This is a genomic window from Acidovorax sp. 93, from assembly GCF_003633835.1.
Classification (GTDB): domain Bacteria; phylum Pseudomonadota; class Gammaproteobacteria; order Burkholderiales; family Burkholderiaceae_C; genus Acidovorax; species Acidovorax facilis.
In genome coordinates this window covers 4,172,005-4,229,527 of the sequence record NZ_RBIT01000001.1, presented here as the reverse complement: position 1 = coordinate 4,229,527, position 57,523 = coordinate 4,172,005, and the positions used below count along the sequence as shown (strand labels likewise).

Genomic DNA, 57,523 nt, shown 5'->3' with positions numbered 1-57,523 from the left:
TTGTAGGCGGGTGGCGGCATCACGGATGTCTTGAAGGGTCAGCATGGGCCGATTGTGGCGCAGCGGCGTTCGCAGGGGTCCGATGATGTGTGATTTGGCGCCAAATTGGCCGCTAGCGCTTATCTGGAAAGCGCTAGGCGCTATCATTTTTGAATTCGCTTGGGGCGGCTCACAAAACTGAGCGCAGCGGCCCTGGCCAGGCCTTCCGTCGCAGGCAGTACCAGCGGTACGACAAGACGGAACAACGACGCCAGGGGAGTTTGTGAATCGCTCCTATTTGATGCCCAGCCTGCGCGCCAGCTTGTGCAGGTTGCTCGCGTCCACCTCCAGCGCACGCGCGGCCTGGGCCCAGTTGCCCTGGTGGCGGGCCAGGGCCTGCTTGATGGCGAGCCGCTGGCAGGCATCCACGGCGTCGCGCAGCGGGCCTTCGGCGGTGGTGGGGGTGGGCGGCGTGGTGGCCACAGCGGGGGCACCGGCGTCCAGGGGGGCGTGGGCCACGCTGGCGGCGTCGGCGTCCAGGTCGAGCAGCGCGGGCTCCAGCGTCACGATGTCGGCGCGGCTCACGCCCCGGCTCAGGGCCTTGAGGGCGGCGCGGCTGACCACGTGCTCCAGCTCGCGGATGTTGCCCGGCCAGGGGTAGCGGCGCAGTGCATCCTGCGCGCTGGCCGACAGCCGCAGGCTGCGCAGGCCCAGGCGGGCACGGTTCAGTTCCAGAAAGCGGCCTGCCAGCAGCAGCACATCGTTGCCCCGTTCGCGCAGCGGCGGGATGGGCACGGGGTACACCGACAGCCGGTGGTACAGGTCGGCGCGGAACGCGCCATCGCGCACCTGCTCGCGCAGGTTGCGGTTGGTGGCGGCGATCACGCGCACGTCCACGCGGCGCGGTCGGTCGGCGCCCAGGCGCTGGATCTCGCCGTTCTGCAGCGTGCGCAGCAGCTTGGCCTGCACGGCCAATGGCAGCTCGCCCACCTCGTCGAGGAACAGCGTGCCGCCCTCGGCCGCCTCGAAGCGCCCCGGCCGGTCGGCCACCGCGCCCGAGAACGCGCCGCGCACATGGCCAAACAGCTCGCTCTCGGCCAGCGACTCCGGCAGCGCCGCGCAGTTCACGTGCACCAGCGGGCGGGTAGCGCGCGTGGACTGGCGGTGCAGCAGGCGTGCAAACAGCTCCTTGCCCACACCAGTTTCGCCCAGCAACAACACGGGCAGGTCCGAGCCCGCCACCACCTCCAGCTCGTGCAGCAGGCGCAGCAGGGGCTCGCTCTGGCCGACGATCTCCATGTCGCCATCGCCCGCGCGGGTGGCGCGCTCGTCGTCAGCGCTGCGGGTGTGGGGGGCGCTGCGCAGCGCCTGCACCTCGCGCTCCAGCCGCGAGATGCGCACGGCCGCCTCCACCAGCACCTTGCAGTCGGCCAGCGCGGCGCGTGCGGCGTCGCCGAAGGTGCCGGTCTGCAGTGCGTCCAGCGTCAGCACGCCCCAGGGCTGGCCGTCCACCAACAGGCTCACGCCCATGCAGTCGTGCACGGGCAGGGGCTCGCCCACCAGGGTGTCGAGCAGGCCGTCGTAGGGGTCGGGCAGGGTGCTGTCGTGGTCGAAGCAGGTCACCTCGCGCCGCGCCAGGATGGCCGCGAGCCGGGGGTGCTGGCTGACCACAAAGCGTCGGCCCAGCGCCTCGCGCACCAGGCCCTCCACGGCCACGGGGCGCAGGTGGTCTTCTTCCAGCTGCAGCAGGGCCACGGCGCCGCAGTGAAAGCGGGTGCGCAGGTGGTCCACCAGCCGCTGCAGGCGCACGGCCTGGGGCAGATCGGTGGCCAGGTCGGCCAGCAGGGGGCGGTGGTCCATGGTGATATTTACCTTCAATGGGTGAATTAAACCCCATTTGAGAAGGGTCAAAAAAACCATGACCGGTGTAAGTGGTTGATTTGATGGGCCTGCAGCCCTGGCCCGGCGCTTGCGATGTGGGCAGTGACACCGATTCACTCGTTCCGAAAAGCCATGACCACAAGACCCCGACCCCATGCCGCCAGCGCACGCTGGCGCCGCCCCTTCATTGTTGTTCTGTCGAAGCAGGAGGCCCGCCATGGGTAACTACCGCAAGCTCTGGTTCACGCTGATCGGCGTGCTCATCGTCACTTTCAGCCTGCTGGGCTACTACGGCGCCGAGGTCTACCGCACCGCGCCGCCCATCCCCGCGAAGATCGCCACGGCCGGAGGCGAAGTTCTCTACACCCACGACAGCATCCTCGACGGACAGACCGCCTGGCAGTCGGTGGGCGGCATGCAGCTGGGTTCCATCTGGGGCCACGGCGCCTACCAGGCGCCCGACTGGACGGCCGACTGGCTGCACCGCGAGCTGCTCAACTGGCTTGACGTCGCCGCCGAGCGTGCGCACGGCAAGCCCTTTGCCGAGCTCGACGCCGCCGCCCAGGCCGTGCTGCGCGACCGCATGAAGGCCGAGTACCGCACCAACACCTACAGCCCCGAGACGGGTGTGGCCACGGTGTCCTCGGTGCGGGCCGACGCGATCGCGATGACCGCGCTGTACTACGACCAGCTTTTCAGCGACGTGCCCGCGCTGCACAAGACCCGCGAGCACTTCGCCATGAAGGAGAACACCCTGCCCAGCGCCGAGCGGCGCGCGCAGATGACGGGTTTCTTCTTCTGGACGGCCTGGGCCGCCGCCACCGAGCGTCCCGGCACCACGGCCACCTACACCAACAACTGGCCGCACGAGCCACTCATAGGTAACAAGCCCACGGCCGAGAACATGGTCTGGTCGGTGATGAGCGTGGTCGTGATGATGGCGGGCGTGGGCTTCCTCGTGTGGGGCTGGGCCTTCCTGCGCAAGCACGACGAGGTGGAGCCGACACCACCCCAGCACGACCCGCTCTCGCGCGTGCCGCTCACGCCCTCCCAGCGCGGGCTGGGCAAATACCTGTTCCTCATCGTGGCGCTGTTCAGCTTCCAGGTGCTGCTAGGCGGCTTCACGGCCCACTACACGGTGGAAGGCCAGCAGTTCTACGGCATCAACGTGTCGCAGTGGTTCCCGTATTCGCTGGTGCGCACCTGGCACATCCAGAGCGCGCTGTTCTGGATCGCCACGGGCTTCCTGGCGGCGGGGCTGTTCCTCGCGCCGCTCATCAACGGTGGCAAGGACCCGGCTTACCAGAAGCTCGGTGTGGACATCCTGTTCTGGGCGCTGGTCGTGGTGGTGGTGGGCTCGTTCACGGGCAACTACCTGGCCATCGCGCAGATCATGCCGCCCGAGTGGAACTTCTGGCTGGGCCACCAGGGCTATGAGTACGTGGACCTGGGCCGCCTGTGGCAGATCGGCAAGTTCACCGGCATCGCCTTCTGGCTGGTGCTCATGCTGCGCGGCATCGTGCCGGCGCTGCGCACCACCGGCGGCGACAAGAACCTGCTGGCGCTGCTGACGGCGTCGGTGGTGGCCATCGGCCTGTTCTACGGCGCGGGTTTCTTCTACGGCGAACGCACCCACCTGTCGGTGATGGAGTACTGGCGTTGGTGGGTGGTGCACCTGTGGGTCGAGGGCTTCTTTGAAGTGTTCGCCACCACGGCGCTGGCCTTCATCTTCTCGACGCTCGGCCTCGTGTCGCCACGCATGGCCACGGCCGCCAGCCTGGCCTCGGCCTCGCTCTTCATGCTGGGCGGCGTGCCCGGCACTTTCCACCACCTGTACTTCAGCGGCACCACCACGCCGGTGATGGCCGTGGGCGCATCGTTCAGCGCGCTGGAAGTGGTGCCCCTGGTGGTGCTGGGCCATGAGGCCTGGGAACACTGGCGCCTGCAGCACCGCGCGAAGTGGATGGCCAACCTCAAGTGGCCCCTCATGTGCTTCGTGGCCGTGGCCTTCTGGAACATGCTGGGCGCGGGCGTCTTCGGCTTCATGATCAACCCGCCGATTGCGCTGTATTACCTGCAGGGACTCAACACCACGCCGGTGCATGCCCACGCTGCGCTGTTCGGTGTGTATGGCTTCCTGGCGCTGGGCTTCACGCTACTGGTGCTGCGCTACATCCGCCCGCAATTGGTGTTCAGCGAGCGGCTCATGAAGACGGGCTTCTGGTGGCTCAACGCCGGCCTGGTGCTGATGATTGCCACCAGCCTGCTGCCCATCGGGCTGTTCCAGTTCCACGCCAGCGTGAGCGAAGGCCTGTGGTACGCCCGGGGCGAAGCCTTCATGCAGCAGCCCTTCATGCAGACCCTGCGCTGGGTGCGCACCTTTGGCGACGTGGTCTTCATCGTCGGCGCGCTGGCCATGGCCTGGCAGGTGGTGAGCGGGCTGTTCGGCTCGCGCGCCCCGGCGCAAGCGGGCCCCTACCTGGCACAGGCCCGTCGCTGAAATGCACTGTGCGAGGCGGCTGCCACAAGCGGCCACCGCGCTCACACACCGTTTGCCCACAAGGACTGACCATGAACCTCGACAAATTCAAACACCAGCACACCGACATCCTGCGCAGCATCGCCACCTTGCGCGCCCTGGCCCAGGCGGGCGTGGAGGCCAATGCCAGCGCCATCGCGCAGGGCATCGTGGCGATGAGCGGCACCATCAAGCTGCACCTGGCCGTGGAAGACCAGGTGCTGTACCCCGCACTGCAGCGCGGCGGCAACGCCGAACTGGCGCGCCTGGGCCGCCAGTACCAAAGCGAGATGGCATCGATCGCCAGCGCCTACGACGCGTTTGCGCGCCGCTGGAACACCGCCGAGGGCGTGCGCCGCGATGCCCAGGGCTTTCGCAACGAGGCCAACGTGGTGCTGCGCCGTGTGTTCGAGCGCATGCAGCGCGAGGACCATGACTTCTATCCGCGCATCGAGGAGGAAGAAACCACCGCCTGCCATTGAGCCGCAACCTCCTGCACCCCACTGCATGCCTGCGCATGCACCTCTGATCCATCGGTAGGGCCTGACGGCACCTTCCTTTCTGCCGGCCCCTGTGCCGGCATTTTTTTACCCCTGCTTACCGCCCCGATTGTGTTGAATCAAACTACCTATAGTGTTTGGTGGGTATCGTGGACACCATAGGTAGTGTTTTTAACCCGTTCCACAGATTGGTCGAACCCATGGCGTCCACCCTTGCCACCTTGCCCCGCGAAGTCGTTTTGCGCAGCGGCCAGCGCGTTCCGTTTGATGCCGAACGCATCCGCGCCGCGCTGGCCAGCGCCGGGCAGGCCTCGGGTGAATACGGCGCCGACGAAGCAGCGTTGCTCACCGCCCAGGTCACCAAGGTGCTCATCCACCGCTTCCATGGCGAGGCACCCACCATCGAGCAGATCCAGGACGTGGCCGAGCAGACGCTGATCGCCTCCAACCACCTGGCCACCGCGCGCGCCTACATCGTCTACCGCGAGCAGCACGCCCAGCTCCGCGCCGACCGGCAGACGCTGGTCGACGTCGAAAGCTCCATCAACGAATACCTCACGCGCGCCGACTGGCGGGTGAACGCCAACGCCAACCAGGGCTACTCGCTGGGCGGGCTGATCCTCAACGTGGCGGGCAAGGTCACGGCCAACTACTGGTTGTCGCACGTCTACACGCCCGAGATCGGCGAGGCGCACAGAAGCGGCGACCTCCACATCCACGACCTCGACATGCTCAGCGGCTACTGCGCGGGCTGGTCGCTGCGCACGCTGCTGCACGAGGGGCTCAACGGCGTGCCGGGCAAGGTGGAGGCGGGGCCGCCCAAGCACATGAGTTCGGCCGTGGGGCAGATCGTGAACTTCCTGGGCACGCTGCAGAACGAGTGGGCGGGCGCGCAGGCGTTCTCGTCGTTCGACACCTACATGGCGCCCTTTGTGCGCATCGATGCCATGGACTACGCCGCCGTGCGCCAGTGCATCCAGGAGCTGGTCTACAACCTCAACGTGCCCTCGCGCTGGGGCACGCAGACGCCGTTCACCAACCTCACGTTTGACTGGACCTGCCCCGAGGACCTGCGCGAGCAGGTGCCGGTGATCGCGGGCCAGGAGATGCCCTTCGCCTACGGCGAGCTGCAGACCGAGATGGACCTCATCAACCGCGCCTACATCGACGTGATGACCACGGGTGACGCCAAGGGCCGGGTCTTCACCTTCCCCATCCCCACGTACAACATCACCAAAGATTTTCCGTGGGAGAGCGAGAACGCGCAGCTGCTGTTCGAGATGACGGCCAAGTACGGCCTGCCGTACTTCCAGAACTTCATCAACTCCGAGCTGGAGCCCAACATGGTGCGCTCCATGTGCTGCCGCCTGCAGCTGGATTTGCGTGAATTGCTCAAGCGTGGCAACGGCCTGTTCGGCAGCGCCGAGCAGACGGGCAGCCTAGGCGTGGTGACGATCAACTGCGCGCGGCTGGGCTACCTGCATGCGGGTGATGAAGCGGGCCTGCTAGCCGCGCTCGACCGCCTGATGGAGCTGGGCAAGCAAAGCCTGGAGACCAAGCGCAAGCTGATTCAGCGGTTGATGGACCAGGGCCTGTTCCCCTACACCAAGCGCTACCTGGGCACCTTGCGCAACCACTTTTCCACGCTGGGCGTGAACGGCATCAATGAGATGGTGCGCAACTTCACGGCGGACCAGCACGACATCACCAGCGAATGTGGCCATGCGTTTGCCGTGCGCCTGCTCGACCACGTGCGCGAGCGCATGGCGCAGTTTCAGGAAGAAACCGGCCACCTCTACAACCTGGAGGCCACGCCCGCCGAAGGCACCACCTACCGCTTCGCCAAGGAAGACAAGAAGCGCTGGCCCGCCATCCTGCAGGCGGGCACATCCGAGCAGCCTTACTACACCAACTCGTCGCAACTGCCCGTGGGCTTCACCGACGACCCGTTCGAGGCCCTGATGCGGCAAGAGGCGCTGCAATCCAAGTACACCGGCGGCACCGTGCTGCACCTGTACATGGGCGAGCGCGTTTCCAGCGGTGCGGCCTGCCGCGAGCTGGTGCGGCGCGCGCTGACGAACTTCCGCCTGCCCTACATCACCGTCACGCCCACGTTCTCCATCTGTCCCACACACGGCTACCTGGCGGGCGAACACCCGTTCTGCCCGCGCTGCGACGAAGAGCGGCTGGACGCCAAGCGGCGGCGCCTGGCCGCCTAGATTTTGAGCAAAAAGTGGCCCTGGCGCTGGATGGTCAAGCGCAAGCAGCTATCAAAACAGAAGCAAACCATTTCTTCCACCCCCGAAAGGACCCCGGCATGAGCCATTTCTCCGCCACCGAACACACCGCCATCTCCAGTGCCGCCGTGCAGCTCACCGACGACGAGCGCCAGCCCTGCGAGGTCTGGACCCGCGTGATGGGCTACCACCGACCCGTGGCCAGCTTCAACACGGGCAAGCAGGGCGAGCACGCCGAGCGCCGTTTCTTTTCAGAGCAGACGCGTGGTGGAATCAACGCCTGCTGAGGCGCCGCCAGCCCCGGCGCTGCGGCTGGGCGGCATGACGCCGCTCACCACCATCGACTTCCCCGGCCGCCTCGCGGCCGTTTTGTATTGCCAGGGTTGCCCCTGGCGTTGCGGCTATTGCCACAACCCCGAACTGCTCGATGCCACCCAACCGCCCTCGCTGCCGTGGGCGCAGGCGCTGGCGTTTCTGGAAAGCCGGCGCGGCCTGCTGGATGGCGTGGTTTTCTCGGGCGGCGAGCCCACGCTGCAGGCGGGCCTGGGCGAGGCATTGACCGCAGTGCGCAGCCTGGGCCTGCAGCGCGCGCTGCACACCGGCGGCATGTACCCCGAGCGGCTCGCGGCACTGCTGCCGCAGCTGGACTGGGTGGGTCTGGACATCAAGGCCCTGCCGCAGCGCTACAACGCCATCACCGCCACGCCCGGCAGCGGTGCGCGCGCCTGGGCCGGGCTGGAGGTGCTTCTGGCCTATGGCACCGACCACGAATGCCGCACCACCTGGCACGCGGGCCTGTTTGGTGTGGATGAGTTGCTGGACTTGGCCCAGGCCCTGGCCGCGCGCGGCGTGCGCCGCTGGGCGCTGCAGGAATGCCGCGCACCTGGCGCACCGGCCTGGGCGCTGACCACGGCGCACCAGCAGCAATTGGCCGCGTGGTTCCCCTCCTTCACGCTGCGCCGGGCCTGAGCGGGCGGGGCTCCGGGTTTGTCCGGCACGTCGCGCAGATTTGTTGCGCTTCTAAGTCGAAAACAGAAGGAACCTGCGAACTTGCGCTAGGAGCCGCTGGGTTTGATGCGCATCAGAGCCGCCTCGGACGCGCCGCGTGGATCATCCGCCACCGCCGCACAACGGCACCACCTGCAAGGAACACGCCCATGACCCCCCTCGGCCTTCAACTGCTGCACGCGCTCAAGCACCACGGCGCGCGCGAGATCTTCGGCATCCCTGGTGACTTCATCCTCCCCCTGTTCAAGCAGATCGAGGAGAGCGGCATCCTGCCGCTGGTCACGCTCAGCCACGAGCCCTCGCTGGGCTTTGCCGCCGATGCCGCCGCGCGCATGCACTGCGGCCTGGGCGTGGTGGCCGTCACCTACGGCGCGGGCGCGCTCAACGTGGTCAACGCCGTGGCGGGGGCCTATGCCGAGCGCTCGCCGCTGGTGGTGCTGGCCGGCTGCCCCGGCGAGGTCGAGGCGCACTCGGGCCTGGTGCTGCACCACCAGGTGCGCCATGTCGATTCGCAATGGCGGATCTTCCGCGAGATCACCTGCGACCAGGTGCGCCTGTCCGACCCTGCCACCGCGCCCGCCGAGCTGGCCCGCGTGCTGCGCAGCTGCCGCGAATACTCGCAGCCCGTGCTCATCGAGGTGCCGCGCGACATGACGCTGCACCCCATGGCCGAGGTGCCCCTGCTGCCGCCCAGCACCTTCAATGAAGCCGCCGTGGCCGAGTGCGCCGACGAATGGATGGCCCGCATCCAGGCAGCCCAGCGCCCCGTGCTGGTGGTGGACGTGGAGGTGCGCCGCTTTGGCCTGGAGGCCCGCGTGGCCGAGCTGGCGCGGCGCCTGCAGCTGCCGGTGCTCACCACCTTCATGGGCCGGGGGCTGCTGGCGGAGGAGGGCGTGCACTCCGGCGTACAGCTGCACGGCACCTACCTGGGCGTGGCGGGCGCGCCCGAGACCAGCGCGCTGCTCGACGACTCCGACCTGCCCGTGATGCTGGGTGCCATCCTGTCGGACAGCAACTTTGGTGTGAGCGCCCAGCGCATGGACTTTCGCCGCGCGCTCATCGCCGCGCACCGCGAGGTGCGCGTGGGCCACCACCTGTACCCGAACATCCCCCTGGCCGCGCTGGTGGAAGCGCTGCTGGCCCGCGCCCCGGCCGCAGGCGCCAAGCCGCCGCGCGCCCTGCCGCCCCCGCCCACTTGCCCCGAGGGCCTGGTGGCCGACGATGCGCCCGTGTGTGCGGCCGACCTCTCCCGCGCGCTCAACGACCGCATCCGCGCGCACGGCCCCATGAACATCGTCGCGGACATTGGCGACTGCCTGTTTGCTGCGATGGAGCTGCTGCCCACCCCGCTGGTGGCGCCGGGCTACTACGCCTCCATGGGCTTCGGCGTGCCGGCCGGCATCGGTGCGCAGGTGGCCACGGGCCAGCGCAGCCTGATCCTGGTGGGCGACGGCGCCTTTCAAATGACGGGCTGGGAGCTGGGCAACTGCCCGCGCCTGGGGCTGGACCCCATCGCCATCGTGCTCAACAACCAGACCTGGGAAATGATCCGCGCCTTCCAGACCGAATCGCGCTGCGCCGCCCTGGGCGACTGGCACCTGGCCCAGGCCGCCGATGCGCTGGGCGGGCGCGGCCACCGGGTGCACACGCGGGCGCAGTTCAAGTCGGCACTCGATGCCGCGTTTGCCGAGCGCGGTCGCTTTCAGCTCATCGAGCTGATGGTGCCACCGGGCGACAGCACGCCCACGCTGCGGCGGTTTTCGGAAGGCATCCGGGCGCTGCGGGCGCGGGCAGCGTCGGCCGCCTGAGCGCGAAGGATCTGTTCACGTAGGCCCGCACGCATCGCATCGCGGGGCAGCAAAGCGCGGCAGCGGGGCTACCCCGCGCGCACCACGCGCAGCACGTCTGCCCCGTAGGCCTCCAGCTTTTTCGCCCCCATCCCGCTGATGCCCTGCAAGTCGTCGAGCGTGCCGGGGTTGCGCTCGGCAATCGCGGCCAAAGTGGCGTCGTGAAAGATCACATACGCAGGCAGGTTGTGCTCGCGTGCCACCTCGGCGCGCCAGGCCTTGAGGTTGATGAAACGCACCTGCGCATCGGGGCCAAGATTGGCGGCCGCGGCGGGCGGCGCGCTGCCCGTGCCCTTGCGGGTGCGCGTGCGTTTGGCCGGTGCGGACGACACCGACTCGCGCAGCTGCACCGGCACCTCGCCCTTGAGCACCGCGCGCGAGCCTTCGGTGAGGCACAGCGTGTCAAAGCTGTGGCCGCTGTCCAGCATCACCTTCTGCAGGCCTAACGCGCCGGTGGCGATCAGCTGGCGCAGCACGCCGCGCAGCTGGGGCTCGGTCAGGTCCGCGCCGATGCCGAAGGTGGAGATTTTTTCGTGCCCGAACTGCGCGACCTTCTCGGTCTTCTTGCCGCGCAGGATGTCCATAATGTGCCCCGTGCCAAAGCTGATGCCGCTGGCCTGGTTCACGCGGTAGATGGTGGAGAGCAGCTTGCGTGCCGCATCCGTGGCGTCCCACACCGCCGGTGGGTTCAGGCAGTTGTCGCAGTTGCCGCAGGGTGTGGACTGCTCCCCAAAGTACGCCAGCAGCCGCACGCGGCGGCAGTCGGTGGCCTCGGCCAGGGCCAGCAGTGCATCGAGCTTGCCACGCAGCGCCTGCTTGAACTCCTCGCCCGCCGGGCTTTCGTCGATCATGCGGCGCTGGTTGACCACGTCGTTCAGGCCATACGCCATCCAGGCATCGGCGTTCAGCCCGTCGCGACCCGCGCGGCCCGTTTCCTGGTAGTAGCCTTCGATGTTCTTGGGCATGTCCACATGGGCCACAAAACGCACATCAGGCTTGTCGATGCCCATGCCGAACGCGATGGTGGCCACCATCACGATGCCTTCCTCGCGCAGGAAGCGATCCTGGTTCTTCTGACGCACTTTCGTGTCCAGACCCGCGTGGTAGGGCAGGGCGGTGATGCCCGCGTCGCTCAGCGTGGTGGCCAGCTCTTCCACGCGCTTGCGCGACTGGCAATACACCACGCCCGCCTCGCCCGCATGCTCGCGCTCGATGAAGCGCAGCAGCTGCGTGGTGACGTCCTTCTTTTCCTCAATGCGGTAGCGGATGTTGGGCCGGTCAAAGCTGCTGATGAACAGCCGTGCATCCTGCAGCTGCAGCCGCTCGACGATGTCTTCGCGCGTGAGCGCATCGGCCGTTGCGGTGAGCGCAATGCGCGGTACTTGCGGGTAACGCTCGTGCAGCAGCGTGAGCGCGCGGTATTCGGGGCGGAAATCGTGGCCCCACTGGCTGACGCAGTGCGCTTCGTCGATGGCGAACAGGCTCAGGTGGCCGCCGCTGTACAGGCTGTCGAGCAGGCCCAGGAAACGGGGCGTGTTCAGCCGCTCGGGCGCGGCATACAGCAGCGTGAGGTCGCCGGTCTGCAGGCGCAGCTCCACGTCCTGGGTCTCGTCGTAGCTCAGCGTCGAGTTCAGGAACGCCGCATCCACCCCCGCCTCGTGCAGCGCGCCCACCTGGTCGTGCATCAGCGCGATCAGCGGCGAAATCACGATGGTCACCCCGCGCCCCTGCTGCTGGCGCACGATGGCCGGCACCTGGTAGCACAGCGACTTGCCTCCGCCTGTGGGCATCAGCACCAGCGCGTCGCCGCCGCCAATCACATGCTCGACGATCGCTTGCTGCGGGCCGCGGAACTGTTCGTAGCCGAAGACATCCTGCAAGACAGACTGGGCAGGGGACAACACGGAAGACGGGCGAGACACCAAGCGAATACTCTGAAAATGAGAGCGCCCCACGCTGGACCCACCTGCGCTGGACGCCAATAAAGCCAAAAATTTGTGTGCGGGCCCGTGCTACGAACCGTGCGATGCAAGGCCCATATTGTGCGCTGCGGGCCTGCGCCGCTGGTTGGGGGTCAGCGCAGCGCGCGGACAGCGCTTTCGATCACCTCAGGCGGGATGGCGGCAAAGCCCAGCCGCCATCCCGCGATGGGAGGCGCTGCATGGTAGAGCTCGCTGAGGCTGGGGGTTGCAATGCCGCGCGCCAGCGCGCGGCGCGTTTGCTGCTGCTCGCTGCCCTCGGTCAGCCGCACGGCCATCTGCAGCCCGCCCCGGCTGTCCAGTGGCTCGGCCCACGGCAGGTGGGTGTGCAGCGCCTGCAGCAGGGCGTCGCGCCGGCTGCGGTAGAGCTGGCGCATCAGCCGCAGGTGGGCCGCAAAGTGGCCCTGGTCCATGAAGTCGGCCGCCACCGCCTGCATGGGCTGCGAAGGGTGGCCGTCGTAGATGGTGCGGGCGGTCACCAGGGGCTTTACCAGCGGTTCGGGCAGCACCATGTAGGCCAGCCGCACCGAAGGAAACAAGGACTTCGAGAACGTGCCGATGTAGAGCACGCGACCGTGCGCGTCGAGGCCCTGCAAGGCGGGCGTGGGCTGGTGGTCGTAGAGGAATTCGCTGTCGTAGTCGTCCTCGATCAGCCAGGCCCCCGTGGCCTGTGCGTGGTCGATGAAGGCCAGGCGGCGCTGCAGGGACATGGCGCGCCCGGTGGGGAACTGGTGCGATGGCGTGAGGTAGATCAGGCGTGGCGGCGTCTGGGTGGGCACCAGCTGGGCGCCTTCGCCGTCCAGCCGCATGTCCACCACCTGGGCCCCGCTGGCGTGGAACGCGGTGCGCGCGCCTGCGTAGCCCGGGTCCTCCATCCAGACGGTATCGCCTTCGTCCAGCAGCGTCGCGGCCAGCAGCTGCAGGGCCTGTTGCGAGCTGGTCAGCACCAGCACCTGGCCCGCATGGCAACGCACGCCGCGCGACTGCGCGAGGTAGCGCGCGATGGCCTCGCGCAGTGCGGGCAGGCCTTGGGGGTCACCGTAGAACAGCAGGGGCCCGGCGTCCTGGCGCAGGCGGCGCTGCATCAGCTGGCGCCACAGATCGACCGGGAAGGCCCCCAGGTCCGGGCTGCCCGCCACGAACGCGCGGGCGCGGTCGGGCTCGGCGCAACCGCCGGTATCGACCATGCGCTGCCCGCGCCGAGACAGCGCGGGCAGTGCCGCCGCCGGGGCCATACGGCCCGCCCGGGACCGCGCCGCCCCGGCACGCTGCATGTCGATGGCCACGAAGCTGCCCTGGCCGACATGCCGGTGCAGGTAGCCCTCGGTTTCCAGCTGGGCGTAGGCCGCCTCCACCGTGACCCGTGAAAGACCCAGGTCGCGCGCCAGATCGCGGGTGGAGGGCAGGCGTTCGCCCAATACGGCCTGGCCGGTGCGCACGGCCTCGCGCAGCGCCGCGCACAGGCGCTCGCGGCGGCCGCCTCCGTGGGTGTCCTCCAGCAGCGTGAGCAACAGCCGTGGTTTCATCGGTAATTGGTCTTATTTGTGACGAAGGATTGGCATTATCAATCAGGCCAAATCGTCGGAAACTTCCTCCCATCGCAACACCACACAGCCACACGAGAGGACTTTTCCATGACCCACGCCGCCCCCGTCTCCGCACCCGCCTCCGCTGTCCTGGCGTTCCCCGCGCCCAGCCCCGAGCAGTCGCGGGACTTCATGGCCGCCAAGCTCAGCTACCACGCCGATGCCTGGGACGTGGCCGAAGACCTGCGCAACGGCATCGACGCCATCGTGGTGGTCGACACCCGCTCCACGGCGCATTACGAACAGGGCCATGTGCCGGGCGCCATCAGCTTTCCCCACCGCACCATGGACGAGCAGAGCACGGCGCACCTCGACCGCAGCAAGGTCTACGTCACGTATTGCGACGGCATCGGCTGCAATGGCTCGACCCGGGGCGCGTACAAGCTGGCGCGGCTGGGCTTCACGGTCAAGGAGATGCTGGGCGGGCTGGACTTCTGGATCCGCGACGGCCAGCCTGTAGCCACCGGCCCGGAGCGCGGCGCCATGCCGTCGGCCCGCCCCGCCATCGAGTGCGCATGCTGAGCCATCCGCCGCATCGCACCGGCTGGACCCTGCGCGCCGCAGGCGCCGCTGACGCGCCCGCGCTGGCCGACCTGTGCGCCGCCCACGCGGCGTACGAGCGCATCCCGTACAGCGCCGACGGCCATGCCCACCGGCTGGCCCAGGGGCTGGAGGCGGGGCGGTTGTTCGCCTGGCTGGGCTATTGGGGTGAGCAGGCAGTGGGATATGCCAGCGCCACGCTGGACTATTCGACTCTCGCCGCGCGCTCTTACCTGCATCTGGACTGCCTGTACCTGGAGCCTGAAGCGCGTGGCTGCGGCCGGGGCGCCGAGATGATGGCCGCTGTGCGGCACCGCGCCCAAATGCTGGGCTGCGAGGCGATGCAGTGGCAGACGCCCGTGTGGAACGAGGGCGCCATCCGTTTCTATGACCGCCTGGGCGCCACGCGGCTGGCCAAGCAACGCTACACGCTCGTGTGTGGGTGAGAAAGCCCCTGGGCCACCGGCAGCCCCGGGGGGCTTTCTACAATCGGGGGATGAAAACGCTTGCCTACACCCGCGCCGCGCAACTGCCCGACATCCTCGCCCAACGCATCGTCATCCTCGACGGCGCCATGGGCACCATGATCCAGCGCTTCAAGCTGGGCGAGGCGCAGTACCGGGGCGAAGGCTACAACGGCCCGGATGGGGCAGGCGACCGGTTCAAGGACTTCCCGCGTGACGTGAAGGGCAACAACGAGCTGCTCAGCATCACCCGGCCCGATGTGATCCGCGACATCCACGAGCGCTACCTGGCCGCAGGCGCCGACCTGATCGAGACCAACACCTTCGGCGCAACCACCATCGCGCAGGAGGACTACAAGATGGCCGACCTGGCGCGCGAGATGAACCTCAAATCTGCCCAGCTGGCCCGCGCCGCCTGTGACAAGTACAGCACGCCCGACAAGCCCCGCTTTGTCGCAGGCGCCCTCGGCCCCACGCCCAAGACGGCCAGCATCAGCCCCGACGTGAACGACCCCGGCGCGCGCAATGTGGACTTCGAGCAGCTGCGCGCCGCTTACTACGAGCAGGTGGAAGCGCTGGTCGAGGGCGGCTCCGACGTGCTGCTGGTCGAGACCATCTTCGACACGCTCAATGCCAAGGCAGCGCTGTTTGCCATCGACGAGTTCTTTGAAAACAGCGGAGAGCGCCTGCCCCTCATCATCAGCGGCACCGTCACCGATGCCTCGGGCCGCATCCTCTCGGGCCAGACGGTCACGGCCTTCTGGCACAGCGTGCGCCATTCCCGCCCGCTGGCCATAGGCCTGAACTGCGCCTTGGGTGCCACGCTGATGCGCCCCTACATCCAGGAGCTGAACCGCGTGGCCGAGGACACCTTCATCAGCTGCTACCCCAACGCCGGCCTGCCCAACCCCATGAGCGACACCGGCTTTGACGAAACGCCTGAAATCACCAGCCGCCTGGTGCATGAGTTCGCGGCCGAGGGGTTGGTCAACATTCTGGGCGGCTGCTGTGGCACCACGCCGGACCACATCGGCGCCATCGCCAAGGCAGTCGAGAACGTGCCCACCCGCAAGATGTTCTACCCAGCAGAAGCCTAGAGTAGCTGCCCCCCTGAGTCGCCTGCGGCGCCTTCCCCCAAGGGGGACGCCGCCAGCGCGGCGGGGCGGCCCTTGCGCGGCGGCCTTTGGTCTGGGCCGCGCCGGTTTCGCGCGCTGCGGGTTTTGCAACGCCCACCCAAGGGTGAGAGATTCGCGCTGAATGAACGGTTTGTAGGAAAATTGGCACCTGGCGCTTGATGGTCAAGCGCCAGGTGCTATCTAATTAATAGCAATTGTTGCCGCTCTGAAGTGCGGCAACGCAGTGCCGTTCCAGGCAGCCCACCATGATCGACAACGCTATCTTGCCCGCCGACACGGCACCTGCCGACGATGCTGCTCAAAAAGCCGCCGCCCACGCCGCGCTCAAGCTCGAAAAGCGCCTGGTGCGCCAGGTCGCGCAGGCCATCACTGACTTCGGCCTCATCGAAGACGGTGACAAGGTGATGGTGTGCGTGTCGGGCGGCAAGGACAGCTACGGCCTGCTCGACGTGCTGCGTATGCTGCAGCAGCGCAACGGCAACAAGTTCGAGCTGATCGCCGTCAACCTCGACCAGAAGCAGCCCGGCTTTCCGGCCCATGTGCTGCCTGAATACCTGGCCCAGGTGGGCGTGCCCTTCCACATCGAAACGCAGGACACCTACAGCGTCGTCAAGCAGCACATCCCCGAAGGCAAGACCATGTGCAGCCTGTGCAGCCGCCTGCGCCGGGGCATCCTGTATCGCGTGGCCGACGAGCTGGGCGCCACCAAGATCGCGCTCGGCCACCACCGCGACGACATGCTGCAGACGTTCTTCTTGAACATGTTCTTCGGCGGCAAGCTCAAGGGCATGCCACCCAAGGTGCAAAGCGACCGGGGCGACCACCTCATCATCCGCCCGCTGGCCTATGTGGCCGAGGATGACCTCACCCGCTGGGCCGAACACCGCCAGTTCCCCATCATCCCCTGCACCCTGTGCGGCAGCCAGGAGAACCTGCAGCGCAAGCAGATCGGTCAGATGCTGCGCGACTGGCAGCAGCTCTACCCCGGCCGCATCGAAAACATGGCCGTGGCGCTGCGCAACCTGGTGCCCTCGCACTTCATGGACCCGCGCCAGTTTGACTTCAAGGGCCTGGTGCCCAACGGCGTGCAGGACGCCGATGGCGACAAGGCGTTTGATGCCGAAGCGTTTCCTGCGCAGGCCGTGGGCATGCTCGCGGGCCTGCCGCTGATGCCGCGCTGACCTGACACCGACGATTTTTTAGATTGGGCCACCCCATGACCACGCTCAAAGCCCCCGAACTCCTGCTGCCCGCTGGCTCGCTCGACAAGATGCGCGCCGCCTACGACTTTGGCGCCGACGCCGTGTACGCGGGCCAGCCGCGCTACAGCCTGCGTGCGCGCAACAACGAGTTCCGCCTGGAGCAGATCAAGCAAGGCATTGACGAGGCCCACGCGCGCGGCAAGAAGTTCTTTGTGACCAGCAACCTGATTGCGCACAACGACAAGATCCGCACCTACCTGCGCGACATCGAGCCCGTGATCGACTGCAAGCCGGATGCCCTCATCATGGCCGACGCGGGCCTGATCATGATGGTCAAGGAAAAGTGGCCCGAGCAGGTGGTGCACCTCTCGGTGCAGGCCAACACCACCAACTGGGCGGCGGTGAAGTTCTGGCAGAAGATGGGCGTGGAGCGCATCATCCTCTCGCGCGAACTCAGCCTGGACGAGATTGAAAAAATCCGCCAGGAATGCCCCGACATGGAGCTGGAAGTGTTCGTGCACGGCGCGCTGTGCATTGCGTATTCGGGCCGCTGTTTGCTCAGCGGCTACTTCAACCACCGCGACCCCAACCAGGGCACCTGCACCAACGCCTGCCGCTGGAATTACGCCACGCACGACGCCGACATCGACCCCACCACGGGCGAAGCCATTGCGCAAAAGATGGAAGGCGACTTCAACTTCGAGGCCGCGCAGCAAAAGGCCGAGCAGGCCTTCGCATCGACCACCGGCAACGGCGAGCGCCACCCCAAGGCCGACAAGGTCTACCTGATCGAAGAGGCCGGCCGCCCCGGGCAGATGATGCCCATCATGGAAGACGAGCACGGCACGTACATCATGAACAGCAAGGACCTGCGCGCGGTGGAGCACGTGGCGCGCCTGGCGCAGATCGGCGTGGACTCGCTCAAGATCGAAGGCCGCACCAAGAGCCTGTACTACGTGGCCCGCACCGCCCAGGTCTACCGCCGCGCCATCGACGACGCCGTGGCGGGCCGCCCCTTCAACTCCGAGCTGCTGATCGAGCTGGAGGGCCTGTCCAACCGCGGCTACACCGGCGGCCTGCTGGAGCGCCGCCCTAGCAACGACTACCAGAACTACATCAACGGCCACTCGGCCACGCAGCGCAGCCAGTATGTGGGCGAGGTGCTGGGTGCAGAGGGTCAGGCCGATGTGGGCTTGCAAGGGGACTGGGTGCAGGTGGAGACGAAGAACCACTTTGCGGTGGGAGACCTGATTGAGGTGGTCCACCCGAGTGGGAATATCACCGTACGGCTGCAGGAGATGCGCAATGTCGAAGGCCAGCCGGTCAACGTAGCCCAGGGCAGCCCCGTGCGTGTGTGGATTGCGCTGCCTGCGCGCTACAGCGGGGCCTTGCTGGCGCGCGTGATCGAAGCGCAACCGCTTGCACCAGCGGCTGCCGAGCCTGCCCTGGCTGCATAGCCTGCCAGGGCGCTCCTGTTTGCTGTCCGTTGGCTGCTGCCGTTGTGTGAGCAGATTGGACGGCCTACCAGGCGACTATTACATGCACCGTGGCCCAGGCCATGACGCCGTAGGCGCCCATTGCCGCCAGGGTGGTGGCCTTGGATGCTTGGCGGTCTCGCAGCAAGACCCAGAGCGCAAGGAAAGACATCGCATACATCACCGCAGACAGGATGTAGGCCTCGGGCGCCGGTACGAAGGTGGACGGCCCGCCGCGCCGTGGTGATGTCGCAAAGCCTGCGTGGGCCACGATCAGCGATCCGCCCAGCAGACCCAGCACCGCGAGCGCGGCGATCGAAATCTTGGCGGGTAGGTTCAACGGGGTAGGCGCTGGCATGGTGAGGGCGCCACAAGGTGGCGCGGTTGTGGGGTCGGGCTTCGGGGGGGCGGGTTTTTGGTAAATTACCTTCTAGCGCTTTACTGTATTGGATTTGTTGCTATCAAAATAGAAGTAATTGCCCTGGCGTGCAATCGCCTGCCCGTGTTCAGCCGGGGCACATCGCGCCAGGCTCGGGCTCTTTGCCGATGGTCAACACGTCAAGCACACCGCGCACACCGAGCACATGCTCGATGAAAGCACGACAGGGATGTGAGCTATCCGCCCACACCGCCGCTTTCACCAACACACCCAGAGGGCTCACGTCCTGGGGTTTCCACGACAAGACGGCCAGATTTTTGCGCCGCACCAAGGGCCGCACAAGGCTCGCTGGCACGCAGACGAGCATGTCGCTGTCCGCCAGCATGGCGTAGATGATTTCCGTCGAGCGGCTCGACACGCGACACAGTTCCGGCACCCCGCCTAAATCGTCGAACAGGCTATCCACCTGCTGTGGGCCCAGCCCTGTGAGTGGTGGGCTCAGCCAGCGTTGTGACAGCAGCTCGGCGGACGTGACGATTGCCTGTTGCGCCAAAGGGTGCTCAGGGCGGCAAGCGATGACGAATTCATCCGGCAGCGCGGCGTGAAACTCGAACCCCTGCGGCAGCGGGGTCGGTTCGCGGCAGATCGCTAGGTCCAGGGTTCCTTCCTGGATGCTCTCCAGCAGGTTGTCGATGGTGACTTCGTGAACATCGATGGCGGCGCTCGGGTGCAGGGCGCAGTAGGCCGGAATGGCGGCCGTCAGCAACCCGTTGATGCCCGCCGCGATGCTGCCGATGCGGATCAGCGCGGACGCGGCCCCTTGCTGCATCAGCGCCGCGTTGCCAGCAGCCGCTTGCAGGGGCACCAGCGAAGCGCGCAGCAGTGGCAGAACCGCCTCCCCCAGGCGGGTCAGGCGCATGCCCTTGGCGTGCCTTTCAAAGAGGGCGCCGCCCATAGAACTCTCCAGCTCCGCCAGCGCATGCGTCGCTGCGGGCTGGCTCAGGCCAATGGCAGAGGCCGCGCGGTGCAGGCTTTGCAAATCGGCAATCGCAATCGCCAACTGCAGGTGCTTGAGGCGCACGCGCCCCAGGATGCGATTGAACAGGACGGAGGGCGTCAGGTCTGGCATGTGGTATTCAAAATTTGAATCATGTTGAAAAAGAAGCATTGGCCCTGTGGTGACTGCTGTGCAACGATCGCGTGCCTTCGGGTGGACGCAAGCCTGCCCGGGGTTCATTCAACTAACGAATCTTATTCCCGCAGATGCGCAAGCTAGTGCGCAGGAACTCAGGAGACAAAACCCATGCCGTCATTGCAGCGCCCCACCTTGGGCGAGATCACCTCGCGCCCGTCCCGTTTCCTCATCGCCCCGGTGATGGCCGCCATCTTCGCCATGGGCCATGCCCACGCGGCCGATACCCTCGACACCGCGTGCAAGACCACGGCCGAGTGCCAGGCGCAGGTGGCCAAGATCCAGGGGGTGGTCAAAGGGGACGCCACCAGCGCGCTGTCCAAGTCGCAAGACACGTTCTACTGGTTCGGTCGCATCAACATGGCATCGACGGTGGTGAATGCCGAGCAGGGCATCATCCCCAAGGCCCAGGCGGGTCGCATCGCGCGCGGTGTGGAGCATTCGATCACCCAGGCCACCACACCCGGTGGCAAGCGCCCCACCGACGTGCTGCAGGTCGAAAAAATTATCACGGATGCAGTGGGCCCGGAGGCAACGCTGATCCACACCGGGCGCAGCCGCCAGGACATCCATTCCACCTTGAATGCCGCGCAGTTGCGTCTGGAAATGCTGGACTTTGCCGATGCGCTGGACCAAGTGCGCGCACGGCTCATCACCACGGCGCAGGCACACACCGCCACCTACGTGCCCGCCTACACCAATGGCGTCCAGGCCATGCCCATCAGCTACGGGCACTACCTCATGGCCTGGGCCGATTCGTTCGCGCGCGACTCGGTGCGCATTCGCGAGGCCTATGCCCGCATCAACCTCAGCCCCATGGGCACGGCGGTGCTGTCCAACTCCAGCTGGGGCATCAACCGCGAGCGCTTGGCGCAGTTGCTGGGGTTCGACGGGCTCATCGTGAATTCGCTGGATGCAGGGCAGATCAGCACCTACGACATTCCCATCGAGGCCACGTCCATCGCCAGCTCCACTGCCATCCGCGTGGGGGCCTTCATGCAGGATGTGCACACCCAGTACCACCAGACGCGGCCCTGGCTGCTGCTGGCCAGCGGCAAGACCTACACCAGCAGCGCCATGCCGCAAAAGGCCAACCCCGGCATCATCCAGAACACGCGGGCCAAGGCCAGCGATGTGGTGGCCTCGGCCCAGGCGTCGCTGTGGCGGGCGCATAACGCCACGCCCGGCATGATCGACTACAAGAACACCTGGAGCCCGGCCAGCGCCAAGACCTTTGTGCAGGGCGTGGAGATGCTCCAGCAGTTTGCCGACGTGCTGGACTCGCTGCGCATCGACCCAGCCCGGGCGCTGGACGAACTGGAATCCGAATGGACCACCTCGATGGAACTGGCCGAGGCGCTGCAGCGCAGCCATGGCGTGCCGTTCCGCGTGGGTCACCACTTTGCGTCGGATGTGGTGCTGTTTGCCAAGGAGCGCAACCTTCGCCCCAAGGATTTCCCGTACGCCGAAGCCGTGCGCATCTACCGCGAAGCGGGCAAGAAATACGACCTCAAGGACCAGCGCCTGCCGCTGGGTGAAGCCGCATTCCGCCGCGCTTTGTCGCCCGCAGACATGGTGACCACACGCACCGGCACAGGCGGGCCGCAGCCGCAGGAGGTCACGCGCATGGCGACCGTTGCCAAGGACACCCTGGCCAAAGACCGCGTGTGGTCGGGCGAAGCGCGGCAGCGGCTGCTGGCGGCTGAGGCTGCCTTGAATGCGGCGTTTGAGGGTGTGAAGTCGTTGCCTTGAGTGTGGGCTCGCGGGCTGTGTGCTTCAGACAGGCCGAAGGGCCCGACCGGAGTGGGTCTCCCGAGCGGGCGATACTCACGCCCATCGCGAAGGGAGTCAACACACATGAGCACGACATCGAAAGCCCAGCAACGCTTCCGAGTTCCCGCCGCGTTAGCGGTCGCCATAGCGGCTGCGGCGGTTGCCGCGCTGACGGGCGCCAGTGCGTGGGCCCAGGCCCCGGCTGTAGCACCCGCCAAGCAGCGCTATGTGCAAGGCTCGTGGGTCAACCTGCGCGAGTCGGCTCAATCCCAGGCCCGCATCGTCGCCCAAGTACCCGCCAACACCGTGCTGCAACAGCTCACCGAGCGCGATGGCTGGTGCGCCGTGCTCTATGCGGGCGACGCGCGGCTGGGTCCCCCGTTGCCCGAGCCATTGCAAGCCCACATCGCCTGCAACCTGCTGGCCGACCAGCCCCTCACCCTGGCCCAGGCGGGCAAGGATGCGGCCCGCGCCTTTTGGGTGGCACCGTCACCCAACCGCCTGCGCGCCTACGGCAACGCCCTGCCGCGTCCGCCAGCCCTGCAGCTGCCTGCGCTGGTCAAGAGCCACGCGCATGAAATGCCGGTGCAGTACCCCACCCGAGCTGAGTGGGAAGCTGCCAAGAAGCTCATGCGTACCGGTGTGTTGCTTCGGGCCGAGCAAGAGATCGACCGGGGCCACCCCGTGAACCCGCTGGACGACCTGAAGCTGGCCACCCGTGCCGTGGACCACATCCCTGCCGTGGCCCCTTTGGCCGCCAAGCCGACCTTGCCGACGATTGCCCCGTCGTACTTTCGCAGCCACACCAGCGTGGCCCTGCTGCATGAGACCGATGCCGACGGCCTGGCTGCCGTGGCGGGCGCCCGCATCAGCGTCATTCCTACCGGGGCGCCCGTGGGCCGGTTCAACCGCCACAATGGGCCTGAAATCGAATACATCACCGGCTTCTGGGACGTGGGCTCTGCCGACCAGGCCTTTGCCCCTGCGCTGACCCTCTATGCCATCACCCACCAGGGCCTGGTGGGGGCCCACACCGTGCGCCAGCGCTATTGGGACATCAGCAACGAAGACCATTACTGCGGCGGCCACTACCCCGGCCGCGGGTTCAACGACCCTGGCGAAGAAGCCCAGCCCGTACGCGGCTATGCCAAGCTGTCCGACAGTGCCGAGGTGCTGACCCGCCTGGTGCTGCCCGGAAAGCTGCCGCCTGACGCGGTGAAGGTGAAGACCCGGCGATACGCCACGAGCTGGATGCAGCCCGCCGACCCGCCCATCCGGGACAAGCCCCAGCGCAAGAACACTGCCGTGCTGGTGCACGAGATCGACCTGGACCGCGATGGCATCGCAGACATCCTGCGCATCGACACCCCTTCGCCCGGCGGCATGAGCTTCGAGCCGATCTTTGAATGGCGCTGGTACCTCAATATCGGTGGCCAGTGGTTCCGGGCGGGGCACTGGGTGGATGAGGAGTGCACTTGATGGCTGAGCGAGGTGTGTGGGTGCCTCGACTCATTTTTGCGCTCCCTCGAAAGTCCTGCGATATCTGACTTCGCGGCCAACGATGTTGTCGTTCACCACGAACTCCGATGTTTCCGCAGAGACGAGCGTAAAAGTGGCGTACCGCATTCGTCCGCCAGAAAATTGACGTCCGTTCTCCTGCAGAAATCGGCGTTTGAGGCTTTTCCCGTCATAAGACCATTCGCCAGAAAGCTCAGTGCGCTCTATGCGGCCCTCTGAATTTGACATTGAAATGCTGTCGACGAATTTGCCATCGGCGCCTAGATAGAGCAACCGGAGCGACTTTTCCCCGTCCGTACCATCGTCCCTCAGCCAAGTACCGACTAATTTGCTTCGTGTTTCCTCAATGCGCAAACTATCAGCGTTTTCGCACCCTGCTACGAGAAATAAAGCAGCGATAGATAGGAAAAGAGCACGTGCCATCGACGTTCCTGTGTTGAAAATAATCGTACGCAATGCAGCTATGTGCGGCCGACAACGGGGCAGAGCGACCGTTGCCTTGGCACGAACCGCTCGCATGCAAAGTATCCGATGCGCGTACGGGAAGGCGGAAAATACGCATACCGATTCCGGTTAGACAGCTGCCGTCGTTTGGCTTGTCCTGGTGACCGCCGGTTGCCGCAACAACGCTCCCAGCACCAGTGCCTCCGCCATCACCTCCAACGCTTCTTCCAGCCTAGCCAGCAACTCCGGAACCTCTGGTAACCAGGGCCAATACGGCAGCACCTCGGGCCATTGGTCCACCGCAATGGCCGCTAGCCCCACGGCAAACCCTGCCCACAGCAGGCAGCGGGTGCTGCGGTGGCTCAGTGCCCGGTGCAGCCGGGCCAGCGTGACCAAACCCACCAAGGCCACCGCCAGCATCGGCACCTCGCGCACGGCGCTCCAGCGGCATGCATCCATCCATTCGTGGCAGCGGAACTTCCACAGCTCGTGCAGCATGAACTGTTCGTCCAGCGCCAGCGCGCCGAAGGCCAGCACCAGCCACACACCCAGCCGCCAGGGCAGACAGCGTTCGGCCGTGAGGCGCAGCGCGGTGACGCACAGCGTGAGCAGCAGCGCGCTCGATAGCCACGATGCGGGCGAGTTGTCGGAGCGGAATGCGCGCTCCCAGCCCGGTGAAAAGATCCACGCGCTGAACAGCAGAAATCCCGCCACTGCGCCCAGCAGGGTGGGTGCGACCCAGCGGTGAGGCGCTGGTCTGGGGCCTGGCGTGTTGTCGGACAACGGGAGGGGGGGATGCTGGGGCATGGCGGGGTTTGGAACCACAGGGTGCTGGCGTCGGGCAGGCAGGCAGGGCGATAAGATTTTGAATCAAATAGGCCGCTGGCGCTTTACTGTATTGTATTTTATGCTATTTATTTTATAGCGCATTAATGAGCTGCCGCGCTGTGGGCGGCGCGCCCTGTTCACACTGGCGGAATCGCTACAGAATCGGGCATCCCTTTGCACGTACGGTATGTCCCTCCCCATCGACCCTTCCCGCAACGCGCTTCCGCCCGTGGCCCAGTTTCTGGCCGAGGCGGCGCTGCAGCGGCAGAGCGCACTGCTGGGGCTGGACAAACCCACGCCTGCGCCCGCACCGCTGCCCACGGCCGACCCGAGCGCGCCGCCGCCCACAACCACCTCGCCCAGCCCCCCCGCTGGGCCTTTGCCCGCACCGGCCGACAAGGCCAGCATTTCAGCCCAGGCGCGCGAGCAGTTGGGCGCGGGTTTTGACCCACGGCGCGAAGTAGCGGGTCATGCTGCCGCTTCAGGGGTGAAGGCGGGACCTGCGCCGCGTGGGCCGTTAACGCCGCTGGCGTCGCCCCCACTTCCCGCGGGGGCGCCAACGTCGGCATCCGCCGTGTCCACCCCTTCGGCGGCGTCGTTGTCAGGCGCTGACTGGCCTGCCACGGGGCTGGGTGCGCCGCTGCTGCGTTTGGTGAGCGCGCTCGTGGCGCAGGTCACGGCCCAGGCCGGGGTGCCGCAGCGCGTAGTGGCCGCGCAGCCCTGGCCCATCGGCATGGCGCAGGCGCTGGAGAGTGGGGCGCTGGATGCCGACCAGCCGCCGCTGCAGACCTGGCTGGTACGTCAGGGGGTGGTGTTGACACCCGAGGGGCCGCGCGGGCTGGCGCTGACCTTGCGTGCACCGGTGCCATGGCTGGCGACGCAGGCGTCGCCAGCGACCGGTGCAGCCGCAGCACAGGCCAGCGCAAACGCCAGTGCTGCAGGCGGCGCGCTGCAGGTGCCGTTTGCCGGGGGCGGTCAGCCGCTCCAGTCGGGCGTGATGGCTTTGGTGTTGCAGGGCATGGACACCGCCGCACCGCGCACCAGTGCGCTGCTGGTGCTGGACCTGCAGCCGCAACTGGCCGCCACGGTGTACGGCCGAGACATGCTCCAGCAGGCCACGGGCCGTCTGGACCCGTGGACGCAGATGGCCGTGCTGCAGGCCAGTGGCCAGGTGCCGCGTGAGGACGAGCGTGCGCGCAATGGCGCATCCGGCCTGTGCGAAACGGTGGGCTGCCCCTATGCCGCGCGGGCTGAATGTGTGCAGCCGTTTTGCCTGGCAATGCGCGGCGTGCTGCCGCCCGAACCGGTGGGCCCGGCGTCCAGCGCTTGATGGCAATACGGGTGCCAAGCAAGCTCTTTGCACACCGGTCATTTGCAAGCAGTGGCCTGTGTGAGGTCAAATCCAGCCCAACCCCCTTGTTTGGTGAATCGAACGGAGAATCCTGGCCATGCGCGTGCTTCCCCTCTCCCCGTCCAATGCCTCTTTCCCCGTCGGTTTCGTCCCGTTGGACGGCACTCCGAAGGACTGCGAGGATTGCGGCAAGGCCGTGGGGCTGGGGTTTCAGTTTGACTACGCGTACCAGCCCATCGTGGACGTGGAGCGCCGTGTGGTTTTTGCGCACGAAGCACTGGTGAGGGGGCCGGGTGGCGAGGGCGCGATGACCGTGCTGGCGCAGGTCAACGACCACAACCGCTACCGCTTTGACCAGGCCTGTCGGGTCAAAGCCATCAAGGGCGCAGCAGAGCTGGGGATGGCGCAGCCGGTGTCGATCAACTTTCTGCCCAATGCGATCTACAAACCCGAGGTGTGCATCCGCACGACCCTGGAGGCTGCCAGGGCAAACGGTTTTCCGCTCTCTCAGATCATCTTTGAGGTGACCGAGGGCGAGCGCATTGAAGACGGCCCCTGGTTTGCCCAGATCCTGCGCGAGTACAAGCGCTGCGGTTTCCAGACCGCCATTGACGACTTCGGTGCAGGCTATGCGGGCATGAAGCTGCTGTCGGATTTTCAGCCCGACATCATCAAGATCGACATGGACCTTATCCGTAACGTGGATGCCAACCGCGCCCGCCAGGCCATCGTGCGCAGTCTGGTGCGGCTGTGCGAGGAAATGGACATCAAGGTCGTGGCCGAAGGCATCGAGACACCGGCCGAGCGTGACTTTCTGTTCGACGTGGGGATACACCTGATGCAGGGCTATCTGTTTGCCAAGCCGGCTTTTCGTTCGGTGGCCACGGTGGACGCTTCGGCGTACGGCAGCGCATCGCGCTGAACGCCCTCAGGCGGTTCACGCCGTCACCACGCGGTTTCGCCCGGATTTCTTGGCGGCGTACAGCGCTGCGTCCGCCCGTGCAAAGAGGCTGCACGCGCTCTCTGCATCCCGCAAGCTGGCCGCACCAATGCTGATGGTGGTGGGCTGGCTCAGCCAGCCCGCCTGGGCCACCGCTACACGCATGCGCTGGGCAACTTCGTGGGCGCCCTGTGCATCGGTGTGGGGCAGGATCACGGCAAACTCCTCGCCGCCCACCCGGGCCACGATGTCGATGATCCTGACGCAGCCGCTGAGCACCTGCGCGATGGACCGCAGCACCTTGTCGCCAGCCTCGTGGCCGAAGTTGTCGTTGATCTGCTTGAAATGGTCCACGTCCAGCATGAGCAGGCTCAGGGGCGACTGCGTGCGCTCCACCACGGCCAGTTCCAGCTCCAGGCTGTCGTCAAATGCGCGCCGGTTGCGCAGGCCGGTGAGCGGGTCGGTCCGGGCCAGCTCGTTGAGCGCCAGGTTCAGTGCGTTCACCTTCTGGATTTGTTCGACCAGCTGCTGGTTGAGCACCTCGGCGTCGCGCAATGCCCGGCGCAGCCGGATCTCGCGCATTGTGGAGTGGGCCAGTTCGACCAAAATTTCGATGTCCTTTTCCGTCCACTGCTTGGCCTTGAAATCCACTGCACAAAAGCTGCCCAGAACCTCGCCCGCTTCGGTTTTCAGGGGGATGCCTGCGTAGGCGCGCACCCCGAGCGACGCCACGGTGGGCACGTCGCGGAACACGGGCAACTGCGTGGCATCTTCCAGCACCAGGGGCCCGTCAAACACCATGGAGTAGTGGCAGAACGTCCGCCCGGTGAGCTGTCGCAGTGTGCTCAACGGCTCGCCCATGCCAAATGTGCTTTTGTAGAAGTCGCGGTGCGCGTCGAGCAACGAGATGAAGGTGACTGGAGCGCCAGTGATCGTGGAGGCCAGCCGGGTCAATCGGTCAAAGCTCTCTTCGGCGATGCTGTCGAGCAAGCCGGTTTCGCGCACCGCAGCCAACCGCAGCGTGTCGGTGAGCGCCGCCTGTATCTGGGCGTCGTCGGCAGGCAGGGGAGGCGGCAATTCCGTCATGGGTGTCGTACCGAGTACCGAGTTGAGCTACCGAAAGTTACACGATCCCCTCTGGCTGCGGTGCTCTTGCGCGCAAAGACCCTCCACCCATGCCCCATCCTGGGTATTCGAAGTCCGTTTGAAGTCCCTCCGGGCGGATTCGGCGATGGGTTTTGAGGGGTTTTTTCCGATCGGGCCACCGGGCAAGGCCAGCGCTGACACACTCGGCGTTTTGGAGACACACATGTTGATACAACTGATCTACGCGAGCCGGTCTTCGCGTGTGCTGGGGCCTGCAGACGTCAAGGACATTTTGGGGGCCTCGCAGCGCAACAACACCCGCGCCGGGATCACGGGCGCCCTGTGCCTGAACAACGGCATCTTTCTGCAACTGCTCGAAGGTGACCGGGCTGCCGTCAACGCGCTGTACCACCGCTTGCTGAAAGACGGCCGCCACCGCGACACGGCGGTCCTGGACATGAGCGAAATTCCTTGCCGGCGCTTCACCGGCTGGTCGATGGGGCTGATTGCGTCACTCGAATCCAATCGCCAGCTGTTCCTGAAATACTCGGGGACTGCAGATTTCGATCCCTACAGCATGTCTGCAGTCACCTTGCGCAGTTTCTTCGACGAGATTCTGCAGAACGTACGCTGGCTGGAATGACCTGGCGACCCACGGCCCGCAACAGGCCGTGTAGGGCGGGGCGATTGCCGGGGCTCAGTGCCTGCCACTGCGCTCCAGTATGTCTGCGTGGCGTGACCGGGTGATCGGATAGGCCACCAGCAGCGGAATGGCCAGCACCAGGCACACCGCCGGCAGGATGCCCGTCATCAGCGTGATGCCCTGCAGCGCCGTGGCGGACTGCGCCACGTTGGGCACATAGCCCGTCACGTCCAGCATGCCAGCCACCAGCACGGTGGCCAGCGTGCGTGCCAGCTTGTCCATCAGGCCGTACAGGCCGTAGTACATGCCGGTCTTGCGTTCGCCCGTTTGCATGTGGCCGTGATCGATGGTGTCGGGCACCATGGCAAAAGGCACGATCCAGTGGGCTCCCATGCCGATACCGACCACCACCAAAATGGCGGTGACCAGGCGCTGGTCACCCGGGCCCACCCAGTACAGCGCCACCAGCCCGGCCGCGCAGAACACCAGGCCCAGGATGTAGGCCAGGTTCTTTTCCCAGCGGTCCACCACGCGCTTCCACATGAACAACGAGAGGCCCACCACGCCCAGCAGGGTGCCCATGAAGCGCGGCAGGTCGCCCTTGTCGCCCTGCAGCTGGTAGATCACGAAATACGCGAGCGAGGCCTGCACGAGCGTGAGGCCCAGGCGCACCAGCGTTGCAGCGCCCATCAGCATCAGGAAGGGGCGGTTGTGCAGCGTGGTCCGCAAGGTCTCGCGCACCGACTCCCACATTGCGGGGGTATCGGCATCCACAGGCCGCACCGCCTGTTCCGCCACACTTTCTGCCGGTTCGCGCACGCGCCAGGCCACCACGGCGACGGCTACGCCCGCGACCAGCCCGAAACACGAGCCCGCCAGCGCATAGCCCGTGCGGGCGTCCGGGGCTGCGCGCACCAGCACGGGCATGAAAACGCTGCCCGCAAAAAAGCCCAGCAGGGCGCCCATCGATGCATAGGCCGTGAGGCTGGTGCGCTCGTCGTAGTCGCGGGTCATGTTGGCAGCCATGGCCTGGTAGGGCAGCTGCACCAGGGTCATGAGCGTGTCGAACACGGTGTAGGTCAGGGCGATCCACAGGAACGCGGCCCACGGGCTGAGGCCCGGGGGCACCATCCACACCGCTGCTGCAGCGATGGCGAGCGGAGCCGCGCCATAGATCAGATAGACCCGGTGGCGGCCAAGGCGCGAGCGGGTGCGGTCGGTCATCCAGCCAAACAGCGGGTCGTTGATGGTGTCCCATACCTTGCCCACCAGCAGCGCCGCGCCAGCCACGGCAGGCGCCACCAGGGCCACGTCGGTGTAGAAGATCATGAGCATGAAGTTCATGGCGGCAATCTGCATCTGCAGGCCGACATTGCCGGTGGCATAGCCCAGCTTGGTGCCCAGCGAGAGCCGGGTGGCTGGGGCCGTCATGGATGCGCGGCCGAAAGAGACGCCGTCGGGCTCGCGGTGGTGGGGGCAGGGGCCATGCGGGGCGGGGCGGCCTCCAGCATCAGGCGCACCTCGCGGCGCAGCATCTTGTTGAGGAAGCTGCGCGGGATCTCTTCGACGATGCGTACATCGTCCGGCTGGTGGTCGGCGGGCAGCTTGTGCGCCAGATACTGGGCTATGTCGTGCTCCAGCGCTTGCCAGTCATGCCCGGTGCGCCAGCTCTGGCGCAGGCTCAGCACCAGCACAGCACGGGCACCGTGCTGCACCAGGCAGGCCTCCTTGACGGCGGGGTGGGTGTGCGCCACCTCTTCCACCTCGCGGGGGTTGAGCCACTGCCCGTGGCGCAATACGCGGTCGGCGCTGCGGCCCAGCACATGCAGGTAGCCAGCCGCGTCGAAATAGCCCACATCGCCCATCACCACCCAGCCGTCGCGCAGCGTCTCCTGGGTTTTTTCGGGGTCGAGCCAATAGCCGTCAAAACGCACCGGCGTCAACACGGTGATGAGGCCCATCTGGCCCAACGGCAGGGGCGCAAACTGTTCGTCGCGGATGACCACCTGCACCCCGGGCATCACCCGGCCCACGGTGGAGAGGATGTCATTGCCCAGTGGCTGGCCCTGCGCGTCCACATGCTGGTGAGGCAGCAGCCAGGTGATGGGCGGCAGCGCCTCCAGGCAGCCGTAACCTTGCTGGAAGATCGGCCCGAAACGGCGGATGGCCTCGGCAATCTTGGGCGCCGGCATCATCTCGGAGCCATAGGGCACATGCGTAAGGGACGAGAGGTCGTACTGGCCCAGCGTGGGCTCGTCGAGCAGGTCGATGATGGCCGAGGGCGACAGAAAGGCGCGCGAGACGCGGTGCTTCTGGATCAACGCGGCCAGCGTGGCGGCGCTGAAGTCTTCGGGCATCACGAGCGTGGCGCCCGCCAGCAGGGTGGGCAGCACCAGGCCCGAGCCAGGGCCGGTGAGGGGCAGGCCCAGCATGTTCACATCCTGGCGGCTGGCGGGGGGGCGGAAATCTATGGACTTGGAGATCAGCCGCACGCTGTCGAGGTACTTGCGGTTGCTGTAGCCGATGGACTTGGGCAGCCCCGTGGTGCCCGAGGTCATGTGCAGCGCAAAGATATCGTCTTCGTGCAGCGCGGCCGTGCCGGGGGCAGGCGCATGCTGCGCCAGTGCCTGCTCGTAGTCATCGCCCAGCGCCAGCAGGTGTATCCCTGGCAGTTGTTCGCGCACGGCCTGGAGGATGGGCGCGCTCAGCAGCGGGTCGTGGATGAGCACCGCCGGCCGGACGCGGACCATGGTGGCCAGCGCCGCATCGGCCGGCAGGTGTTTGTGAAAGCTCGCGAAGATGGTGCCGTTCTCGAACGTGGCGAGCCGGGCTTCGTACTGTTCACCGGTCTCGGGCAGCAGGGTGAACACAACGTCGCCCTTCTTCACGCCCTGCGCCTGCATCCAGGCCTGCAGCCGCTGCACGCGCTCTTGCAGCTGTGCGTAGGTGAGGGTGCCACGCCGGTCGATGAGCGCGGGTTTGTGGGCATGGCGTCGGTACGCCAGGCGCGCCACCGACCGCGCCGTGCGCAGGCGGCTGAGCAGAAAGCGCACCACCAGGCTGCGCAGGGATGGAAAGGCCACGGAAGTCTCCGACAGAAGGCATGGCCAGCCAGTCTTTCATGTGCGCAGGTTGCAAGCCGCCACAATTTGTATGTACACGTATCTTGTTGTTGCTGGCGCGGCTGTGCGGTCGGTTTGGACCAGCCAACGGCACACGGCATCCCGGCACCGTCGCTGCGGCGCCACAGCGAATGTGTGCCAACACGGAGAAAAGCAAAAAACCGCCAGGACCGGATCGCGGCGCTGGCGGTTTTGAAAGGGACTTGCCGCCTGGATGGGCGTGGCCTTTGCGGGGCGCGCAGCCCTCACACCAGTGCACCCGTGGAACTGGCTCCGCCAGGCCACCGGGTGCGTCCCCCTCGGGGGAAGCGGCGCAGCCGCTCAGGGGGGCTTACGGATACAGGCCGCGCATTTCGCGCGCATGGAGAATGCGCTGGCAGGCCACGATGAAAGTGGCGGTGCGCAGGCTCACCTTGTGCTCTTGCGCCACTTGCCAGATGCCCGCAAAGGCCTCCTGCATGATGCGCACCAGGCGGGCGTTGATCTCGTCCTCGCTCCAGAAGAAACTGGAAAAATCCTGCACCCATTCAAAGTAGCTCACCGTCACACCGCCCGCGTTGGCGATCACGTCGGGCAGCACCAGCACGCCCTTGTCGTGCAGGATGTCATCGGCCTCGGTGGTCGTGGGGCCGTTGGCGCCTTCAATCACGAGCTTGGCCTTGATCTGGCCTGCGTTGTCCTTGGTGATCTGGCCTTCCAGCGCGGCAGGAATCAGGATCTCGCAATCCACGCCCCAGAACTCCTCGGCCTTCATCACATCGGCGCCGGCAAAGCCGCCCACGCCGCCACGGGTCTTCACATGCGCCAGCAGCGCGGGCACATCGAGGCCCTTGCTGTTGAAGATGGTGCCGGTGTGATCTTGCACAGCCACCACCTTGGCGCCTGCTTCGGCGAACAGCTTGGCCGCAATGCCGCCCACGTTGCCAAAGCCTTGGACTGCGATGCGGGCACCTTCCAGCGCCAGGCCGGTCAGCTTGGCGGCTTCCACGCCCACGGTGTACACGCCGCGGCCGGTGGCCTCGACGCGGCCCAGCGAGCCGCCCAGGTCCACGGGCTTGCCGGTCACCACGCCGGTGGCGGTGGCGCCGGTGTTCATCGAATACGTGTCCATCATCCAGGCCATGATCTGGCCGTTGGTGTTCACATCAGGCGCAGGGATGTCCTTGGACGGGCCGATCAGCAGGCCGATCTCGCTGGTGTAGCGGCGCGTCAGGCGCTCCAGCTCACCCATCGAGAGCTTCTTGGGGTCCACGCGGATACCGCCCTTGGCGCCGCCGTAGGGCACGTTCACCGCAGCGTTCTTCACCGACATCCAGGCCGACAGGGCCATCACTTCTGACAGCGTCACGTCCTGGTGAAAACGCACGCCGCCCTTGCCGGGGCCCCGGCTCAGGTTGTGCTGCACGCGGTAGCCTTCGTAGTGGGCGATGGTGCCGTTGTCCAGCTCGATCGGCACGTCCACGATCAGGATGCGCTTGGGACGCTTGAGGGTTTCCACCCAACGCGCCAGGCTGCCCAGGTAGGGGGTGACGCGGTCTACCTGCTGCAGGTAGTTGCCCCAGGGGCCGAGGTGGTCGGCCTGCAGGTACGAGGGCAGGGGGTGGGATTGTGCGGCAGGGGCGCCGACGGGTTGCGACATGGTGAATTCCTTGTGGGATCAGTTCAGGCTGCGAAGCTTATGCCTGCCGCTGCACGCTGTCTAAGGCCGTAGTGTTTTGGTGTTATGCAATCAATGCATAACCACGGGAAAACACCGCCCAATGCGGCACTGCAGCAAAAATGTGGCCAGTGAAAACGCCGAGAAGGCAGCGTGCTGCAGTGCCGCACGAGCGGTCATTTCACCGTGAAGCCGGCCAGCGCGGGGTCGCCAGCCGGGTAGCGGAGGTCCAGCTTCTGCAGCACCTCGCGCAGCACCGTGGCGATCATCAGGTTGCGGTGCGTCTTGGAGTTGGCGGGCACGATGGTCCAGGGCGCCCAGGGCGTGTGGGTGGCAGCCAGCAGGGTGCCATAGGTATCTTGGTACTGCGCCCACTGCTTGCGCACTTCAATGTCGCCCAGGCTGAACTTCCAGTGTTTGGCCGGGTCGTCCAGGCGCTCTTGCAGCCGCTCGCGCTGCTCGTCAAACCCGATGTGCAGCAGAAACTTGAGCACGATGGTGCCCGTCTCGCTGAGCATGCGTTCAAAGTCGTTGATGTGCGCCAGACGCTGCTGGTGCTGCTCAGGCGTGATCCAGCCGTTGACCACGGGCACCAGCACGTCCTCGTAGTGGCTGCGGTTGAACACGGTGATGTCGCCCGCCTGCGGCACCTGCTGGTGGATGCGCCAGAGGTAGTCGTGTGCGCGCTCGGTTTCGGTGGGGGCCTTCCAGCCCACGGCGTGTACGCCCAGGGCGCTCATGCGGCCAAACACGCCACGGATGGTGCCGTCCTTGCCCGAGGTGTCGGTACCTTGCAGCACCACGAGCAGCTTGTAGCGCTTGTCGGCGTAGAACAGGTTCTGCAGCCCGTCCAGTTCCACCGCCAGGTCTTCGACGGCTGCCTTGTCCTGGGCCTTGTCGCCCAGCGAGAAGGGTTTGGCGCCGGGATCGAAGTCTTCCAGCGACACGGTGTGCCGGGGGGGCTCGCGGCGCCGTTCGTCGGTCGCAGGCTCTGCAGGCGCAGGCTGCCAGGGCAGCAGGCGCTGCATCAAAGAGGACTTGCTCGGATCAAGCGGAAAAGGCATGGAGACTCCAGGCAGGGCAGCGGCAGTGGCGCTATTGGAACACTGCGGGGCCCTCAAAGATACCCGCTGTGCGCAGGTGCCTGCTGCCACTGGTCGTGCAGCCCGTCCACCCGCACGATGGCCAGGCGCGCAAGGTCTTCGTCGGTCAGGCCATTGATACAGCCCACGTTCACGCCGTACATCTCGCCCATCGGTGTGTCGGTGCCGTGGCCGAACACGCGCACGCCGCAGTGGCGGCAGAAGTAGTGGTGGTTCTTGTGGGTGCCGAAGGTGTATCGCGTGAGGTCGCCTTCGCCCCGGGTGATGCGAAAGCCCCCGGGCAGTGCCACGGCAGGCCAGAAGCGCGTGCGGCGGCAGATGCTGCAGTTGCAGCGGTAGGTGGGCTGGGCCAAGTCCAGCGTGGCCTCGACTTCGACGGCGCCGCAGTGGCAGGTAGCGGTGTAGGTGGAAGCAGGCATGGGTGTTCGTCCTGTCGTGGTGCTGAGGGTTGATGCAGAGGGAGCGGGTGCATGATCGCAAACTTTGCGCTCGGCGGCATCCTCCTTGTGAACGATCCCGTGCGCTGGCTGCACCCCCCCTGCGCCTTCACCCGTGCGCCATGCGGTAGGCCAGCGGCGTCTGCCCCGTGGCCTGCTGAAAAGCGCGGTGCAGGCCCGCCTCGCTGGCAAACCCCAGGTCCTCGGCAATGCGCTTGAGCGGCAGGGGTGTGTCGCACAGGGCCTCGCTCACCTGCCGCAGCTTGATGCGCCGCATCCAGTGCGCGGCAGAAAGACCCGTGTGCGCCTGCACCCGCCGCGCCAGCGTGCGGGGCGACAGGCCCAGCGCCTCGGCCAGCGCGGGCAGGCGCAGTGCGGTGGCGGGGCAACGCTGCACCCACAGCATCGCGCGCCGCATTTCGGCGTCGGCCATTGCCATGAGGTCGTGCCCGGCGAACGCCGGGTGGGTGGTGCGCGGGCGGGGCAGCATCAGCAGCGACTGCAGATCTGCCAGGGCTTCAGCGTCCAGCCGCGTTGCCAGCGCGTGCAGCATCAGCGGCAGGTAGCCGTTGGCGCCTGCCGCGGTGGTGATGGGGCCGTCTTCCACCAAAGGTTCGTCAAAGCGCCAGTGCACCGCGCCAAACTGCTGTTGCAGCGGGGCCCGCAGCCACCAGGTGGCCGTGGCGCCGCGCCCGCGCATCCGGCCGCTGGCCGCAGCCAGCGCTACGCCCGCGCAATAGCTCCACACCTGGGTGCGGCGGGGCAGGGCGCGCAGTGCCGCGATGGCGGGCGCGATGTGCTGTTGCTGCTGCGCCGCCTGCAGTCCGTCGGGCGAAGACAGCCACAGGCCTGGCACCAGCACCGCGTCCACCTCGGCCTGCGCCAGACTGACGCTGGGCGTGAGGGCGGGGCCTTGCCAGGTGGGCACGGGCTGCAGGTCTGCACCGGCCCAGCAGGTGGTGATCACCGGCCGCTGCGCGCGCAGGTTGGCGGCGCGGGCCAGGTCGGCGGTGGCAAAGAGGCCTGCGGGCATGCAACCGGGGTACAGCAACAGTGCCAGGCGCAAGGGTGGTGCAGGTGGTGCGGTGGTGCGGCGCATGGTGGCGGGGTGGTTTGGCTAGAAATGGAAAGAAATTGTCAAACCAGGCCATTCTCGCCGCGCGTTCGATTCCCAACAATCCACTGCATACCCACTGGCTTCGGAGCCCACACCATGCAGATCACCCAATTGCGCAACGCCACCGTGCTTCTTGAATTCCAATCCCAGGGCCGCCCCGTGGGCCTGCTGGTGGACCCCATGCTCGCCCCCCGGGGCAGCCTGCCCGCGCTGCGCTATCTGGGCACGGGGCGCCAGCGCAATCCCATTGTGGAGCTGCCCGAGGGCACCGATGCGCTGCTGGAGCGTGTGACCCACGCCCTCATCACGCACTGCCAGCGCGGCCATTTCGACCATCTGGACCGCGCTGGCAAGCGCTTTCTGCGCGAGCGGCAGATTCCGGTGATCTGCATGCCACGCGATGCCGACTACCTGGCGCAGCGCGGCCTGCTGGTGTGGCCGCTGGCGGGGCCAGCGCGCCAGCCGTGGGCGCTGGGCGGCCATGTCACGCCGATCCCGTGTGTGCACGGTACCGGCTGGGTGGGCCGCTTCATGGAGCACGGCCACGGCTACCTGCTGGAGCTGCCGGGCGAGCCCAGCGTCTACCTGGCGGGCGACACCATGCTCACGCCCACGGTGCGCGACTGCCTGGCGCGCCTTCAGCCCGAGGTGTCGGTGTTGCCTGCGGGCGGGGCCCGGTTCGATGTGGGGGCAGAAATCCTCATGGACGCCGCCGACATGGCCGAAGCCGCGCAGCTGGCCCACGGCACGCTGGTGGTGAACCACCTGCAGGCGCTGGACCATTGCCCTACCACGCGCGCAGCGGTGCGCCAATTGGCGGTAGACGGTGGCTGGGCAGACCGCCTCTGGGTGCCGGAGGATGGTGAAAGCAGAGGTTTTCCTTGTCGTGTAGCAGTTGATTGCTATTAAATGTATAGCTATCAGCGCCTGATAAATAAGCGCTAGAGCCCTGTTTGGCTCAAAAAACCACCTGCACCCCCGCCACCACCTGGCGCCCCAGGCCCGGGATCACGGTGAGTGCACCCCACGAGGCTGTGTAGTACGCCTTGTCGAACAGGTTGTGCACATCCAGCGTCAGGCGCGTACGCTTGTCCACCTGCCAGTAGCCGGTGATGCGCGCCGTGGTGTAGGCGGGCAGGCGGTAGGTGTCGGTGGCGGTGCCCGTGCGCTCGCCCACATGCACCAGGCCGCCGCCGATGCCGTAGCGGCCGCCCCAGGGCGCCTGGTCTTCGCGGATGGCAAACAGCCCGGCGCTCACGCGCGGCACATTCAGCAGGCGCTTGCCCAGCAAGGCGGGGTTGTTGTCGCGGGTCACCTCGGTGTCGGTGTATGCCATGTTGGCCGTCATGCGCCAGTGGGTGTCTATCTGCCCGGCCACATCCAGCTCCAGGCCCCGGCTTTGCACCTCGCCCGCCGCAATGCTGAAGTTGGCGTTGGTGGGGCTGCGCGTGAGCACGTTGGTCTTGCGGATATCGAACAGCGCCACGCTCGCGTTCAGGCGCTGGTCGGCCGACTGCCACTTGGCGCCCAGCTCCAGCGCCTGGCCCTTTTGCGGGTCGAACGCCTTGCCGCTTTCATCGGTGCCTGCGTTGGGACGGAACGAGCGCCCGGCCGATGCGTAGACCGAGGTGTTGGGGTTGATCAGGTAGGTCAGCCCGATGCGCGGCGTGGTGGCCGAATGCGCCTGCTCCTGGCGGGCGGCGGCCAAGCGGTTTTCGCTGTCCTGGTGAAAGCGGTCAAAGCGCACGCCGGCCAGCAGTTTCCACTTTGCGCTCAGATCGATCTGGTCCTGCACAAATACGCCCGTGGCGCGGGTGCGGTCCACCAGGTCGAAGCTTGGGGTCAGGTTGCCCACGGGCTGGTCGTACACGGGGTTGTAGATGTCGATGGCGAACGGCTGGCTGGTCAGGCTGGAGTAGCGGATGTCCTGCGCCGCGGTCAGGCGCCAGGTTTCCACGCCGGCCAGCACGGTGTGGACGAGGCCCCCGGTGCGCAGCTTGCCTTCGACCTCGGCCTGCAGCGATGCATCGCGTGCGGGCAGGCTGCGCCAGCTGTCGCGGCGCGTCAGGGTACGGCCGTCGGCGGCCAGGGTGCCGGTCAGGTCCACGGCGGCGCCATACAGGTCCGTCTCGCGGTACGACGCACCCACGCGGGTTCGCCAGCCCTGGCCCAGGTCGTTTCCAGCGTCACCTGGTGTGTGTCGCCGTTGACATGCAGGTTCTCGCGGCTGGGGTCGCCCAGGTAGCGGTCGGACGGCAGCGCGCCCACGTTGCCCCGCACCTGCACGATGCCCCGGTCCAGCGGGGTGCGGATGCGGATGAACTCCGCCTCGTAGTTCAACACGGTGTTGGCGCCCAGGTTCCAGGTGAGGGACGGGGCCACCACCATCTTGCGGTTGTCCACCAGCGCGGTACGGCTCGCGCCGTCCTCGGCCGCCACGTTCAGGCGGTAGGCAACGTCCGTGCCCAGCGGGCCGGTGGTGTCTAGCGTGGCACGGCGGTAGCCATGCCCGCCCACCTGCACATCCGCCTTGTGCGCGGGAGTGAACTGCGGCTTTTTGGTGACGATGTTGAGCGTGCCGCCCGGCTCGCTGCTGCCATACAACGCGGCCGCCGGGCCTTTGAGAAATTCAATGCGCTCGACCGAGCTCACGTCGCGCTGTGGGCCATAGCCCCGGTTCGAGGCAAAGCCGTTGAGCAGCTGGCCGCCGTCTGTGTTGCTGAAGCCACGGATCGCATAGTTGTCCCAGGTGCCGCCAAAGTCGTTCAGGCGGGTGATGCCGCTCACATAGTCCACGGTGTCGGCCAGGCGCGTGGCGCCCAGGTCTTCCATCAGCTGCTGGGGCACCACGCGCACGGACTGCGGGGTTTCGATCAGCGGCGTGTCGGTGCGTGTGGCTGCGGTGTTGCGCTGCGCGCCCTGGTAGCCGGTGGTGGCGCTGCTGTCACGCACCTGCACTTCCGACAGCGCGGGGCTGGTGGGGACGGTGTCGGTCGGTAGAGCCGATGAAACAGGGGGTGCCGTCTGGGCCATGGCGGCGCTGGCTGTAAAGGCGAACAGCGCCAGGGTGGCGCGGGCCGTAGCAGTCGGCCGGGCGGGCCGGGGAATCGAGGGATGCATGGTGCAGATCGGTAGAGAGAAAACGGCGGGGCTAGCTCCCGCGCGCCGTGCAAACCGCCGCACGGGAGAGACGTCGCGTTGAACGGGGCACGGGCGGGTGCAAATGAAAGGCCGCCATTATCCATGCAAATGCAAACAATTCGCATTTGCTTTTGCGGCAACGCTCCATTGCCTTCTGGGTGCGCATGGGGGCGGGCAGCGCCTGCCTTGCAGGAGCGCTCAGCGGGGTGCTGCCTTGGCCGCCGTGGCCATCAGCGCCACAAACCGCGCCGCGCCCAGGCCCAGCGGCCGCTCCTTCGACCACACCACATCCACCCACAGTGCGGTGCCGTTGCTCAGGTTCTCAAACGGCATCTCCACCAGCCGCCCCGCCTCGATGCGCGGCTGCACCAGCGCCCGGGGCTGCCAGCCCCAGCCCAGGCCTGCTTCGATCATGCCCAGCGCGGCCAGGTGGTTGTCGGTGCGCCAGTGGTGACGGGCAAATACAAAACGTGGGTCGGTTTGCCCCAGGTCACGGCTGGCCACCACGATCTGGCGCGTGGTGGTCAGGTGTTCTTCGCGCAGCATGGCGCGCTCGGGCGGCTCGCCCCGGGCCAGGGCCGAGGCGCGCGCGCCCTGCAATACCGCATGGTCCGGCGCCATCACCGCCACCAGGGTTTCGGTGCCCACCTCCTGAAAACCCTCGCGCCCGTCGATGCTGGGCCGCTCGAACACCAGCGCCAGCTGTGCGCGGCCGCTGTGCAGCAGGGCCAGCGCATCCACCTGCGGGGCGGTCAGCACCTCCACCTGCAGCAGCGGGTATTCCGACGCCAGCGTGGCCAGGGGGCCTGTCCAGCGGGCGGCCAGCAGCTCGGGCGCGATGGCCAGCGTCAGCCGCTCTTCCAGCCCCTGCGTCAGCGCCAGCGCCTGGGCGTTGAGCTGCTGCAGCTGCCCGGTGAGCAACCGGGCCTGCGGTTCCAGCGCGCGTGCGGCGGCGGTGGGCCGGGGCTCGCGGCCGCTGCGGTCAAACAGCTGCACATCCAGCTCGGCTTCCAGGTGGGCAATGGTCATGCTCACGGCCGACGGCACCCGCGACAGCGCCCGCGCCGCCGCCGAAAATGAGCCGTGGTCCAGCGCTGCCAGGAACACCTGCACGCTGTCTGAAGAGAAGGCCATGGGTGTGATCTATCAAATAAATTGAAATAAGCTGACTTTATATATCAGCTGCAGGCACATAAAGTCGCCCCCATGGACAAGCAACCCACCCTTTTCGGCCTGCAGGGCCTCAAGCGTCGACTGATCTATGTGAGCCTGTACGAGCTGATCGCCATCGCGGCGGCCACGGCCGGGCTGGCCTTGCTCTCGGGCCAGGGTGCGGGCCATTCGAGCGTGGTGGCCGTGGCAGCCTCGGTGATTGCCATCGTCTGGAACATCGTCTTCAACTGGGCGTTTGAGCGCTGGGAAGCTCGCCAGCCCGTGCGCGGTCGCAGCGTTGCGCGGCGCGTGGCGCATGCCATCGGTTTTGAAGGCGGGCTGGTCTTCACCCTCGTGCCGCTGTTTGCCTGGTGGTTTGACATCACCCTGTGGCACGCGTTTGTGATGGACCTGGGGCTGATCGTGTTCTTCCTTTGCTACACCTTTGTTTTCAACTGGGTGTTCGACCACCTGTTCGGCCTGCCGGCGTCGGCCATGGAGCCGGTGTCTGTTTGAGGTTGCAAGATGTTTTGCTATTGAGTTAATAGCTATACATTACCGTCAGACAAGCGCTAGATGCCAATTTGACCCATAAACCACCTGATGTGGCACTGGCTCAGGAATATCGGACGAATCGTTCGCCCTGAGCCCGTCGAAGGGCCCTGGCTTTGGCAGGCTCAGCTCGCAGGGAGGGGGCAGGTGTGGCCCATCCGGAAAATCCGAACTCAGGCCTGCAGTAGCTGCCCCGCAATGGCCGCAGCGGCTGTGCGTGTCTCCACCCCCAGCTTTTCAAAAATGTGCTCCAGGTGTTTGTTCACCGTGCGCGGGCTCATGCCCAGGATGTCGGCGATGTCGCGGTTGGTCTTGCCCTTGCTCAGCCACGACAGCACCTCGGTCTCGCGCGGCGTAAGGGCCACCTGCTGCAGGTGGCGCGGGGCGGTGGCCTCGGGAGTGGTGCGGCTGAGCAGCAGCATCGACTCCGCCAGGCCGCTCGCGCCCAGGTGGCGGGCCAGCAACTGGCGGCCGTCGGCCAGCGCCAGGGTCTGGTCGCCGGTGGCTTGCGCGCGCACCAGCCAGGCAGCGGCGGCATCTGCGGGGGCGGGGTCGGCGGCAAAGGCCGCTTCCAGCCAGCGCAATGCCTGCGGGGAGCGCCAGGCCACGCGGCCCTGGCCGTCCAGCACCACCACGCCCAGCCCGGCCACGTCGACCGCCTCGCGCGCCAGCCGCGTGGCCTGGGCGTTGCGCACATGGGTGGCGAGCCGGGCCAGCACCTCGGGGATGCGCAGGGGCTTGACCACATAGTCCACCCCGCCACTGGCAAAGCCCCGCAGGATCTGCTCGGTGTCCGACAAGCCCGTCATGAACACCACCGGCACGTGCGACCAGGGCGGCGTGGCTTTCAACCGGCGGCACAGCGCAAAGCCGTCCATGCCGGGCATCACGGCGTCCAGCAGCACGCCGTCGGGCACGGTCAGGTCAAAGCGCTGCAGGGCTTCTTCGGCGTCGCGCGCGGCCAGCACGGCGTAGCCCTCGGCGGCCAGGGCGTCGCACAGCATGCGCAGGGTGTCGAGCGCGTCGTCCACCACCAAGATCACGCGCTGGCTGACCTGCTGGCCTGGATGGGATTCGTCGTTCATAGGGTTCCCTCTTCGGGCTCGCGCAGGTGGTGGGCCAGGGTCTCAAAGTCGAAGCGGTCGGCACTGGCCTGCAGCAGCGCCAGCGTGGCGGCATGGCCGGGCAGGTCGCCGCGTGCGCGCCGCAGCCGCTCGCGCAGTGCGGCCGCCTGGCCGGAGCGCGCCAGCCGGGTCAGGTCTTCGCGCAGTTCGTCGGGCAACGTGGCCGGGGTGTCGTTCGGGTTGGCGGGGCCCGCGGCGGGCTCGGGGCTGGGCGCAAGCGGCGTGTTGTCGCGCACCCATTCGAGCTGCAGCGCTTGCTCCAGCGCCTGCAGCAGTTCGGATTCGATCACCGGCTTGCCCACAAAAGCTTGGCACTGCTGCGCCGCCAATCGTGAGGCCTCGTGCTCGAACAGATTGGCCGATACGAACACGATGGGCAGCTCCGACGCAGGCCGCAACTCGCGCAGCAGGGCGGCGGTCTGCCAGCCGTCCAGGTCATCCATGGTGATATCGAGCAGCACCAGGTCGGGCGGTGTCTGGCGCACGATCTCGATGCATTCGCGCCCGCTGGCGGCCTCGCGCACCTCAAAACCCAGGGGCACCAGCAGGCCGGCAAGCAGCTGGCGCTGCAGGGGCTGGTCGTCCACCACCAGCAGCGTGCGCCGGGGCGCCAGGTACCCGATGACGGGGCGCAGCGTGGCGCGGCTGGGCGTGGTCCAGGCCGGGTCTACCGCAATGCTGGGCAGGTACAGCCGCACGGTAAAAGTGCTGCCCTGGCCGGGGGTGCTGGTTAGCGTGAGCTGGCCACCCATCAGTTCGGCAAGCAGGTGCGTGATGGTCAGGCCCAGGCCCGTGCCCGCCTCGCTGGCGCGGCGCCCGGCGCTGCCGCGCTCAAACGGCACAAAGATGCGCTCCAGGTCTTGCGGTTCGATGCCGATGCCGGTGTCGATCACCTCGATGCGCGAGACATGCTGGCGAAAGTCCATGCGCAGCCGCACCTCGCCGCGCTCGGTAAACCGCACCGCGTTGGACAGCAGGTTGATCAGAATCTGCCGCAACCGCTTGGCGTCGGCCCGTATCCACCCGGGCATGGTGCCCAGCGTCTCCACCACAAAGTGCAGGCCCTTGGCCTCGGCCTGCGGGCGCAGCATGGCTTCGATGTTCTCGATCAGCTCGGGTAGTGGCAGGGAGGCCATGTCCAGCCGCAGGCGCCCCGCCTCGATGCGCGCCAGCTCCAGCGATCCATCGATAAGCGCATGCATGTGCTGGCCGCTGTGCTGCATGGTGGACAACGTCTCGCGCATCCAGCCCTCGGTATGCGGGTTCTTGAGCAGGATCTGTGTGTAGCCCAGGATGCTGTTGAGCGGCGAACGCAGCTCGTGCGTCATGCCTGCCACGTAGCGCGTCTTGGCCTGGTTGGCGGACTCGGCCTGGTCCTTGGCCGCCTGCAGTTCGGCGTCGGTGCGCTTGTGGGCTTCGATCTCCTGCAGCAGCAACTGGGTCTGCCGCTCCGACTCGTCCTGCGCCATTCGGCGGCTGTCGGTGCTCAGCACCACCCACCACGCGCACACGGCGGCCAGCAGCGCCAGCAGCGCAAACACCTTGAGAAACGGCATCTGCAGCATTTGCCCGGGCACCGGGGTCTGCAGGCTTTCCTGCACATACACCACGCCCACCAGAAACGCCATCACCGCGCACAGCGACATCATCACCATCAGGTACTGCCCCAGGCGAAAGTTCACCTTGATCGCCCAGCGCTGAGGCAGCAAGGCTTCCACCACGTTGCGCAGCTGGTCGGCCGCGCGCGAGCCGGTCTTGCAGCGGTCGTGGCAGCGCGATTCGAGCGAGCAGCACAGCGAGCAGATGGGCGCGGCATAGGCCGGACAGCGCGCCATGTCTTCGGACTCGAACTGGTTCTCGCACACGGCGCAGCGCACGATCTCGCCGGGCCGCCACTCGTTGCCGGGAGCGCGCGCCAGGTAGTAGCGGCCCTGCGTCAGCCAGGCCAGCAGCGGCGCCAGCGCCATCGACAGCACCAGCGCAATGAAGGGCGAAAACGCGGCCGCCTCTTCGCCCAGCAGCCCTGCATAGGCACAGCAGGCCACCGTGGCCGCCAGCACCATGGCGCCCAGGCCCACGGGGTTGAAGTCATACAGGTGCGCGCGCCGAAACTCGATGCCTTTGGGCGACAGGCCCAGTGGCTTGTTGATGACCAGGTCTGCCACCAGCGCACCCACCCAGGCAATGGCCACGTTGCTGTACACGGCCAGCACTTTCTCCAGCGCGCCAAACACCCCCAGCGTCATCAGCAAGGTGGCGATCAGCACGTTGAACACCAGCCACACCACGCGCCCCGGGTGGCTGCGGGTCACGCGCGCAAAAAAATTGGACCACGCCAGCGAGCCCGCGTAGGCGTTGGTGAGGTTGATCTTGATCTGCGACACCACCACAAACACCACCGTCACGGCCACCGCCAGGCCCGGCAGCCCCAGCGCCTGCATGACCTGGTGAAAGCCTGCGAGGAACATCTGCGTGGGCTCGGCCGCGCGCTGGGCGCCCACCTCGAACTGCAGCGCGGCAAACGCCAGAAAGGCCCCACCCGCCATCTTGAGCATGCCCATCACCACCCAGCCCGGCCCCGCCACCAGCACCCCGCCCCACCAGCGCAGGCGGTTGGCGGCAGTGCGCTCGGGCAGAAAGCGCAAAAAGTCCACTTGCTCGCCAATCTGCACCACCAGTGAAAAGATCACCGCCGCGGCTGCACCAAACATAAGCGGGTCAAACTGGCTGCTGCCGCTCTTGAGGCCCGACAGTCCCGCAAAGTCGCGGTACAGCTGCGGCTGGGCCAGCGCAATCCACACAAAGGGCAGCAGCAGCAAGAACAGCCACAGCGGCTGCGTCCAGGCCTGCAGGCGCGAGATCAGCGTGATGCCACGCATGGCCAGCGGCAGGATCACCAGCGACGACGCGATGTAGCACCACTCCAGTGGCCAGTCCACCACCATCTGCAGCGCCAGCGCCATGATGGCCGCCTCCAGCGCAAAGAAGATGAACGTGAACACTGCATAGATCAGCGACGTGATGGTGGAGCCCAGGTAGCCAAAGCCCGCCCCGCGCGTGAGCAGGTCCATGTCGAGGCCGTAGCGGGCCGCGTAGTAGGCGATGGGCAGGCCCGTCAGAAAGATCAGCAACCCCACGGTGAGGATGGCCCACATCGCATTGCTGAAACCGTAGTTCAGCGCAATCGCGCCACCAATGGCCTCCAGCGCCAGGAACGACAGAGAGCCAAACGCCGTGTTGGCCACGCGGAATTCGCTCCAGCGCCGAAAGCTCTTGGGCGTGTAGCGCAGCGCGTAGTCCTCCATGGTCTCGTCGGCCACCCAGGCGTTGTACTCGCGCCGGAAACGAAAAATCGTTTGTGGTGCGCTCTGGGCATCGGGTGCTTGTGGTGAGGCCATGCCCAGCACAAAGCAAGAAGCGTTCTAGGCGCGCACCGCGTTGGGGCGTTGCACGGGCACGCATTGCCATGGGCAGGTCCATGTGCAGGTGTATTTGCAGTGCATGCACCGGGGTGCGTACGCAGCCCTACGTTAATTGACGTATGGGCGCATTCAAGGGTTGTCCCTAACCTTCATTCCACAGCGCACACAACCCGCTTTGGTCCCGTCCCTTCATTCACACCGATCCTGCAAGGAGCGTCTTCATGAGCCACCCCTCCGACCCCCGCTTTAGTGACTCCGCCCAGGCCGAACCCGGCCGCCGTCGCATCCTGCAGGCGCTGGGCGCCGCATCCGTGGCGGGCCTGCCTGCCTGGTCGTTTGGCCAGCCCACGGCGCAGGTCAACACCACCAAGCTGGCCATCACCGACACCGAAGTCACCGTGGGCCAGCTGCACTCGGCCACCGGCACCATGGCGATTTCAGAAACGGGCTCCATCCAGGCCGAGCAACTGGCCATTGACCAGATCAATGCCATGGGCGGTGTGCTGGGCCGCAAGATCAAGGTCATCAAGGAAGACGGCGCCTCCGACTGGCCCACGTTTGCCGAAAAGTCCAAGAAGCTGCTCATCAACGACCGCTGCGCCGCCGTGTTTGGCTGCTGGACCAGCGCCTCGCGCAAGGCCGTGCTGCCGGTGTTCGAGAAAGAAAACGGCCTGCTCTACTACCCCACCTTCTACGAAGGCCTGGAGCAATCCAAGAACGTGATCTACACGGGCCAGGAAGCCACCCAGCAGATTCTGTACAGCCTGGAATGGGCCAAGACCGAGAAGAAGGCCAAGACCTTCTTCCTCATCGGCTCCGACTACATCTGGCCCCGCACCTCGATGAAGATTGCGCGCAAGCACATCGAGAACTTCCAGAAGGGCAAGGTCGTGGGCGAGGAGTACTACCCGCTGGGCAGCACCAACTTCGGCTCGCTGATGAACAAGATCAAGGTGCAAAAGCCCGACTGCCTGTTTGTGGCGGTGGTGGGCGGCTCCAACGTAGCGTTCTACAAGGCGCTCAAGGCCGCGGGCATCACGGGCGACAAGCAACTGCTGGTCACGCTGTCGGTCACCGAAGACGAAATGACCGGCGTGGGCGGCGAGAACTTCAACGGTTTCTACTCGTCGATGAAGTACTTCCAGTCGCTCGATAACGAGAACAACAAGAAGTTTGTGGCGGCCTTCAAGGCCAAGTACGGCAAGGACGCCGTGATTGGCGACGTGACGCAGGCGGGCTACCTGGGCCCCTGGCTGTGGAAGGCGGCGGTCGAAAAAGCCAAGAGCTTTGATGTGGACAAGGTGGTGGCCGCGTCCCCCGGCATCGAGCTGACCACCGCGCCCGAGGGCTATGTGAAGGTGGACGCCAACCACCACCTGTGGAGCAAGTCGCGCATCGCCATGGGCATGCCGGATGCTTCGTTCAAGGTGGTGTCCGAGTCGCCTGCGCTGATCAAGCCGGATCCATTTCCCAAAGGGTATCAGTAGGAAGTCACCCCCTGAGCGGCTGCGCCGCTTCCCCCTCTCTCGCTGCGCGGGAGGGGGACGACACCCTCGGTGCGGGGCGGCCCTTCCTCGGTGTCCCTCGCAAGAGGCCGCCCCATGGCACCGCTGTTCGTTTTCCAACGCTGCCCACGCAGGAGCTGCAACATGACCTTTTCCGAAATGATGAACATCGGCCTGATGCAGGGCTTTGCGGGCCTGAGTCTGTTTGCCGTGCTGCTGCTCATGGGGCTGGGCCTGGCCATCATCTTTGGGCAGATGGGCGTGATCAACATGGCCCATGGCGAGTTCATGACCATTGGCGCCTATACGATCTACCTGGGCTCCACCCTCGCGGCCAACCATGCGCCGCAAATGATTCCGTATTACTTTCCGCTGGCCATCGTGGCGGCGTTTGGGTTTGCGTTTGTAGCGGGCTGGCTGGTGGAATGGGGGCTGATCCGCCACCTGTACAAGCGCCCGCTGGACACCCTGCTGGCCACCTGGGGCATCAGCCTGGCCCTGCAGCAATGCTTTCGCACCTTCATCGGCCCCAAGGAGGTCAGTCCCACTTTGCCCGACTGGCTGCTGGGCTCGTGGGCGCCTGCTGAGGGGTTGGACATCCCGATCAATGGCCTGTTTGTGCTGGCGCTGACGGCGGTGGTCACGGGGGGCGTGCTGCTGGCCCTGCACAGAAGCCGCTGGGGCCTGCGGGTGCGGGCCACGGTGAGCAACCGCGTCATGGCCAACGCCATTGGCATCGACACCCAGAAGACCGACCGCCTGACCTTCGCCATCGGTTGCGGCATTGCCGGCGTGGCGGGCGCGGCGTTTACCACCATCGGCTCCACCGGCCCCACATCGGGCTCGCTCTACATCGTGGACGCCTTCCTGGTGGTCACCTTTGGCGGCGCGGCCAGCCTTCTGGGCACCGTGGTGTCTGCCTTCGGCATTGCGCAGACGCAGTCCATCACCGAGTTCTTCATGGCGGGCTCCATGGCCAAGATGATCACGCTGTCGCTGATCGTGCTGATCCTGATGGTGCGGCCACAGGGCTTGTTCGCCTCCAAAGTTCGCCGATGAAATTCGCCCAACTGTCCATTTCCTTCGAGCCCACCGGAGTCTCCGCATGAACGCCCTCAAAGCCTGGATCCTGCGCTACCAGCTCGCCAGCCTGGTACTGCTCACCGTGCTGCTGGCTGTGGTGCTGCCGCTGGCACTCGACATCTTTCGGCTGAACTTGGTCGGCAAGTACCTCACCTATGCGTTCGTCGCTATCGGCCTCGTGATGGTGTGGGGCTACGGCGGCGTGCTCAGCCTGGGGCAGGGCGTGTTTTTTGGCCTGGGGGGCTATGCCATGGCCATGTTCCTCAAGCTCGAAGCGTCAGACCCCATCAGCACCAAGATCCAGTCCACGCCCGGCATCCCCGACTTCATGGACTGGAACCAGATCACCGAGCTGCCCAGCTTCTGGATTCCGTTCAAGAGCCTGCCGTTTGCGCTGGCGGCCGTGATCGTCGTGCCCACGCTGCTGGCCTGGATCATCAGCTTTGCGATGTTCAAGCGCCGTGTGGGCGGTGTGTACTTTGCCATCATCACGCAGGCCGTGGCACTGATTCTGACGGTGCTCATCATCGGCCAGCAGGGCTACACCGGTGGCGTGAACGGCATGACGGATCTGAAGACCCTGTGGGGCTGGGACACGCGCACCGACAGCGCCAAATACATCCTGTACTACGTGTGCGTGGCGCTGCTCATAGGCTCCATCATCCTGTGCCGCTGGATACAGACCGGCAAGGTGGGCACGCTGCTGCTGGCCATGCGCGACAAGGAAGACCGCGTGCGCTTTTCGGGGTACGACGTAGCCAATTTCAAGGTCTTCACCTTCTGCCTGGCCGCCGCGCTGTCGGGCATCGGAGGCGCCATGTTCTCGCTGCAGGTGGGCTTCATGTCGCCCAGCTTCGTAGGCATCGTGCCGTCCATCGAGATGGTGATCTACGCCGCCGTGGGCGGGCGCATGAGCCTGGTGGGTGCCGTGTATGGCACCTTGCTGGTGAACGCGGGCAAGACGTATTTCTCGGAGAGCTTTCCCGAGCTGTGGCTGTTCCTCATGGCCGGGCTTTTCATCGGCGTGACCATGGCTTTCCCCATGGGCCTGGCGGGCCTGTGGGAGAGCCATGTGGTGCCCTGGTGGAAGAGCCGCCGCGAAGCGCTGCGCCGCCAGGCATCGGAGCAAGGCCGACCATCCGCGGCGCGCCCGCCTATGGATGCAAGCACCGCTGCGGCAGCGTCGCCAGCACCCGCCGCCACGCTGCCTGATGGCGTGAGCCGCCAGGGCGTCTGAAACCACCGGAGCACTCCTCATGAGCAACACCGACTTCGCGCTGGCCATTGAAGACCTGACCGTGTCGTTCGACGGCTTCAAGGCCATCGACGACCTCACGCTGTACATCGACAAGAACGAGCTGCGCGTGATCATCGGCCCCAACGGCGCGGGCAAGACCACGCTGCTGGATCTGATTTGCGGCAAGACCCGTGCCACGGGCGGCAGCATCAAGTTCAAGAACGAAGAACTCACCCGCATGGCCGAGCACAAGCGGGTGCGGCTGGGCATCGGGCGCAAGTTCCAGACGCCGTCCATCTATGAGAACCTGTCGGTCTTCCAGAACCTGGAGGTGTCTTACCCCGCAGGCCGCTCGGTGCTGGGCGCGCTGGCGTTCAAGTGCACCGATGAGGTCAAGGCGCGTGTGCAGGTGGTGGCCGAAGACATTGGCCTGGGCGACAAGCTCGATACCGAGGCTGGCTTGCTAAGCCACGGGCAAAAACAGTGGCTGGAGATCGGCATGCTGCTGATGCAGGAGCCCGAGCTGCTGATGCTGGACGAGCCGATTGCCGGCATGAGCGCGCGCGAGCGTGAGCTGACGGCCGAGCTGCTGCAGCGCATCTGCAAGAACCGCGCGGTGATCGTGATCGAGCACGACATGGAGTTCGTCAAGCGCATTGCCCACAAGGTCACGGTGATGCACCAGGGAAAGATCCTGGCCGAAGGCCCCATGGAGAAGGTGCAGGCGGACCCCAAGGTCATCGACGTGTACCTGGGCCACTGAGCAACCCATTCCTTCACAGGAGCATCGCATGCTGGAAGTCAAAGATCTGTTTGTGGCCTACGGCCAGAGCGAGGCGCTGCACGGCATCTCGTTTGACGGCCGTGCCAACGAGACCGTGGCCATCATGGGCCGCAATGGCATGGGCAAAACCACGCTGTTCAAAAGCCTCATGGGCGTGATGCCCGTCAAGAGCGGCCAGATCACCGTGGCAGGCCAGGACGTGACGAAGGACGAGAGCTTTCGCCGCGTGGCCAAGGGCATCGCCTATGTGCCGCAAGGCCGCATGATCTTCCCGACCCTCACGGTCGAAGAGAACATCGAGACCGGGCTGGAAAACTCCAAGACGCGACAGATTCCCGAAGATATCTACGCACTGTTTCCCGTGCTGTGGGACATGCGCCGGCGCAAGGGCGGCAACCTCTCGGGCGGGCAGCAGCAGCAACTGGCCATTGCGCGAGCGCTCGTCACCGACCCCAAGGTGCTGCTGCTCGACGAGCCCACCGAGGGCATCCAGCCTTCCATCATCAAGGACATCGCCAAGGCGCTCAACGAGATTCGCAAGCTGCGCCAGATCACCATCGTGGTGAGCGAGCAGGTGCTCTCGTTCGCCATGGACGTGGCCGACCGACTGTTCGTCATCGAAGGCGGCCGCCTGGTGCACGAGACCGCCCGCGCCGACACCGACCAGCAGCGCATCAAAGCCTATCTGTCGGTATGAAACACCCCCTGAGTCGCCTTCGGCGCCTTCCCCCTCAAGGGGGACGACGCCCTCGCTGCGGGGCGGCCCTTGCTTGGCGTCCCTGGCCTCGGCCGTGGCGGTCTCGGCGGCAATGCGCCATGTAAGGCCGGGATTTTTTCTCGCTTTTTCCTTCTTCCACCCAACCCTTCCAAGGAGCACGCCATGGCTGAAACCCTGATCAAGGTCGATCTGAGCAAGTCGCCCACCGAGAACGAGAACATCCACAACCGCTGGCACCCAGACATTCCCATGGCCTGCTGGGTCAATCCTGGCGATGAGTTCGTGCTGGAGACGTTTGACTGGACGGGCGGCTTCATCAAGAACAACGACAGCGCCGATGATGTGCGCGACATCGACCTGACCACGGTGCACTACCTCAGCGGCCCCGTGGGCGTGAAGGGCGCCGAGCCGGGCGACCTGCTGGTGGTGGACCTGCTGGACATTGGTGCCAAGCAGGACAGCCTGTGGGGTTTCAACGGCTTTTTCAGCAAGAACAACGGCGGCGGTTTTTTGACCGAGCATTTCCCGCAGGCGCAAAAGTCCATCTGGGACTTTCATGGCATGTTCACCAGCTCGCGCCATGTGCCGGGCGTGAAGTACGCCGGGCTCATCCACCCCGGCCTGATTGGCTGCCTGCCCGACCGCAAGATGCTGGAGCAGTGGAATGCGCGCGAGCAGGCGCTCATCGACTCAGACCCCACGGCCGGGCTGGCCAACCCACCCTCGGCGGGCACGGCCCACATGGGCCGCCTCACGGGCGATGCCAAGGCCAAAGCGGCTGCCGAAGGCGCCCGCACGGTGCCCCCGCGCGAGCATGGTGGCAACTGCGACATCAAGGATTTGTCGCGCGGCGCCAAGGTGTTCTTCCCGGTGTATGTGGACGGCGCCGGCCTGTCGGTGGGCGACCTGCATTTCAGCCAGGGCGACGGCGAGATCACCTTTTGCGGCGCCATCGAGATGGCAGGCTGGGTGCACATGAAGGTCACGCTCATCAAGGGCGGCATGGCCAAGTACGGGATCAAGAACCCCATCTTCAAGCCCAGCCCCATCACGCCCACCTACAACGATTACCTGATCTTCGAGGGCATCAGCGTGGACGAGAGTGGCAAGCAGTACTACCTGGACGTGAACGTGGCCTACCGCCAGGCCTGCCTGAACGCCATCGAGTACCTCAAGAAGTTTGGCTATTCGGGCGCGCAGGCGTATTCCATCCTGGGCACAGCCCCGGTGCAGGGCCACATCAGCGGCGTGGTGGATGTGCCCAACGCCTGCGCCACGCTGTGGCTGCCCACGCAGATCTTTGACTTTGACATCAACCCGAGTGCGGCGGGGCCGATCAAGCACCTGGATGGCTCGGTGGCCATGCCGCTGTCGCCCGACCTGGTCTGACAGTCAAACACCATTGCTGCAGAAGGACCCGCCATGCCCACCTACGACTACGCCTGTGCCCAGTGTGGCGGCTTTGATGCCTTTCGCCTGCTGGCCGACCGCAACGAACCCGCTGCCTGCCCAGACTGCGGCGCAGCATCGCCGCGCGTGTTTGCCACCGCGCCGCGCCTGGCACTCATGAGCGCGTCCGCGCGCAGCGCCATCGCCACCAACGAGCGAGCGCGGCACGAGCCGCAGCGCTCGGGCGACTACGCCCGCCTCAAACACCCTGCAGGCTGTGGCTGCTGTTCGTCATCGCAAAGCCGCAAGGCCACGGTGACGGCGCCCAGCGGCGCCAAGGCGTTTCCGAGCAAACGGCCCTGGATGATTTCTCATTGATAGGGATGCTTCACCATGATTCACGGCGATATTTCAAGCAGCAAGGACACCGTCGGCGTGGCGGTGGTCAACTACAAGATGCCGCGCCTGCATACCAAGGCCGAGGTGCTGGACAACGCGCGCAAGATCGCAGACATGCTGGTGGGCATGAAGACCGGCTTGCCCGGCATGGACCTGGTGATCTTTCCGGAGTACAGCACCCACGGCATCATGTACGACGCCCAGGAGATGATGGACACGGCGGCCACCGTACCGGGTGAAGAGACCGAAATCTTCGCCGCCGCCTGCCGCAAGGCCAAGGTGTGGGGCGTCTTCTCGCTCACCGGCGAGCGCCATGCGGAGCACCCGCACAAGGTGCCGTACAACACCCTGATCCTCATGAATGACCAGGGCGAGATCGTGCAGAAGTACCGCAAGATCATGCCCTGGACCCCCATCGAAGGCTGGTACCCCGGGGACACCACCTACGTCAGCGAAGGCCCCAAGGGCCTGAAGATCAGCCTCATCATCTGCGACGACGGCAACTACCCCGAGATCTGGCGCGACTGCGCCATGAAGGGCGCCGAGTTGATCGTGCGGTGCCAGGGCTACATGTACCCCGCCAAGGAGCAGCAGATTCTGATGAGCAAGGCCATGGCCTTTGCCAACAACACGTATGTGGCCGTGGCCAATGCCGCCGGGTTTGACGGCGTATACAGCTACTTCGGCCACAGCGCCCTGATTGGCTTTGATGGCCGAACGCTCGGTGAATGCGGCGAGGAGGAATACGGCGTGCAGTACGCCGCGTTGTCGAAGAGCCTGATCCGCGACTTCCGCAAAAACGGGCAGTCTGAGAACCACCTCTTCAAGCTGCTGCACCGGGGATACACAGGGCTGATCAACTCCGGCGGTGGAGACCAGGGTGTGGCCGCCTGCCCGTATGACTTTTACACCCGCTGGGTGACTGACCCCGAAGGTACGCGCAAGGCCGTGGAGGCCATCACGCGGCCCATGGTGGGCACCGAGGAGTGCCCGATCGAGGGTATCCCCAGCCCCGACAGCGCAGACCGCTGCTGAGGCAACGGGATTCAGGGCCGTGGCCTGAGATCTTCAAACAGTGTTAACCGGCTGTGAGGCGCCCACACTGCGCCCGATAATCGGCCCCCATGCGTGGGCCGTTCCTTTCTCTCCTGTGGATGTCATCGTGTGCACTGCTGTGCACCGTGCTCGCAGGCTGCGCGGCGAATGCGCCCACGCCACGCGGCGAGGTCAAGGGGGCCGCCACAACGCCCGCCGAGCTGGCCCAGTCCGACATGAACCGCGTGGCCACGCTGGCCATGCACGAGAACCTGGAGGGCTTGTTCCGCCTCATGGACAAGCTCTACCGCCGCAACCCCGCCGAATGGCGCAAAACCAGCGCCACCAACCGCGAGCACGCCGCGGAGCAGGTGCGCACAGCCATCCTGCAGCGCCAGCCCTGGGCACCACTGCAGGGGCGGCGCGACATTGCCGCGATGGGCTTCGCGTTCGCGCCGGAGTTCAACGGGGACCGCGTGGCAGCCTTCATCCATGCCACGGCCGACATGATCATCACGGCCCATGGCGGAAAGATCGAATTCTTCTTGCTCGACGGCATGGATGCCCAGCACCTCTACAACGCCGCCCGCAATGTGGAAAGCGCCGTGTGGCTGCTGGCCCAGCGCCGCAACGCCCAGGGCCAGCCACTGCTGCTGGCGGACGAGATCGGCCCCCAAGGCCGCAACCTGAGCTTTGAGCGCGAGTTTGGCAAGATCATCGCGCGCCTCGACCTGCTGGCTGCCCTGACCACCGAAAAGTACCGCCGCGCCGCCATCAGCTATGTGCAGGGCATTGTGGGCGGCACGTTCCTGCAGTTCCTGCCGGTGCGTTGAGAGCGATTCAACCGCTTCAAAGGCGGGACGCGCGGTCAGCGCGTGCCGCCATGCACGAAGATTCCGGGTGGAAACGTGGCGTTACACTTTGGTCACCCCTCCACTTCGAATCGGGACTTCGCCATGCTCCAACGTGTTTTGCTGTGGCTCACTGCGCTCTTGTTGGCCATGGTGGCTGCGACCGCGGCGCATGCCCAAGATGCGGACCTGTCCATCACGAAGACCGATGGTGTGGCCACGGCCGTCCCGGGCGGGTCGGTGACCTACACCATCACCGCCAGCAACGCAGGGCCGGACCCCGTCGTCGGCGCCACGATTGCGGACACCTTTCCCGCCGTGCTCACCGGCACCTGGACCTGTGTGGGCGCAGGCGGCGGTACCTGCACCGCCGCAGGCAGTGGCAACATCAACGACAGCGTCAACCTGCCAGCGGGGGGATCGGTCACCTACACGGTGAGCGCCACGATCAACGCTTCTGCGACCGGAACGCTGACCAACACCGCGACAGTGACGTCCGCCGTGAACGACCCGGTTCCCGCCAACAACAGTGCCACCGATTCCGACACGCTCACGCCACAGGCCGATCTGGCCATCACCAAGACCGATGGTGTGACCACGGCCACGCCGGGCGGATCGGTCACCTACACCATCACCGCCAGCAACGCGGGGCCATCCAATGCGCCGGGGGCCACGGTGGCGGACACCTTCCCCGCATCACTCACCGGCACCTGGACCTGCGTGGGCGCGGGTGGCGGCACCTGCACGGCAGCAGGCAGCGGCAACATCAACGACACCGTCAATCTGCCCGCCGGAGGATCTGTTACCTACACCGTCAGCGCCACGGTGAGTGCTGCGGCCACAGGGACGCTGGCCAATACCGCGACGGTGACAGCGCCGGGCGGAGTGACCGATCCCGTCCCGGGCAACAACAGCGCCACGGACTCTGACACCATCACGCCGCAGGCCGATCTGTCCATTACCAAAACGGACGGCGTGACCACGGCCATACCTGGCGGCTCAGTCACCTACACCATCACCGCCAGCAACGCGGGGCCGTCCAATGCGTCGGGGGCCACGGTGGCGGATACCTTCCCCGCAGCCCTCACAGGCACCTGGACCTGCGTAGGCGCGGGTGGCGGCACCTGCACGGCAGCGGGCAGCGGCAACATCAACGATAGCGTCAACCTGCCCGCCGGTGGATCGGTGACCTATACGGTGAGCGCAACAGTGAGTGCTGCGGCCAGCGGAACGCTGGTGAACACCGCGACGGTGACAGCGCCGGGCGGGGTGACCGACCCCAATCCGGGCAACAACAGCGCCACGGATTCCGACACCATCGCATCGCAAGCCGACCTGACCATCACCAAGACCGATGGCGTGACTACGGCCAACGCTGGCGGCTCGGTGACCTACACCATCACCGCCAGCAATGCCGGACCGTCCAACGCCCCTGGCGCGACGGTGGCAGACACCCTGCCCGCCGTGCTGACCGGCACCTGGACCTGCGTGGGCTCCGGCGGCGGCACCTGCACGGCGGCGGGCAGCGGCAACATCAACGACGTGGTCAATCTGCCTGCGGGCGGATCGGTGACCTACACCGTCACCGCTACGGTGAGCGCGTCGGCAACGGGGACACTGGTCAACACCGCGACGGTCGCGGCCCCGGGTGGCGTGACCGACCCTAGCCCCGGCAACAACAGCGCCACCGATACCGACACCATCACGGCAGTGGCCGCGAGCGCGATTCCGTCGTTGTCTGAGTGGGCTTTGTGGCTGATGGCGGGCTTGATGCTGCTGGCCGCATTCCGGGGCCGCCGCCCAGTGCGCTGATCCCGGGCGGGCAACTTACAATCGCCCCTCGGCCCAAGGAGCGTTGCAGCGACTTGCCATGCCCGGTTTGGTGCATGGCGATTCGTCAGGCTTGGGCCCCGCGCACCCCGCCGTACACCGCAACGACGCTCACCTGTTTTTTTGCTGCCCCTGCACAGGTGAGTGAGTCCTATGTCTGCTGTATCCCTGCCCCCCATGAAGCTGTCCGGCCTGGAGCCCGTCTCCATTGGCGAGGGCACCTTGTTCGTCAACATCGGCGAGCGCACCAACGTCACCGGCTCCAAGGCGTTCGCGCGCATGATTTTGAACGGCCAGTACGAAGAAGCCCTGGCCGTGGCGCGCCAGCAGGTGGAGAACGGCGCCCAGGTCATCGACATCAACATGGACGAGGCCATGCTCGACAGCAAGGCCGCCATGGTGCGCTTTCTGCAGCTCATCGCGTCCGAGCCCGACATCGCCCGCGTGCCCATCATGGTGGACAGCTCCAAGTGGGAGGTGATCGAGGCCGGTCTGCGCTGCGTGCAGGGCAAGGGCATCGTCAACTCCATATCCATGAAGGAGGGCGTGGACAAGTTCAAGCACGAGGCGCGCCTCGTGCGCCGCTACGGCGCCGCTGCCGTGGTCATGGCGTTTGACGAAAAAGGCCAGGCCGACACCTACGAGCGCAAGATCGAAATCTGCGAACGCGCCTACCGCATCCTGGTCGATGAAGTGGGCTTCCCGCCCGAGGACATCATCTTCGACCCCAACATCTTTGCCGTAGCCACCGGCATTGAAGAGCACAACAACTACGCCGTCGATTTCATCGAGGCCACGCGCTGGATCAAGCAGAACCTGCCCGGCGCCAAGGTGTCGGGTGGGGTATCGAACGTGTCGTTCAGCTTCCGTGGCAACGATCCGGTGCGCGAAGCCATCCACACCGTGTTTCTGTACCACGCCATCAAGGCCGGCATGGACATGGGCATCGTCAACGCGGGCATGGTGGGCGTGTACGACGACCTGGAGCCCGTGCTGCGCGAGCGCGTGGAAGACGTGGTGCTCAACCGCCGCCCGGATGCTGGTGAGCGCCTGGTCGAGATCGCCGAAACCGCCAAGAGCGGCGCCAAGGACGAAAGCAAGAAGCTCGAATGGCGCGGAACGCCCGAGCACCCCAAGACCGTGGGCGAACGCCTGTCGCACGCGCTGGTGCATGGCATCACCGACTTCATCACCGAAGACACCGAAGAGGCCTACCGCGAGATCCTGGCCAAGGGCGGCCGCCCGCTGCACGTGATCGAAGGCCCGCTCATGGACGGCATGAACGTGGTGGGCGATCTGTTTGGTGCGGGCAAGATGTTTTTGCCCCAGGTGGTGAAAAGCGCACGCGTGATGAAGCAG

47 protein-coding genes, 1 pseudogene and 1 riboswitch (2 of these 49 running past the window's edge) are annotated in these 57,523 nt (G+C 66.2%); of the genes and pseudogenes, 29 read left to right on the top strand and 19 right to left on the bottom strand.

The window, feature by feature from the left end; all coding sequences use genetic code 11:
* A protein-coding gene (locus C8C93_RS19250) for a threonine ammonia-lyase (RefSeq protein WP_121507949.1) crosses the window boundary here: on the bottom strand, positions 1–45 show its 5' end (the start). It extends 1,155 nt beyond the left edge of the window; the window shows 45 of its 1,200 coding nt (coding positions 1–45); its start codon is at positions 43–45; its stop codon lies beyond the left edge, outside the window.
* Between the two features lie 228 nt (positions 46–273).
* A complete protein-coding gene (gene norR, locus C8C93_RS19245; protein WP_121507948.1) occupies positions 274–1,839 on the bottom strand; it encodes a nitric oxide reductase transcriptional regulator NorR in 1,566 nt (521 codons plus the stop codon).
* 238 nt (positions 1,840–2,077) lie between these two features.
* Here norR and C8C93_RS19240 point away from each other — a divergent pair, with 238 nt between their 5' ends.
* The 6 genes from C8C93_RS19240 (at position 2,078) to ipdC (ending at position 9,931) form a co-directional block, all read left to right on the top strand.
* The gene (locus C8C93_RS19240; RefSeq protein WP_121507947.1) at positions 2,078–4,360 is read left to right on the top strand and encodes a nitric-oxide reductase large subunit; all 2,283 of its coding nucleotides are present in this window, start codon (positions 2,078–2,080) and stop codon (positions 4,358–4,360) included.
* 71 nt (positions 4,361–4,431) lie between these two features.
* A complete protein-coding gene (locus tag C8C93_RS19235; RefSeq protein WP_121507946.1) occupies positions 4,432–4,860 on the top strand; it encodes a hemerythrin domain-containing protein in 429 nt (142 codons plus the stop codon).
* A 218-nt stretch (positions 4,861–5,078) separates the two neighbouring features.
* Positions 5,079–7,097: a ribonucleoside triphosphate reductase gene (locus C8C93_RS19230; protein WP_121507945.1), complete on the top strand. Its 2,019-nt coding sequence runs from the start codon at positions 5,079–5,081 to the stop codon at positions 7,095–7,097.
* A gap of 98 nt (positions 7,098–7,195) precedes the next feature.
* On the top strand, positions 7,196–7,402 hold the full coding sequence (gene nrdD / locus C8C93_RS19225) for an anaerobic ribonucleoside-triphosphate reductase (protein WP_121508880.1): 207 nt from the start codon (positions 7,196–7,198) through the stop codon (positions 7,400–7,402).
* A gap of 34 nt (positions 7,403–7,436) precedes the next feature.
* Positions 7,437–8,084 (top strand): anaerobic ribonucleoside-triphosphate reductase activating protein, encoded by a 648-nt coding sequence (locus C8C93_RS19220; protein WP_121508879.1) that lies wholly within the window; start codon positions 7,437–7,439, stop codon positions 8,082–8,084.
* A gap of 188 nt (positions 8,085–8,272) precedes the next feature.
* A complete protein-coding gene (gene ipdC / locus C8C93_RS19215; protein ID WP_121507944.1) occupies positions 8,273–9,931 on the top strand; it encodes an indolepyruvate/phenylpyruvate decarboxylase in 1,659 nt (552 codons plus the stop codon).
* 68 nt (positions 9,932–9,999) lie between these two features.
* On the opposite strand, the gene recQ is transcribed toward ipdC, so the two are convergent.
* Both recQ and C8C93_RS19205 read right to left on the bottom strand, forming a co-directional pair.
* Complete coding sequence (recQ, locus tag C8C93_RS19210) at positions 10,000–11,871, bottom strand: DNA helicase RecQ (protein WP_121507943.1); 1,872 nt, start codon at positions 11,869–11,871, stop codon at positions 10,000–10,002.
* A 173-nt stretch (positions 11,872–12,044) separates the two neighbouring features.
* Positions 12,045–13,475 (bottom strand): PLP-dependent aminotransferase family protein, encoded by a 1,431-nt coding sequence (locus C8C93_RS19205; RefSeq protein ID WP_121507942.1) that lies wholly within the window; start codon positions 13,473–13,475, stop codon positions 12,045–12,047.
* Between the two features lie 108 nt (positions 13,476–13,583).
* On the opposite strand from C8C93_RS19205, the gene C8C93_RS19200 reads away from it, so the two are divergent.
* From C8C93_RS19200 to yegQ, 5 genes are all read left to right on the top strand, one after another.
* Positions 13,584–14,057 (top strand): rhodanese-like domain-containing protein, encoded by a 474-nt coding sequence (locus C8C93_RS19200; RefSeq protein WP_121507941.1) that lies wholly within the window; start codon positions 13,584–13,586, stop codon positions 14,055–14,057.
* Positions 14,051–14,521, top strand: a complete 471-nt coding sequence (locus C8C93_RS19195) for a GNAT family N-acetyltransferase (protein ID WP_121508878.1) — start codon at positions 14,051–14,053, stop codon at positions 14,519–14,521. Before C8C93_RS19200 ends, C8C93_RS19195 begins: the two co-directional genes overlap by 7 nt.
* A gap of 50 nt (positions 14,522–14,571) precedes the next feature.
* Complete coding sequence (locus C8C93_RS19190; RefSeq protein ID WP_121507940.1) at positions 14,572–15,636, top strand: homocysteine S-methyltransferase family protein; 1,065 nt, start codon at positions 14,572–14,574, stop codon at positions 15,634–15,636.
* A gap of 284 nt (positions 15,637–15,920) precedes the next feature.
* Positions 15,921–16,856 (top strand): tRNA 2-thiocytidine(32) synthetase TtcA, encoded by a 936-nt coding sequence (ttcA, locus tag C8C93_RS19185; RefSeq protein ID WP_121507939.1) that lies wholly within the window; start codon positions 15,921–15,923, stop codon positions 16,854–16,856.
* 35 nt (positions 16,857–16,891) lie between these two features.
* Positions 16,892–18,334, top strand: a complete 1,443-nt coding sequence (gene yegQ, locus C8C93_RS19180) for a tRNA 5-hydroxyuridine modification protein YegQ (RefSeq protein WP_121507938.1) — start codon at positions 16,892–16,894, stop codon at positions 18,332–18,334.
* A 64-nt stretch (positions 18,335–18,398) separates the two neighbouring features.
* On the opposite strand, the gene C8C93_RS19175 is transcribed toward yegQ, so the two are convergent.
* A complete protein-coding gene (locus tag C8C93_RS19175; RefSeq protein ID WP_147433788.1) occupies positions 18,399–18,710 on the bottom strand; it encodes a hypothetical protein in 312 nt (103 codons plus the stop codon).
* Between the two features lie 148 nt (positions 18,711–18,858).
* On the bottom strand, positions 18,859–19,968 hold the full coding sequence (locus tag C8C93_RS19170) for a LysR family transcriptional regulator (RefSeq protein WP_233559511.1): 1,110 nt from the start codon (positions 19,966–19,968) through the stop codon (positions 18,859–18,861).
* Between the two features lie 66 nt (positions 19,969–20,034).
* Between C8C93_RS19170 and C8C93_RS19165 the strand changes: the two genes are divergently transcribed.
* The gene (locus C8C93_RS19165; protein WP_121507935.1) at positions 20,035–21,675 is read left to right on the top strand and encodes an argininosuccinate lyase; all 1,641 of its coding nucleotides are present in this window, start codon (positions 20,035–20,037) and stop codon (positions 21,673–21,675) included.
* 105 nt (positions 21,676–21,780) lie between these two features.
* Complete coding sequence (locus C8C93_RS19160; RefSeq protein WP_121507934.1) at positions 21,781–23,175, top strand: SH3 domain-containing protein; 1,395 nt, start codon at positions 21,781–21,783, stop codon at positions 23,173–23,175.
* A gap of 30 nt (positions 23,176–23,205) precedes the next feature.
* On the opposite strand, the gene C8C93_RS25070 is transcribed toward C8C93_RS19160, so the two are convergent.
* Both C8C93_RS25070 and C8C93_RS19155 read right to left on the bottom strand, forming a co-directional pair.
* Complete coding sequence (locus C8C93_RS25070) at positions 23,206–23,637, bottom strand: hypothetical protein (RefSeq protein WP_147433787.1); 432 nt, start codon at positions 23,635–23,637, stop codon at positions 23,206–23,208.
* 150 nt (positions 23,638–23,787) lie between these two features.
* Positions 23,788–24,465, bottom strand: a complete 678-nt coding sequence (locus C8C93_RS19155; protein WP_121507933.1) for a hypothetical protein — start codon at positions 24,463–24,465, stop codon at positions 23,788–23,790.
* Positions 24,466–24,673: 208 nt separating this feature from the next.
* Between C8C93_RS19155 and C8C93_RS19150 the strand changes: the two genes are divergently transcribed.
* Positions 24,674–25,816, top strand: a complete 1,143-nt coding sequence (locus tag C8C93_RS19150) for a hypothetical protein (protein WP_121507932.1) — start codon at positions 24,674–24,676, stop codon at positions 25,814–25,816.
* 118 nt (positions 25,817–25,934) lie between these two features.
* Entirely contained in the window at positions 25,935–26,759 is an 825-nt protein-coding gene (locus tag C8C93_RS19145; RefSeq protein ID WP_121507931.1) for an EAL domain-containing protein, read from the top strand.
* A gap of 15 nt (positions 26,760–26,774) precedes the next feature.
* Here C8C93_RS19145 and C8C93_RS19140 read toward each other — a convergent pair whose 3' ends face one another.
* Positions 26,775–27,863 (bottom strand): sensor domain-containing diguanylate cyclase, encoded by a 1,089-nt coding sequence (locus C8C93_RS19140; RefSeq protein WP_121507930.1) that lies wholly within the window; start codon positions 27,861–27,863, stop codon positions 26,775–26,777.
* Between the two features lie 223 nt (positions 27,864–28,086).
* Between C8C93_RS19140 and C8C93_RS19135 the strand changes: the two genes are divergently transcribed.
* Positions 28,087–28,506 (top strand): BLUF domain-containing protein, encoded by a 420-nt coding sequence (locus tag C8C93_RS19135; RefSeq protein ID WP_055398776.1) that lies wholly within the window; start codon positions 28,087–28,089, stop codon positions 28,504–28,506.
* A gap of 54 nt (positions 28,507–28,560) precedes the next feature.
* Here the strand turns inward: C8C93_RS19135 and C8C93_RS19130 are convergent, their stop codons facing one another.
* From C8C93_RS19130 to C8C93_RS19105, 6 genes are all read right to left on the bottom strand, one after another.
* A complete protein-coding gene (locus tag C8C93_RS19130; RefSeq protein ID WP_121507929.1) occupies positions 28,561–29,937 on the bottom strand; it encodes an MFS transporter in 1,377 nt (458 codons plus the stop codon).
* Complete coding sequence (locus tag C8C93_RS19125) at positions 29,934–31,589, bottom strand: class I adenylate-forming enzyme family protein (protein WP_121507928.1); 1,656 nt, start codon at positions 31,587–31,589, stop codon at positions 29,934–29,936. Before C8C93_RS19125 ends, C8C93_RS19130 begins: the two co-directional genes overlap by 4 nt.
* Before the next feature lie 370 nt (positions 31,590–31,959).
* Positions 31,960–33,267, bottom strand: a complete 1,308-nt coding sequence (locus C8C93_RS19120) for a Glu/Leu/Phe/Val dehydrogenase (RefSeq protein WP_055398770.1) — start codon at positions 33,265–33,267, stop codon at positions 31,960–31,962.
* Positions 33,268–33,461: 194 nt separating this feature from the next.
* Positions 33,462–34,349, bottom strand: coding sequence for a PPK2 family polyphosphate kinase (locus tag C8C93_RS19115; RefSeq protein WP_121507927.1), 888 nt, complete (start codon positions 34,347–34,349; stop codon positions 33,462–33,464).
* A 53-nt stretch (positions 34,350–34,402) separates the two neighbouring features.
* Complete coding sequence (locus C8C93_RS19110; RefSeq protein WP_121507926.1) at positions 34,403–34,807, bottom strand: GFA family protein; 405 nt, start codon at positions 34,805–34,807, stop codon at positions 34,403–34,405.
* 127 nt (positions 34,808–34,934) lie between these two features.
* Entirely contained in the window at positions 34,935–35,924 is a 990-nt protein-coding gene (locus C8C93_RS19105; RefSeq protein WP_121507925.1) for a GlxA family transcriptional regulator, read from the bottom strand.
* Between the two features lie 114 nt (positions 35,925–36,038).
* Between C8C93_RS19105 and C8C93_RS19100 the strand changes: the two genes are divergently transcribed.
* Positions 36,039–36,851 (top strand): MBL fold metallo-hydrolase, encoded by an 813-nt coding sequence (locus C8C93_RS19100; RefSeq protein WP_121507924.1) that lies wholly within the window; start codon positions 36,039–36,041, stop codon positions 36,849–36,851.
* Positions 36,852–36,900: 49 nt separating this feature from the next.
* Here the strand turns inward: C8C93_RS19100 and C8C93_RS25680 are convergent.
* Together C8C93_RS25680 and C8C93_RS19090 are read right to left on the bottom strand one after the other, a co-directional pair.
* Positions 36,901–39,062, bottom strand: a pseudogene (locus tag C8C93_RS25680) (TonB-dependent siderophore receptor).
* A gap of 219 nt (positions 39,063–39,281) precedes the next feature.
* On the bottom strand, positions 39,282–40,217 hold the full coding sequence (locus C8C93_RS19090; protein WP_121507923.1) for a LysR family transcriptional regulator: 936 nt from the start codon (positions 40,215–40,217) through the stop codon (positions 39,282–39,284).
* Between the two features lie 72 nt (positions 40,218–40,289).
* Between C8C93_RS19090 and C8C93_RS19085 the strand changes: the two genes are divergently transcribed.
* A complete protein-coding gene (locus C8C93_RS19085) occupies positions 40,290–40,751 on the top strand; it encodes a PACE efflux transporter (RefSeq protein WP_199727052.1) in 462 nt (153 codons plus the stop codon).
* 209 nt (positions 40,752–40,960) lie between these two features.
* Here C8C93_RS19085 and C8C93_RS19080 read toward each other — a convergent pair whose 3' ends face one another.
* On the bottom strand, positions 40,961–41,872 hold the full coding sequence (locus C8C93_RS19080) for a response regulator (protein ID WP_121507922.1): 912 nt from the start codon (positions 41,870–41,872) through the stop codon (positions 40,961–40,963).
* Entirely contained in the window at positions 41,869–45,309 is a 3,441-nt protein-coding gene (locus C8C93_RS19075; protein WP_121507921.1) for an ATP-binding protein, read from the bottom strand. The genes C8C93_RS19080 and C8C93_RS19075 overlap by 4 nt, the downstream gene beginning before the upstream one ends.
* 245 nt (positions 45,310–45,554) lie before the next feature.
* On the opposite strand from C8C93_RS19075, the gene urtA reads away from it, so the two are divergent.
* The 11 genes from urtA to metH all read left to right on the top strand — a co-directional run.
* Positions 45,555–46,820, top strand: coding sequence for an urea ABC transporter substrate-binding protein (gene urtA, locus C8C93_RS19070; protein ID WP_121421885.1), 1,266 nt, complete (start codon positions 45,555–45,557; stop codon positions 46,818–46,820).
* Positions 46,821–46,982: 162 nt separating this feature from the next.
* Positions 46,983–47,897: an urea ABC transporter permease subunit UrtB gene (urtB, locus tag C8C93_RS19065; protein ID WP_121507920.1), complete on the top strand. Its 915-nt coding sequence runs from the start codon at positions 46,983–46,985 to the stop codon at positions 47,895–47,897.
* Between the two features lie 46 nt (positions 47,898–47,943).
* A complete protein-coding gene (urtC, locus tag C8C93_RS19060; protein ID WP_121507919.1) occupies positions 47,944–49,158 on the top strand; it encodes an urea ABC transporter permease subunit UrtC in 1,215 nt (404 codons plus the stop codon).
* Between the two features lie 19 nt (positions 49,159–49,177).
* Complete coding sequence (urtD, locus tag C8C93_RS19055; protein WP_121507918.1) at positions 49,178–49,921, top strand: urea ABC transporter ATP-binding protein UrtD; 744 nt, start codon at positions 49,178–49,180, stop codon at positions 49,919–49,921.
* A gap of 28 nt (positions 49,922–49,949) precedes the next feature.
* Complete coding sequence (gene urtE, locus C8C93_RS19050) at positions 49,950–50,639, top strand: urea ABC transporter ATP-binding subunit UrtE (protein WP_057228091.1); 690 nt, start codon at positions 49,950–49,952, stop codon at positions 50,637–50,639.
* Positions 50,640–50,822: 183 nt separating this feature from the next.
* The gene (gene fmdA, locus C8C93_RS19045) at positions 50,823–52,049 is read left to right on the top strand and encodes a formamidase (protein WP_121507917.1); all 1,227 of its coding nucleotides are present in this window, start codon (positions 50,823–50,825) and stop codon (positions 52,047–52,049) included.
* A gap of 33 nt (positions 52,050–52,082) precedes the next feature.
* Positions 52,083–52,427 (top strand): zinc ribbon domain-containing protein, encoded by a 345-nt coding sequence (locus C8C93_RS19040; RefSeq protein WP_057228095.1) that lies wholly within the window; start codon positions 52,083–52,085, stop codon positions 52,425–52,427.
* Between the two features lie 15 nt (positions 52,428–52,442).
* Positions 52,443–53,483: an aliphatic amidase gene (locus C8C93_RS19035; protein WP_121507916.1), complete on the top strand. Its 1,041-nt coding sequence runs from the start codon at positions 52,443–52,445 to the stop codon at positions 53,481–53,483.
* Positions 53,484–53,572: 89 nt separating this feature from the next.
* Complete coding sequence (locus tag C8C93_RS19030; protein ID WP_121507915.1) at positions 53,573–54,316, top strand: hypothetical protein; 744 nt, start codon at positions 53,573–53,575, stop codon at positions 54,314–54,316.
* 123 nt (positions 54,317–54,439) lie between these two features.
* The gene (locus C8C93_RS19025) at positions 54,440–56,146 is read left to right on the top strand and encodes an IPTL-CTERM sorting domain-containing protein (RefSeq protein WP_121507914.1); all 1,707 of its coding nucleotides are present in this window, start codon (positions 54,440–54,442) and stop codon (positions 56,144–56,146) included.
* Positions 56,147–56,175: 29 nt separating this feature from the next.
* A riboswitch (S-adenosyl-L-homocysteine riboswitch) is annotated at positions 56,176–56,284 on the top strand.
* A 33-nt stretch (positions 56,285–56,317) separates the two neighbouring features.
* Positions 56,318–57,523 carry the 5' end (the start) of a methionine synthase gene (gene metH / locus C8C93_RS19020; protein ID WP_121507913.1) on the top strand. 1,533 nt of this gene lie beyond the right edge of the window, so the window shows 1,206 of its 2,739 coding nt (coding positions 1–1,206); its start codon is at positions 56,318–56,320; its stop codon lies beyond the right edge, outside the window.

Excerpts from the sequence above, each read along its gene's own strand:
- norR (WP_121507948.1), bottom strand. The coding sequence starts at position 1,839 with ATGGACCACCGCCCCCTGCTGGCCGACCTGGCCACCGATCTGCCCCAG.
- C8C93_RS19240 (WP_121507947.1), top strand. The coding sequence starts at position 2,078 with ATGGGTAACTACCGCAAGCTCTGGTTCACGCTGATCGGCGTGCTCATC.
- C8C93_RS19235 (WP_121507946.1), top strand. The coding sequence starts at position 4,432 with ATGAACCTCGACAAATTCAAACACCAGCACACCGACATCCTGCGCAGC.
- C8C93_RS19230 (WP_121507945.1), top strand. The coding sequence starts at position 5,079 with ATGGCGTCCACCCTTGCCACCTTGCCCCGCGAAGTCGTTTTGCGCAGC.
- nrdD (WP_121508880.1), top strand. The coding sequence starts at position 7,196 with ATGAGCCATTTCTCCGCCACCGAACACACCGCCATCTCCAGTGCCGCC.
- C8C93_RS19220 (WP_121508879.1), top strand. The coding sequence starts at position 7,437 with ATGACGCCGCTCACCACCATCGACTTCCCCGGCCGCCTCGCGGCCGTT.
- ipdC (WP_121507944.1), top strand. The coding sequence starts at position 8,273 with ATGACCCCCCTCGGCCTTCAACTGCTGCACGCGCTCAAGCACCACGGC.
- C8C93_RS19205 (WP_121507942.1), bottom strand. The coding sequence starts at position 13,475 with ATGAAACCACGGCTGTTGCTCACGCTGCTGGAGGACACCCACGGAGGC.
- C8C93_RS19200 (WP_121507941.1), top strand. The coding sequence starts at position 13,584 with ATGACCCACGCCGCCCCCGTCTCCGCACCCGCCTCCGCTGTCCTGGCG.
- C8C93_RS19195 (WP_121508878.1), top strand. The coding sequence starts at position 14,051 with ATGCTGAGCCATCCGCCGCATCGCACCGGCTGGACCCTGCGCGCCGCA.
- C8C93_RS19190 (WP_121507940.1), top strand. The coding sequence starts at position 14,572 with ATGAAAACGCTTGCCTACACCCGCGCCGCGCAACTGCCCGACATCCTC.
- ttcA (WP_121507939.1), top strand. The coding sequence starts at position 15,921 with ATGATCGACAACGCTATCTTGCCCGCCGACACGGCACCTGCCGACGAT.
- yegQ (WP_121507938.1), top strand. The coding sequence starts at position 16,892 with ATGACCACGCTCAAAGCCCCCGAACTCCTGCTGCCCGCTGGCTCGCTC.
- C8C93_RS19175 (WP_147433788.1), bottom strand. The coding sequence starts at position 18,710 with ATGCCAGCGCCTACCCCGTTGAACCTACCCGCCAAGATTTCGATCGCC.
- C8C93_RS19170 (WP_233559511.1), bottom strand. The coding sequence starts at position 19,968 with ATGAACCCCGGGCAGGCTTGCGTCCACCCGAAGGCACGCGATCGTTGC.
- C8C93_RS19165 (WP_121507935.1), top strand. The coding sequence starts at position 20,035 with ATGCCGTCATTGCAGCGCCCCACCTTGGGCGAGATCACCTCGCGCCCG.
- C8C93_RS19160 (WP_121507934.1), top strand. The coding sequence starts at position 21,781 with ATGAGCACGACATCGAAAGCCCAGCAACGCTTCCGAGTTCCCGCCGCG.
- C8C93_RS25070 (WP_147433787.1), bottom strand. The coding sequence starts at position 23,637 with ATGGCACGTGCTCTTTTCCTATCTATCGCTGCTTTATTTCTCGTAGCA.
- C8C93_RS19155 (WP_121507933.1), bottom strand. The coding sequence starts at position 24,465 with ATGCCCCAGCATCCCCCCCTCCCGTTGTCCGACAACACGCCAGGCCCC.
- C8C93_RS19150 (WP_121507932.1), top strand. The coding sequence starts at position 24,674 with ATGTCCCTCCCCATCGACCCTTCCCGCAACGCGCTTCCGCCCGTGGCC.
- C8C93_RS19145 (WP_121507931.1), top strand. The coding sequence starts at position 25,935 with ATGCGCGTGCTTCCCCTCTCCCCGTCCAATGCCTCTTTCCCCGTCGGT.
- C8C93_RS19140 (WP_121507930.1), bottom strand. The coding sequence starts at position 27,863 with ATGACGGAATTGCCGCCTCCCCTGCCTGCCGACGACGCCCAGATACAG.
- C8C93_RS19135 (WP_055398776.1), top strand. The coding sequence starts at position 28,087 with ATGTTGATACAACTGATCTACGCGAGCCGGTCTTCGCGTGTGCTGGGG.
- C8C93_RS19130 (WP_121507929.1), bottom strand. The coding sequence starts at position 29,937 with ATGACGGCCCCAGCCACCCGGCTCTCGCTGGGCACCAAGCTGGGCTAT.
- C8C93_RS19120 (WP_055398770.1), bottom strand. The coding sequence starts at position 33,267 with ATGTCGCAACCCGTCGGCGCCCCTGCCGCACAATCCCACCCCCTGCCC.
- C8C93_RS19115 (WP_121507927.1), bottom strand. The coding sequence starts at position 34,349 with ATGCCTTTTCCGCTTGATCCGAGCAAGTCCTCTTTGATGCAGCGCCTG.
- C8C93_RS19110 (WP_121507926.1), bottom strand. The coding sequence starts at position 34,807 with ATGCCTGCTTCCACCTACACCGCTACCTGCCACTGCGGCGCCGTCGAA.
- C8C93_RS19105 (WP_121507925.1), bottom strand. The coding sequence starts at position 35,924 with ATGCGCCGCACCACCGCACCACCTGCACCACCCTTGCGCCTGGCACTG.
- C8C93_RS19100 (WP_121507924.1), top strand. The coding sequence starts at position 36,039 with ATGCAGATCACCCAATTGCGCAACGCCACCGTGCTTCTTGAATTCCAA.
- C8C93_RS19090 (WP_121507923.1), bottom strand. The coding sequence starts at position 40,217 with ATGGCCTTCTCTTCAGACAGCGTGCAGGTGTTCCTGGCAGCGCTGGAC.
- C8C93_RS19085 (WP_199727052.1), top strand. The coding sequence starts at position 40,290 with ATGGACAAGCAACCCACCCTTTTCGGCCTGCAGGGCCTCAAGCGTCGA.
- C8C93_RS19080 (WP_121507922.1), bottom strand. The coding sequence starts at position 41,872 with ATGAACGACGAATCCCATCCAGGCCAGCAGGTCAGCCAGCGCGTGATC.
- C8C93_RS19075 (WP_121507921.1), bottom strand. The coding sequence starts at position 45,309 with ATGGCCTCACCACAAGCACCCGATGCCCAGAGCGCACCACAAACGATT.
- urtA (WP_121421885.1), top strand. The coding sequence starts at position 45,555 with ATGAGCCACCCCTCCGACCCCCGCTTTAGTGACTCCGCCCAGGCCGAA.
- urtB (WP_121507920.1), top strand. The coding sequence starts at position 46,983 with ATGACCTTTTCCGAAATGATGAACATCGGCCTGATGCAGGGCTTTGCG.
- urtC (WP_121507919.1), top strand. The coding sequence starts at position 47,944 with ATGAACGCCCTCAAAGCCTGGATCCTGCGCTACCAGCTCGCCAGCCTG.
- urtD (WP_121507918.1), top strand. The coding sequence starts at position 49,178 with ATGAGCAACACCGACTTCGCGCTGGCCATTGAAGACCTGACCGTGTCG.
- urtE (WP_057228091.1), top strand. The coding sequence starts at position 49,950 with ATGCTGGAAGTCAAAGATCTGTTTGTGGCCTACGGCCAGAGCGAGGCG.
- fmdA (WP_121507917.1), top strand. The coding sequence starts at position 50,823 with ATGGCTGAAACCCTGATCAAGGTCGATCTGAGCAAGTCGCCCACCGAG.
- C8C93_RS19040 (WP_057228095.1), top strand. The coding sequence starts at position 52,083 with ATGCCCACCTACGACTACGCCTGTGCCCAGTGTGGCGGCTTTGATGCC.
- C8C93_RS19035 (WP_121507916.1), top strand. The coding sequence starts at position 52,443 with ATGATTCACGGCGATATTTCAAGCAGCAAGGACACCGTCGGCGTGGCG.
- C8C93_RS19030 (WP_121507915.1), top strand. The coding sequence starts at position 53,573 with ATGCGTGGGCCGTTCCTTTCTCTCCTGTGGATGTCATCGTGTGCACTG.
- C8C93_RS19025 (WP_121507914.1), top strand. The coding sequence starts at position 54,440 with ATGCTCCAACGTGTTTTGCTGTGGCTCACTGCGCTCTTGTTGGCCATG.